The 57671-nt window shown below is 66.1% G+C and carries 48 protein-coding genes and 3 tRNA genes (2 of these 51 cut by a window edge); 26 read left to right on the top strand and 25 right to left on the bottom strand.

Going from position 1 to position 57671, the window contains the following annotated elements; all coding sequences use genetic code 11:
* Both KRX55_RS09335 and KRX55_RS09330 read left to right on the top strand, forming a co-directional pair.
* Window positions 1–1482 carry the 3' portion of a succinic semialdehyde dehydrogenase gene (locus KRX55_RS09335; RefSeq protein ID WP_218407465.1) on the top strand. The gene continues 18 nt to the left of window position 1, outside the view, so the window shows 1482 of its 1500 coding nt (coding positions 19–1500); its start codon lies off the left edge, out of view; it ends in the stop codon at window positions 1480–1482.
* Window positions 1469–2704 carry a cryptochrome/photolyase family protein gene (locus KRX55_RS09330; RefSeq protein ID WP_218407464.1) on the top strand — a complete coding sequence of 412 codons (1236 nt, stop codon included), beginning with the start codon at window positions 1469–1471 and terminating at the stop codon, window positions 2702–2704. Before KRX55_RS09335 ends, KRX55_RS09330 begins: the two co-directional genes overlap by 14 nt.
* A 319-nt stretch (window positions 2705–3023) precedes the next feature.
* On the opposite strand, the gene KRX55_RS09325 is transcribed toward KRX55_RS09330, so the two are convergent.
* The 5 genes from KRX55_RS09325 to KRX55_RS09305 all read right to left on the bottom strand — a co-directional run bounded on the left by KRX55_RS09325 (window position 3024) and on the right by KRX55_RS09305 (window position 8309).
* Entirely contained in the window at window positions 3024–3461 is a 438-nt protein-coding gene (locus KRX55_RS09325; RefSeq protein WP_218407463.1) for a hypothetical protein, read from the bottom strand.
* Window positions 3462–3520: 59 nt separating this feature from the next.
* The gene (locus KRX55_RS09320) at window positions 3521–4498 is read right to left on the bottom strand and encodes an SGNH/GDSL hydrolase family protein (RefSeq protein ID WP_218407462.1); all 978 of its coding nucleotides are present in this window, start codon (window positions 4496–4498) and stop codon (window positions 3521–3523) included.
* Window positions 4499–4568: 70 nt separating this feature from the next.
* Window positions 4569–5948 (bottom strand): acyltransferase family protein, encoded by a 1380-nt coding sequence (locus KRX55_RS09315; protein WP_370625810.1) that lies wholly within the window; start codon window positions 5946–5948, stop codon window positions 4569–4571.
* A 6-nt stretch (window positions 5949–5954) separates the two neighbouring features.
* A complete protein-coding gene (locus KRX55_RS09310) occupies window positions 5955–6944 on the bottom strand; it encodes an SGNH/GDSL hydrolase family protein (protein WP_218407461.1) in 990 nt (329 codons plus the stop codon).
* 300 nt (window positions 6945–7244) lie between these two features.
* Complete coding sequence (locus KRX55_RS09305) at window positions 7245–8309, bottom strand: alpha/beta hydrolase (protein ID WP_218407460.1); 1065 nt, start codon at window positions 8307–8309, stop codon at window positions 7245–7247.
* A gap of 382 nt (window positions 8310–8691) precedes the next feature.
* On the opposite strand from KRX55_RS09305, the gene KRX55_RS11880 reads away from it, so the two are divergent.
* Entirely contained in the window at window positions 8692–9156 is a 465-nt protein-coding gene (locus KRX55_RS11880; RefSeq protein WP_255567725.1) for a MerR family DNA-binding transcriptional regulator, read from the top strand.
* The gene (locus tag KRX55_RS09300) at window positions 9078–9527 is read left to right on the top strand and encodes a GyrI-like domain-containing protein (protein WP_255567738.1); all 450 of its coding nucleotides are present in this window, start codon (window positions 9078–9080) and stop codon (window positions 9525–9527) included. Before KRX55_RS11880 ends, KRX55_RS09300 begins: the two co-directional genes overlap by 79 nt.
* Here KRX55_RS09300 and KRX55_RS09295 read toward each other — a convergent pair.
* The 4 genes from KRX55_RS09295 to KRX55_RS09280 all read right to left on the bottom strand — a co-directional run bounded on the left by KRX55_RS09295 (window position 9500) and on the right by KRX55_RS09280 (window position 12806).
* Entirely contained in the window at window positions 9500–10000 is a 501-nt protein-coding gene (locus KRX55_RS09295) for a DinB family protein (protein WP_218407458.1), read from the bottom strand. The two genes, KRX55_RS09300 and KRX55_RS09295, sit on opposite strands and share 28 nt — an antisense overlap.
* Window positions 10001–10022: 22 nt before the next feature.
* Window positions 10023–11666 carry a phytoene desaturase family protein gene (crtI, locus tag KRX55_RS09290; RefSeq protein ID WP_218407457.1) on the bottom strand — a complete coding sequence of 548 codons (1644 nt, stop codon included), beginning with the start codon at window positions 11664–11666 and terminating at the stop codon, window positions 10023–10025.
* Window positions 11663–12436 (bottom strand): glycosyltransferase family 2 protein, encoded by a 774-nt coding sequence (locus KRX55_RS09285; protein ID WP_218407456.1) that lies wholly within the window; start codon window positions 12434–12436, stop codon window positions 11663–11665. Before KRX55_RS09285 ends, crtI begins: the two co-directional genes overlap by 4 nt.
* Window positions 12437–12719: 283 nt before the next feature.
* Window positions 12720–12806: transfer RNA gene (locus tag KRX55_RS09280), tRNA-Leu, on the bottom strand.
* Window positions 12807–13153: 347 nt separating this feature from the next.
* On the opposite strand from KRX55_RS09280, the gene KRX55_RS09275 reads away from it, so the two are divergent.
* The 8 genes from KRX55_RS09275 (at window position 13154) to crgA (ending at window position 23091) form a co-directional block, all read left to right on the top strand.
* A complete protein-coding gene (locus KRX55_RS09275; protein ID WP_218407455.1) occupies window positions 13154–14086 on the top strand; it encodes a DUF3662 and FHA domain-containing protein in 933 nt (310 codons plus the stop codon).
* Between the two features lie 68 nt (window positions 14087–14154).
* A complete protein-coding gene (locus KRX55_RS09270; RefSeq protein ID WP_218407454.1) occupies window positions 14155–14610 on the top strand; it encodes an FHA domain-containing protein FhaB/FipA in 456 nt (151 codons plus the stop codon).
* The gene (locus KRX55_RS09265) at window positions 14607–16154 is read left to right on the top strand and encodes a PP2C family protein-serine/threonine phosphatase (protein WP_218407453.1); all 1548 of its coding nucleotides are present in this window, start codon (window positions 14607–14609) and stop codon (window positions 16152–16154) included. The genes KRX55_RS09270 and KRX55_RS09265 overlap by 4 nt, the downstream gene beginning before the upstream one ends.
* Window positions 16154–17533, top strand: a complete 1380-nt coding sequence (locus tag KRX55_RS09260) for an FtsW/RodA/SpoVE family cell cycle protein (protein ID WP_218407452.1) — start codon at window positions 16154–16156, stop codon at window positions 17531–17533. The genes KRX55_RS09265 and KRX55_RS09260 overlap by 1 nt, the downstream gene beginning before the upstream one ends.
* A 3-nt stretch (window positions 17534–17536) precedes the next feature.
* Window positions 17537–18988 (top strand): penicillin-binding transpeptidase domain-containing protein, encoded by a 1452-nt coding sequence (locus KRX55_RS09255; protein WP_218407495.1) that lies wholly within the window; start codon window positions 17537–17539, stop codon window positions 18986–18988.
* A gap of 21 nt (window positions 18989–19009) precedes the next feature.
* Window positions 19010–20590, top strand: coding sequence for a serine/threonine-protein kinase (locus tag KRX55_RS09250; protein WP_218407451.1), 1581 nt, complete (start codon window positions 19010–19012; stop codon window positions 20588–20590).
* Window positions 20587–22632, top strand: coding sequence for a Stk1 family PASTA domain-containing Ser/Thr kinase (gene pknB, locus KRX55_RS09245; protein ID WP_218407450.1), 2046 nt, complete (start codon window positions 20587–20589; stop codon window positions 22630–22632). Before KRX55_RS09250 ends, pknB begins: the two co-directional genes overlap by 4 nt.
* Window positions 22633–22824: 192 nt before the next feature.
* Window positions 22825–23091 (top strand): cell division protein CrgA, encoded by a 267-nt coding sequence (gene crgA / locus KRX55_RS09240; protein ID WP_200258271.1) that lies wholly within the window; start codon window positions 22825–22827, stop codon window positions 23089–23091.
* A 700-nt stretch (window positions 23092–23791) separates the two neighbouring features.
* Here crgA and KRX55_RS09235 read toward each other — a convergent pair.
* On the bottom strand, window positions 23792–24514 hold the full coding sequence (locus KRX55_RS09235) for a rhomboid family intramembrane serine protease (RefSeq protein WP_255567722.1): 723 nt from the start codon (window positions 24512–24514) through the stop codon (window positions 23792–23794).
* Window positions 24515–24719: 205 nt separating this feature from the next.
* A complete protein-coding gene (locus tag KRX55_RS09230) occupies window positions 24720–25247 on the bottom strand; it encodes a peptidylprolyl isomerase (protein ID WP_218407449.1) in 528 nt (175 codons plus the stop codon).
* Window positions 25248–25457: 210 nt separating this feature from the next.
* On the opposite strand from KRX55_RS09230, the gene KRX55_RS09225 reads away from it, so the two are divergent.
* Complete coding sequence (locus tag KRX55_RS09225) at window positions 25458–26426, top strand: hypothetical protein (protein ID WP_218407448.1); 969 nt, start codon at window positions 25458–25460, stop codon at window positions 26424–26426.
* 121 nt (window positions 26427–26547) lie between these two features.
* On the opposite strand, the gene KRX55_RS09220 is transcribed toward KRX55_RS09225, so the two are convergent.
* Together KRX55_RS09220 and KRX55_RS09215 are read right to left on the bottom strand one after the other, a co-directional pair.
* Window positions 26548–26832 (bottom strand): TetR family transcriptional regulator, encoded by a 285-nt coding sequence (locus tag KRX55_RS09220; protein WP_218407447.1) that lies wholly within the window; start codon window positions 26830–26832, stop codon window positions 26548–26550.
* Window positions 26829–27038: a CopG family transcriptional regulator gene (locus KRX55_RS09215; protein WP_198738784.1), complete on the bottom strand. Its 210-nt coding sequence runs from the start codon at window positions 27036–27038 to the stop codon at window positions 26829–26831. The genes KRX55_RS09220 and KRX55_RS09215 overlap by 4 nt, the downstream gene beginning before the upstream one ends.
* A 163-nt stretch (window positions 27039–27201) precedes the next feature.
* On the opposite strand from KRX55_RS09215, the gene gyrA reads away from it, so the two are divergent.
* The 5 genes from gyrA (at window position 27202) to KRX55_RS09190 (ending at window position 31294) form a co-directional block, all read left to right on the top strand.
* Complete coding sequence (gyrA, locus tag KRX55_RS09210; protein WP_218407446.1) at window positions 27202–29856, top strand: DNA gyrase subunit A; 2655 nt, start codon at window positions 27202–27204, stop codon at window positions 29854–29856.
* Window positions 29856–30200 (top strand): DUF3566 domain-containing protein, encoded by a 345-nt coding sequence (locus tag KRX55_RS09205; protein WP_200258292.1) that lies wholly within the window; start codon window positions 29856–29858, stop codon window positions 30198–30200. The genes gyrA and KRX55_RS09205 overlap by 1 nt, the downstream gene beginning before the upstream one ends.
* A gap of 138 nt (window positions 30201–30338) precedes the next feature.
* Window positions 30339–30415 (top strand) — tRNA-Ile (locus KRX55_RS09200).
* A gap of 9 nt (window positions 30416–30424) precedes the next feature.
* A tRNA-Ala gene (locus tag KRX55_RS09195) sits at window positions 30425–30497 on the top strand.
* A gap of 353 nt (window positions 30498–30850) precedes the next feature.
* Window positions 30851–31294, top strand: a complete 444-nt coding sequence (locus KRX55_RS09190) for a DUF6918 family protein (RefSeq protein ID WP_218407445.1) — start codon at window positions 30851–30853, stop codon at window positions 31292–31294.
* A 988-nt stretch (window positions 31295–32282) separates the two neighbouring features.
* Here KRX55_RS09190 and gyrB read toward each other — a convergent pair.
* The 5 genes from gyrB to dnaA all read right to left on the bottom strand — a co-directional run bounded on the left by gyrB (window position 32283) and on the right by dnaA (window position 39805).
* On the bottom strand, window positions 32283–34364 hold the full coding sequence (gyrB, locus tag KRX55_RS09185; RefSeq protein WP_218407493.1) for a DNA topoisomerase (ATP-hydrolyzing) subunit B: 2082 nt from the start codon (window positions 34362–34364) through the stop codon (window positions 32283–32285).
* A 173-nt stretch (window positions 34365–34537) separates the two neighbouring features.
* Window positions 34538–35089 (bottom strand): DciA family protein, encoded by a 552-nt coding sequence (locus tag KRX55_RS09180; protein ID WP_218407444.1) that lies wholly within the window; start codon window positions 35087–35089, stop codon window positions 34538–34540.
* Window positions 35076–36314 (bottom strand): DNA replication/repair protein RecF, encoded by a 1239-nt coding sequence (gene recF / locus KRX55_RS09175; RefSeq protein WP_218407443.1) that lies wholly within the window; start codon window positions 36312–36314, stop codon window positions 35076–35078. Before recF ends, KRX55_RS09180 begins: the two co-directional genes overlap by 14 nt.
* Window positions 36315–36373: 59 nt before the next feature.
* A complete protein-coding gene (gene dnaN / locus KRX55_RS09170; protein ID WP_218407442.1) occupies window positions 36374–37555 on the bottom strand; it encodes a DNA polymerase III subunit beta in 1182 nt (393 codons plus the stop codon).
* Window positions 37556–38245: 690 nt separating this feature from the next.
* On the bottom strand, window positions 38246–39805 hold the full coding sequence (dnaA, locus tag KRX55_RS09165) for a chromosomal replication initiator protein DnaA (RefSeq protein WP_370625814.1): 1560 nt from the start codon (window positions 39803–39805) through the stop codon (window positions 38246–38248).
* Window positions 39806–41019: 1214 nt separating this feature from the next.
* Here dnaA and rpmH point away from each other — a divergent pair.
* From rpmH to KRX55_RS09125, 8 genes are all read left to right on the top strand, one after another.
* A complete protein-coding gene (gene rpmH / locus KRX55_RS09160) occupies window positions 41020–41163 on the top strand; it encodes a 50S ribosomal protein L34 (protein WP_198735233.1) in 144 nt (47 codons plus the stop codon).
* A gap of 27 nt (window positions 41164–41190) precedes the next feature.
* Window positions 41191–41556 carry a ribonuclease P protein component gene (gene rnpA, locus KRX55_RS09155; protein WP_218407440.1) on the top strand — a complete coding sequence of 122 codons (366 nt, stop codon included), beginning with the start codon at window positions 41191–41193 and terminating at the stop codon, window positions 41554–41556.
* Window positions 41557–41635: 79 nt separating this feature from the next.
* Window positions 41636–41905 (top strand): membrane protein insertion efficiency factor YidD, encoded by a 270-nt coding sequence (gene yidD, locus KRX55_RS09150; RefSeq protein WP_370625813.1) that lies wholly within the window; start codon window positions 41636–41638, stop codon window positions 41903–41905.
* 7 nt (window positions 41906–41912) lie between these two features.
* The gene (yidC, locus tag KRX55_RS09145) at window positions 41913–43055 is read left to right on the top strand and encodes a membrane protein insertase YidC (RefSeq protein ID WP_218407438.1); all 1143 of its coding nucleotides are present in this window, start codon (window positions 41913–41915) and stop codon (window positions 43053–43055) included.
* A gap of 108 nt (window positions 43056–43163) precedes the next feature.
* Window positions 43164–43841, top strand: coding sequence for a 16S rRNA (guanine(527)-N(7))-methyltransferase RsmG (gene rsmG / locus KRX55_RS09140; RefSeq protein WP_218407437.1), 678 nt, complete (start codon window positions 43164–43166; stop codon window positions 43839–43841).
* Between the two features lie 191 nt (window positions 43842–44032).
* Window positions 44033–44998, top strand: coding sequence for a ParA family protein (locus KRX55_RS09135; RefSeq protein WP_218407436.1), 966 nt, complete (start codon window positions 44033–44035; stop codon window positions 44996–44998).
* 56 nt (window positions 44999–45054) lie between these two features.
* Window positions 45055–46128 (top strand): ParB/RepB/Spo0J family partition protein, encoded by a 1074-nt coding sequence (locus tag KRX55_RS09130; protein ID WP_218407435.1) that lies wholly within the window; start codon window positions 45055–45057, stop codon window positions 46126–46128.
* Between the two features lie 31 nt (window positions 46129–46159).
* The gene (locus KRX55_RS09125) at window positions 46160–46828 is read left to right on the top strand and encodes a hypothetical protein (RefSeq protein ID WP_218407434.1); all 669 of its coding nucleotides are present in this window, start codon (window positions 46160–46162) and stop codon (window positions 46826–46828) included.
* 82 nt (window positions 46829–46910) lie between these two features.
* Here KRX55_RS09125 and KRX55_RS09120 read toward each other — a convergent pair whose 3' ends face one another.
* The 7 genes from KRX55_RS09120 to KRX55_RS09090 form a co-directional block, all read right to left on the bottom strand.
* On the bottom strand, window positions 46911–48092 hold the full coding sequence (locus tag KRX55_RS09120) for an N-acetylmuramoyl-L-alanine amidase (protein ID WP_218407433.1): 1182 nt from the start codon (window positions 48090–48092) through the stop codon (window positions 46911–46913).
* Window positions 48093–48206: 114 nt separating this feature from the next.
* Window positions 48207–48530, bottom strand: a complete 324-nt coding sequence (trxA, locus tag KRX55_RS09115; protein ID WP_218407432.1) for a thioredoxin — start codon at window positions 48528–48530, stop codon at window positions 48207–48209.
* 114 nt (window positions 48531–48644) lie between these two features.
* A complete protein-coding gene (gene trxB / locus KRX55_RS09110) occupies window positions 48645–49586 on the bottom strand; it encodes a thioredoxin-disulfide reductase (RefSeq protein WP_218407431.1) in 942 nt (313 codons plus the stop codon).
* An 83-nt stretch (window positions 49587–49669) separates the two neighbouring features.
* Window positions 49670–50341, bottom strand: coding sequence for an RNA polymerase sigma factor (locus KRX55_RS09105; RefSeq protein ID WP_218407430.1), 672 nt, complete (start codon window positions 50339–50341; stop codon window positions 49670–49672).
* 195 nt (window positions 50342–50536) lie between these two features.
* Window positions 50537–54043, bottom strand: coding sequence for a murein biosynthesis integral membrane protein MurJ (locus tag KRX55_RS09100; protein ID WP_441303236.1), 3507 nt, complete (start codon window positions 54041–54043; stop codon window positions 50537–50539).
* A gap of 157 nt (window positions 54044–54200) precedes the next feature.
* Entirely contained in the window at window positions 54201–56885 is a 2685-nt protein-coding gene (locus KRX55_RS09095; protein ID WP_218407428.1) for a hypothetical protein, read from the bottom strand.
* Window positions 56882–57671, bottom strand: the 3' portion of a protein-coding gene (locus KRX55_RS09090) for an NUDIX hydrolase (protein WP_218407427.1). Its footprint extends 215 nt past the window's final position; the window shows 790 of its 1005 coding nt (coding positions 216–1005); its start codon lies off the right edge, out of view — the gene reads right to left on this strand; the stop codon is at window positions 56882–56884. The genes KRX55_RS09095 and KRX55_RS09090 overlap by 4 nt, the downstream gene beginning before the upstream one ends.

Below are 57671 nucleotides of genomic sequence, written 5' to 3'. Positions count from 1 at the left end.
ACTGCAGCTGCCATCACGATCACCTGTCCGGCGGACGGTCGGACGGTGGGGCGGGTGACGGGCCACACGCGAGCGGATGTCCGTTCCGCGTTCGCCGTGGCGAGGCGGGCTCAGCCCGTGTGGGCGACGACGCCGGTGTCGGAGCGGAAGTCGATCATGCTGCGGTTCCATGATCTCGTGCTGTCGCACCGGGACGAGCTGCTCGATCTGATTCAGGCGGAGACGGGCAAGAACCGGGCCAGTGCGTTCGATGAGGTGCTCGATGTGGCGGTGACGGCGCGGCACTACGCATTCGCGGCGGCCGGGCTGCTCGCGCCGGAGCGGGTCAAGGGGGCGTTACCGGTGTTGACGCGCACCGTCGTGGAGCGGGCACCGGTCGGCGTGGTCGGGGTGATCTCCCCGTGGAACTATCCGCTGTCGATGGCCGTCTCCGACGCGGTACCCGCTCTTTTGGCGGGCAACGCGGTGGTGCTGAAACCGGATTCGGCGACACCGTTGACGGCGCTGAAGGCGGCGGAGCTGCTGTCCGCCGCGGGTCTGCCGGCGGAGCTGTTCCAGGTGCTGCCCGGCCCCGGTGAGGAGGTCGGCGGGGCGATCGCCGACGAGTGTGACTACCTGATGTTCACGGGGTCCACGGCGACGGGCCGGATCCTTGGTGCGAAGGCCGGGGAACGGTTGATCGGCTATTCGGCGGAGTTGGGTGGCAAGAATCCGTTGATCGTCGCCCCGGACGCCGATCTGGCGCGCGCGGCGCGAGGCGCGCGGCAGGCCTGCTTCGCGAACACGGGCCAGTTGTGCATCTCCGTGGAGCGGATCTACGTGCACGAGGAGGTCGCCGGTGACTTCACCGCCCGGTTCCTGGCGGAGGTGTCGGCGATGACGGTCGGGGCTGGTCCGGGCTGGGACGTCGACATGGGTTGTCTGATCTCCGCGGGGCACCTGGAGCGGGTGCGGTCGATGGTCGATGACGCGGTGTCGAGGGGCGCGCGGATCCTGGCCGGCGGCCATCCGCTGCCGGACCTGGGGCCGACGTTCTACGCACCGACGGTGTTGACGGATGTGCCGCCGGACGCGGAGCTGTATGACGGGGAGGTGTTCGGCCCGGTGGTGTTCCTGGAGACGGTCGCCAGCGTCGACGAGGCGGTGGAGCGGGCCAACGAGACCACCTACGGGCTGAATGCCAGTGTTTGGGCGAAACCCTCGACGGGTCGCCGGATCGCGTCGCGGGTGCACGCGGGCACCGTGAACGTGAACGAGGGTTTCGCCGCGGCATGGGGTTCGGTGGCCGCCCCGATGGGTGGTTGGCGGGCCTCGGGACTGGGGCGCCGCCACGGGGCGGTGGGGTTGACGAAGTACACGGAGACCCGCACCGTCGCGACGCAGCACCTCATGCCGGTGTCGGGTCCGCCCGGTGTCGACCGGGAGTTGTTCTCGGACGTGATGTCGACGGCTCTGCGCTGGGGTAAGCGTGTCCTGCGCTGACCGGATCGTCTGGCTGCGCCGGGATCTCCGCCTGCACGATCATCCGGCCCTGACGGCGGGCGGTCCCGATGCGCGGGTCGTCGTGGTGCGGGAGCCTGCGGCGAACGGGTTCCAGCAGGCGCTCGTCGACGCCGCGTTGGATGAGGTCCGTGCGCACCGCACGGTGGAGGTGTTCGACGGCGATCCGCGCGAGGTGATTCCGGGGCTGAACCCGGGGAAGGTGTGGGTGAGCGCCGACTTCACGCCGTCGGGTCTGGCCCGTGACCGGGCGGTCTCGGACGCCCTCGGCCCCGGCGTGATGGAGGCCGCCGGATCCGCGTACGCCGTCGATCCGGGGATCCTGCGCACGGGGCAGGGCGGGCACTACAAGGTATTCACGCCGTTCCACCGGGCGTGGTGCGACTACGGTGCCGATGATCCCGTGGGTGGCATCCCGGGTGAGGACGGGTTGCCGGTCACCCGGGCGTGGCGGGACTGGTGTGGGTTCCTGCGGGACCGGCTGGAAGGATACGCGGAGAACCGGGACATCCCGGCGATCGACGGTACGTCGCGGATCTCGGGCTGGCTGTCCGTCGGTGCCCTGCACCCGCGGAGCCTGCTGGCCACACTGGCGACCGCGGATGCGCCGGAGGATGACAAGGAGGCGTTCGCCCGGGAACTGGCGTTCCGCGAGTTCTACGCCGATTTCCTCCACCACCGCCCGGAGACGGCGCGCAGTGACGTGAACCCCCGGTTCGCCGGTTTCCGGTGGAACGAGTCCGGTGCGGAGTTCGACCTGTGGGCCCGGGGCCGGACGGGCTTCCCGATCGTGGACGCCGGGATGCGTCAGCTCGCGGCGACGGGCTGGATGCACAACCGGGTGCGGATGCTGGTGGCCAGTTTCCTCACGAAGGATCTCCACCTGCCGTGGCAGGCGGGAGCGGAACACTTCCGCAGGCATCTGGTCGATTTCGACGTGGCAAGCAACCAGCACTCGTGGCAGTGGTGCGCCGGCACGGGTACGGACGCCTCCCCCTACTTCCGGGTGTTCAACCCGATGACCCAGGGGAAGAAGTTCGATCCCGACGCCCGCTACATCACCCGCTGGGTCCCGGAGTTGCGGGGCGTTCCGGCCGGTGACATCCACGCGATACGGAATCTACCGTCGGAGTATCCGGCGCCGCTCGTCGATCACGCGGAGGAGCGCCGGGACGCGCTGGCACGCTACGAGGAGATACGTTGAGGTTCAGGCGGGCCGGAAACAACCGAGCCAGATGACGATCGCGGTGTGTCCGGCCGCTTCCCCGTAATCGGCGACGCACCGGTCCCGGGTCCGTCACGGTTCTCGTGTCCGTCCTGATGTTCCTCGAGCCCTCACCGGGCCGCACCGAGCTATCCGGAAAGCTCCCTCAAGCCGATCCTGGGTCGCCGAATCGGTCACGTCGGTGAGAAAGAGCACCCGCTGTCCGGCGGGTGTCGGACAGCGGGTGGAGAGAACCACGGAATCGGCCACTCCCCTACACGGGAAGCGGCCGGAGACCATGAGGTATGACCCGAGACGGTCAGTAACCGGGGCGACCGTCGCCGCCACCCGGCAGCTCTGGCGGTGCAGGAGCGGGCGCCGGGGCCGGAGCGGGCGCGGGCGCGGGTGCGGGCGCGGGTGCAGGGGCCGGGGCCGGAGCAGGAGCGGGTGCCGGGGCCGGAGCCGGAGCAGGAGCGGGCGCAGGGGCCGGAGCCGGAGCCTCCGCGGCGGGTGCCTCCGCGGGCTTCTCGGGCGGCGCAGGAACTGGAGCGGGCTCTTCCTCGGTGGATGTCTCAGGCGCAGGCGCCGTCGTCGACGACTTCGTGCTCTTCTGCGTCGTGGAGGTCGTGGAGCTGGAGGGGCTGGTGGATGTGGTGGTCTCCGATTCGTCCTTGCCCGAGTCGTCGTTGCAGGCGGTCAGACCGAGGGTCAGCGCCAGAATGGTACCGGAGACGAGAATGCGGTGAGAGTGTTTCATGACGTTCCTTGAAGTGTCGGGGGAATTGATCGATCAGTTCGTGCACACCGGGAGAGCGGTCAGCTCTTGAGATTACGCTTCACCTGATCGGCGGTGACCCAGTTCGCGGTTTCCGTCGGATGCCACATGAGAAGATTGCGGTAATGGTCCGATCCATCGAGCATTCCGGTCACCCACGAGTCACCGGAACAGCTGCCGTGTCCGGCGGTCGCCGCATCCACATCCACGAAACCGAGGTTGAGCTGTCGCGCTGCCTCACGTTGTGCCACAACCAGATTTCGGTAGGAGTCGGCGAGCGGCCAGCTCTCCGGGATGACGCTGTTCAACGGACCGACCTTGAGACACATGTCACGGCCGTTCTCCGGAGCGAAGCGGACGTAACTCACCAACTGGATCTTGGCTTCCGGCGCGTAGTAGCGGAGGTAGTCGATGACCGGCTTCACTCGGGCGACGTAGGAATCCGCCGTCACGGCGGACGGATTGATGAACCGTCCACGATCGATTCCCCTCTGCCCACAGCTACCGAGGAGATCCGCCGCGCAGTTCTTCTGCGAGGTGAACATGGTCAGTCCCGGAAGGGACCAGTCATCGTTGCTACCGAGCTGGATGAGGATGTCCGTGGTCCGGTGGCCGAGACCTCCGAGCGCCTCGGCGTAGCGGACCTGATCGGCGAGAGTCTGACCCTCAGCGGCGAGGGAGGCACCGTAGCAGGAGGCGTCGATGACATCATTGGCGGCGACACCCATCGTCTCCCCGAGCTGCGCGGGCCAGCTCCGGGTTGAATGCAGGCAGCCCCGCGTATCCGCGTACATCGGGAGGGTTACACCGCCGGTGTGCGAGTCACCGAACACGAGGACCTTCGCGCCGCCCTCCGGCGCTCTGACGTCCGGACGATTCTGTGAGGATGTGGTCACCCGGTTCCAGGTTCCGATATCGGGACCGGAAGACCCGATGGCACTGGCCGGTGCAGCGGTGGAGGCGAGCAGGGTGCCCATGCACAGGGCGGCGGCGAGGGTGGGTAAACGGCGGATATTCATCTGGTGACTCCAGGTTCTCATGTTGTTTTCGGGAAAATTCGTATTTCATGTGGTCGACGACATGATCTCGTCAGGCTCGGTCATTCGTTTTCCTCGGATCGGGGGCCTTGCCGAGAAGCACCATGAGGTCCCTCCACAACACGTTCGTCCGGTCGGTGGGGATTGTGCTGCGGGGTCTCCTGTTCTTCCGCGTTCCTGCGGTCGCCTTCATGAGTGGGTCATCGACGAAGGTGAACATGAGCCACGCGAGGACGAATGAGAGTACGAAACTCGCGATGGCCGCGACGATCCAACCCCGGAATCCGTGGGCCGTGCCGGCGATGAAGTAACGCTGGATGAACACCATCACGGGGAACTGCACCATGTAGAACGCGAAGGAGATGTTCCCGAGCAGGACCATTCGGGGCCCTCCGATGCCCTTGGCCACACCCTTCATGTCCCGTACCGCGAGAGTGGCGACAACGATCGTCATGGGCAGGGACATCACGACACTCATCTTGAAGGCGACCGGTACGAACCACGTCGCCGCGTAGGACAGGGCGAGCAGGCCGAGCGGCCAGGCTATGGAGACGTTGGTGAACTGCTTCTCCCACACCAGTTTCGCGGCGAACACACCGAGGTAGAACTCAACGAGACGCGTCAACGGAAAATAGTAGGAGAGCCAGTAGGTGTGATCCACAGGAATGGCGGTTTGCGCGAACCACACCGGATCGGCGTGAACGTCAGCGACGGGAGAGACACCCGTGTCCGGCCAGAGCCTGGGGACGAAGAAGTTCTCGGTGGACTTGGAGCCGCCCGCGTAGAGATGGATGATGAAGATCGCGGACAGGGACATCAGGAACAAGGCGCCGAACGCCACCCAGTTCCCTCGTCCGGTAACCCTGTTGACCAACGGTACGAGGACCGGGAAGGACAGGTAGAAGAGCATCTCCGCGCCGAGTGACCAGCTGGGTACGTTCATACCGCCGAGAACGGCCCAGTCGGGATTCCACGTGTGGATGAGCAGGGCGTTGGGAAGCCAGAGCTCGAGCCGGGAGAGGTCCATGGCGAGACTCACCCCGGCGCCGGTGATCGAGGCGGACGCTGCGATGAAGAGAACCATGCTCAACAGGTGCATGGGATAGATCTTGGTGATGCGTCTGCGGCAGTAGTAGAGGATCTTGCCGAGCCCCCGGACACCACTGTTCGACCAGTAGATCAGGAATCCCGAGAGGATGAAGAAGAAGGTGACTCCTGCGCTGCCGAGCTGCATCGGGACATATCGGTGAATCGTGGCGAACAGCTCACCGGTCTGAAACGGATAAACGGGGAGAAACACCAGAGCATGCAGAACGAATACCGCGGCGGCAGCCCACCACCTTGCGCCGGTGAGACTCGGGAGGTTGGGTCTCCTGTGCACGGTCGGCGTCACGAGATGCCGGGATTCACTCACCTCATTCGTCGAAGTCACCCGCGGTCACCGGCCCATCGCATGGCGTGCGGACTCGGCGGTGACCCAGTTTCCGTGGGGAGTCGGGTGCCACAGACCGATACCGTGATTGTCTGATCCATCGAAGATACCGGTGAGCCACGGGTCCGCCGAGCAGCTGTCGTGCCCTGCGGTGATGGCCGTGAGGTCGATGAAGTTCAGCCCGAGCCTGTCCGCGGCACCGCGTTGAGCCGAGCGCAGGTTGTGGAAGATCGCGGCGAGATTCTGCGTTCCGGGGCGTTGGACATTGGTCCTACCGATCCGAATGCAGACGGTGTCCTGGTTCTCCGGGACCGTCTCCGTGTAGCCGACGAGGTGGATCCTGCTGTTGGGTGCGTAGTAACGCAGATATGTGATCACGGGCTCGATCCGGGCCGAGTACTCGTCCGTGTTGACGGCATTCGGATCGGTGATGAACCCCTGTCGTACAGCGGCATCGGTGCAGCGGAAATCCGGTGCGATGATGCAGTTGGCGGCGGAGGGCAGCATCGGGAGACCGGCGTGGGACCATGCTTCGTTGTACCCGAGTTGGATGAAGATATCCGAGGTCGCGGGCCCGAGTCCCCCGAGACTCTCCGCGTAGCGGACCTGGTCGGCGAGGGTGGTTCCCGGTCCACGGTCGAGTATCGCGCCCCAGCAGGAGGCGTCGATGAACTGACCGTCGACCATCCCCAGGGAGTCCCGGAGCTTTCTGGGCCAACCCTGGTCCGAGTGCATGCATCCACGTTCATCGGTGGACACCCGTCCGTTGATGCCTCCGGTGTGGGAATCGCCGAAGACGAGGACCTCCGCTCCCCCTTCCGGTGCTCTGGCGTCGACATGGCTCCATGAGGAGGTGACAGCCTTGTTGAGCGTGCCGACGTCGCCGCCGGCGGAGGACCCGGGCAGGCCCTGGGCGATGGTCGGCGTCACCGTGAGCGCCAGCGCAGCACTGGAGAGCACGGCGAGAGCGTGGAGGGCGAGGCGGGAAGATCGCAAAAGGTACTCCCATTATAGTGAGCTCTGTTGTCTGAAAGTCGGCGGAACACGGAGCGAATTCTCCGCGGCACTCCACGCAACCGGCAGATCCACCGCGGGAACGATCCGGAAGAATGTGTGGGTTCGACTGCGATATCCGGATTCCCTGTAATTCACCCGAATATCACCGTGCTGTGCCCATAACTCTCTGCGGGGAAATTACGCACATATTCTAACACATTCGGGTAAATGCACCTACCGCGTAGAATCACCTTTTCCAATGGATGGGAATACTATTCCCGGGGACTGAATACGATCTTCCTAACCGATGACGCCCAGAATCCTGTCGTGGTTGTACTGCATCTGACGCACCCACGGCGACCACGTATGGATTCCCATGCCCTGCTGGTGATCAACATTGATGCCCTGCTCCCGGGCCTTGGTCACGAAGCTGATCGTCGAAATGTTGATCAGGACCTCGCCGAGAACAGCCAGCGGCACAGCCGGCGCAATCGGGTAGTCATCCGCCGGGTTCTTCACCCCGTTGCCCGAATAGACGATGGTGTCAACGTTGCGGAGCCCCTGAACGTTGGCCACCGGATCGAGTTTGTTCATGTTGGAACTGAAATTGGGGGAGGTGCCGAACAATTCCCAGACCTGCCCGCCACCGAAGGAGGAACCGGCGACGCCCACCGCTGCGATCATCGGCAGATGAGTTGTCGCAGCGGGGTCGATGAAGCCGGACAGCGCGATCGCCTGCTTGAACTGGTCGTTGTGGCGCGCCGCGAGCGTGAGGGTGGGCAACGCACCCATCGAAATACCCGCCACCGAGTTGCGGTGCGGATTCACCCCGAAGTGCTGCTGCAGCCAGCCTGGCAGCTCACCCGTGAGGAACGTCTCCCATTGGGCCCACTGCAACGGCGGGATCTGACCGATCTCCTCGGGGAAGCCGGAGGACAGCGGCTGGCCCGCCTGCGCCCAGTCAGCGTAGAACTGACCCCGGCCCCCACCGGGCATCACGATCGTGATGTTGTCGTCCAGGAACTGGTTCATGACATCCGTCCGTGACCAGAAGTTACTGTCCCGGGGAGCTTCCAGCCCGTCGAGCAGGTACAACCCCCCGTCGCCACCCCGGGACGACGGCTGGATCAGCACGGGCATATCCCTGCCATTCGATGGCGAGGGAACCCAGCACTTCTGTACCCAGTGACCCGACTCATCCCAGTCACAACCGGGGCGCAACCAGTCCCGGTTACCCGCGGCGGATGCGGGTGCGGCGACCGTAACCATGAGTACAGCCGTGACGGCGACCACCATGGAGAAGACAAGGGAAGTGCGCAGGGAATTCCGGATGCGCCACAGGGAGGGCGACGTTAGCTCGTTCATGCACCTCAATCTATACGATTTGCGGGATATCGCCAGCCCCTCCGGGGAAATTAGTTCCCGCCAATTCAAATTGATGGGGTTCGAATTCTCCCTTCTTTTCCCTCCCCGGTTTCGGTTGGAACCCTGTCGCAGTGAGGACCATCACCCACCGTTCCGGCCCCAAACAAACCATGCCGGTGGTTCCCGGTCCCCACGGTGTCACTCCCCACGCCATTCGACACCGTCGGCATGTGAATCGGCGGGAAACCCCCCTACGGTATCTGCCGGTCGTTCCGGCCGGGATCGCTCACGGCCCGTCCTTCGATGATCGAACCATGCCCGCCACGAGATGTTCCATCTCCGTCATTGACCACGCCACGGTGTCAGGTTGTTGGCTGGAGTCATGGATAACGGACAAGGCCTCAGAATTGGTGTCTTCTCCCAGCTCACCGGTATCAGTGTGCGGATGCTCCGGCACTACGGGACACACGGCGTCCTCATCCCGGCGGCGACAGATCCCGCCACCGGATACCGGTTCCACTCCTCAGACCAGATCCCGGAGGCGCTGCCCGTCACCCGGTTGCGCGATGCGGGTTTCCCGGTCCGCGACATCCACACGGTCCTCGACTCCCGGAGGAACACCGCTACGCTCACCGCTCTGAGCCGGGAACGCCGCCGTGCGATCCTCGGGGGCATCGCGGCAGCAGAGGCGCAGTTGCTCGCACTCGACGCCCTCGACTGCGGATGGTCGCCGACCCGGTTCCGGTCACCCGGACCGTGTTCCCGGCCATGGACGTCATCGGCCTGCGCCAGGTGCTCCCCGACTACAACCACGAACATCAGCTGTGGGAAAGGCTCCGCGAGCTGACGGCCGGGAGCGCGGTACCTTTGCTCCCGGGAGGTGTCGCCGGGGCCTTCTACCACGACGCCGAATTCCGCGAATCACAGACCGACGTGGAGATCTTCGTGCAGGTGTCGGGACCGTGCGAACCGGAGGAACCGGTGACGCACCGTGCACTTCCCGGGTGTGGCGTCGTCACGGCCACACTCCACGGGCCGTACGAACGGACGGGCACGGTCACCACACAGATCGGTGCCTATCTGGTCGAACACGGCCTGGAGGCCCGGCCGATGATGAACATCTACCGGGTCTCCCCGGCGCAGGACCCGGATCCGGAGGCCCGGATCACCGATGTGGTGTTCCCCCTGGTTCAGAGCGATGACATACCGGCGACGTAGGCCGCCTGGCCGACGTGCTGGGCGGCGTCGTCGATGATGCTGACGAGCCGGGTGGCCCGGGTGACGGGCGGATCATAGGAATCGTCGATGATCTCCTCCCACTGCCCGTCCCGCAGGCTCCCGGCGTACCTCGCGGCGGCGGCACACACGGCGGCGAGATACCCGGTGAGCCCCTCCTGATCGTCGGACCTCATCCGGGCCGCGGCCTCGGGACTGTCTCCGTACCCCATGCCGTCACCGGCCGGGCCGAGGTTCAACCGGTCGCGCCACCCGCCGGCCCACACCTCGGTGTCGCCGGTGAGCTGCGCGAGCTGCACGTCCATCTGGCGGGCCGCGTGCCAGAGCAACCACGCCGGCGAGTTCGGGTGGCCGCCGGGGTGACCGTTCAACACGGCAGGTGCCAGGGCAGGCAGTGCAGCCGCCGCTTCAGCGGGCCGGTGGGCGAGATCGGTGAACAGTGCGGAAAGCTTCATACCGTCAGTGTAGGTCCCGTGATCACTCCGGCAGCGGGGTCGAGGAGCGGTCTCCCCGGAGTCGCTTGACCACGTTCTCCGCGGAGATGAGGCACATCGGCACACCGACCCCGGGCAGGGTCGTCGCCCCGGCGTAGTAGAGCCCCTCAACGAGTGCACTGGCGTTGCTCCCCCGCAGGAAAGCCGACTGACGCAGCGTGTGCGCCGGCCCCAGGGCGCTTCCCCGCCAGGAGTTGTAGCGCTCGGAGAAATCACCGGGTCCGAGGGTCCTCCGGACGACGATCCGTTCCGCGAGGTCGTCGATCCCGGTCCACCGGCTGATCTGGTCGATGGCTGCATCCGCGATGCCATCGACGAGCGTGGCCGCCCGGGACCGGTAGGCGTCCCCGTGCCCGAGCTGGGGATCCGCGGGAACCGGAACCAGCACGAACAGGTTCTCGTGGCCGTCCGGTGCGACACCGGGGTCGGTCGCCGAGGGCTTCGATATGTATATCGACCGGGATGCCGGAAGTCCGCCCGCAGGGAGAACACCCTCGAAGACCGCGTCGAAGTCGGCGTCCCAGTCGCGGGAGAAAAGCAACGTGTGGTGCGCCAACTCCGGGAGCTCCCCCCGGACGCCGAGCATGAGCAGCACGGTACCGGGACCCGGGTCGCGGGTTCCCCACCATTTCTCCGGGTAGCTGCGAAGCTCCGTGGGGAGCAGCGCGTTCTCGGTGTGGTGGAGATCGGCGCAGCTGACGACGACATCCGCTGTCACCTGCTCGACCGTGCCGTCCGCGCGCCGTACCCGCACGCCGGTTACCGCGGCCACCGGTCGTCGGAACCGACCGAGGAGAACTGGCCCGGGGCTCCGACGGGCGCCGGTCGTCGTGATCTCCAGAACCCGTGTCCCGGTGACGATGTCCACCCCGGCCCGCCGTGCCACCCGGTCCAACGCCTCGACGACCGCCGCGAATCCTCCCATCGGGTACCGGACCCCCTGGTCCAGATCCGTGTGGCTCATCAGGTGGTAGAGCGCCGGCGTCGAGTCCGGCCGGGAAGCCAGGAACACCGATGGATAGGTGAGAATCTGCCGGAGCCGGGTGTCCCGGACGTACCGGGACGCGAATGCACCGAGGGAGGTGGTCAACAGGGTGGCGAGCAGTCCGAGACGACTGCGGACCTCCCTCGCGGTGAAATCCCTGACCCCGCTGAATGTCGTGTACAGGAACCTGTCGACGGCGATCCGGTAGGCGTCCGCGGCGGATTCGAGGTACCTGTCCAGCGCGGCCCCGGCACCCGGCTCGATCCGTTCGAACATCTCGACCGCCTCCGCCCGTCCCGCAGGGACGTCGAGGGGCTCGCGCGCCTCAGGATAGATCCGGTAGGCGGGGTCCAGTGTCACGAGATCGAGTTCGTCCTCCGTCGAGGTACCCATCAGCCGGAAGAAGTGGTCGAATGCGTCAGGCATGAGGTACCAGCTCGGCCCCGTGTCCCACCTGAACCCGGGGCCATCCGCGACGGTGAGACTCCCGGCCCGGCCCCCGGTCTCGACGAGCGAGTCGTACACGGTCACGGCCAGACCTTCCCTCGCGAGCAGTGCCCCGGTGGCGAGACCCGCGACCCCGGCCCCGATGACCACCGCGGTGCGGGGGCGGCCCGCCTTCCGTCCGTCGGCGGCCGTCATCGCCGATCCTCCACGGGCCTGCGGTCACTGCGGCGCGTGGTGGGTGACTCGCTGAGCAGGTTCACCGCCAGGGTCCGGACCCCGTCCCTGATCTTTCCCGGGAGGCCGGGGCCGGGGCGCGCCGCCACGCGCAGCTCCGGGGCGTACCAGATGGTTTCACCGGGCCGCACCGCGAAACTCAGGTGCACGTCCTCCGACACCCGGGCACCGGCCGCGCGCACCGGACGGCGGACCGAACACCACCAGTCACGGCGGAGACTGTAATTCATGCCGTAGAAAGGCTGATGGCCGAGGATCCTGCCGACCGACGCTCCATGGGCCCGCCGGTAGGCCCCGCTCAGCAGCTCACCCCGCCAACCGGGGATCTCGAGACGGGTCGGACCGCTGACCCCCACGACGGTGAAGCCCGAGGTCTGGGCGGAGGCACGGTCCCAGGCGGAGACCAGGCGCGCGAGATGGTCCGGGGCCGGAGTGCTCCGGGGATTGACGCGGAGGAGCACCGGGCCGGAGGCGGCGTCGAAACCGGTCCATGTGGGGAGGATCCCCGGGACGCTGGGCACCGTGATGACGTCATGGACGGCGGTGACCCCGAAAACCCCACCGGGGGTTTCGGGGTCCGTGACGACGATGATCTCCCGGGTGGGGAGGGTCTGCCGGTCGAGGGCGTCGAGGCATCGCCGCAGCAGTTCGGCATCGTGGCCGGCGGGAACTATGACGCTGATCTCCTGCGCCCCGACCTCCGGTCGGTCGGGTGATTCCGGTGACATCATCTACCTCTCTCCACGGTGTCCGTCAGTCGCGGAGCACCGGTCGACAGTGTAATCCGGTTCGTTTCCGTCGGTCCCCTGCACCGGTACGCGGACCCTGCGGGAGTCAGCGGGTGTGGTCGGATACGACGCGTGACACGAACACCGACACCCCCGGCGCGGCCACACCCATGCGGACCGGCAGTGGAAACCCACCCCGGAATAGAACGACCGGTCCCCCCGAAACGACTACAGCCGCAGATCACGTGATCCGTGATCTGCGGCTGTAGTCGGCGTTAACCGCCGATGGTGGGCGAAGGGGGACTTGAACCCCCACGTCCCAAAGGGACACTGGCACCTGAAGCCAGCGCGTCTGCCATTCCGCCACTCGCCCGAGTATTGGTCGCTGCGCAACTTCATGAAATATAGCACGCGCGCAATCCCGGTTGGCAAATTACCTGTTCAAGATCCACTTTCCGCGGGTGGGGCCGGGACAGGACAGGTTCACCGGCGACCGGTCGACCTACTGTCCCAACCCACCGGGCACCTATACTGGGCGAAAACGCTGCGCAGACAGATCCTCTTCACGTCCCGAGGTACCGGGCGTGGCACGGAACATCGACGGCATCCGGTGGATGTCACCTCGTTGCCTTCCGCGGATCTGTCGCCCAGCACCCGCTGTCCCGGCAACCGGTCTACCACCGGTCGGGGACAGTAGTCATACGGAGGAAGGTGGAAACGATGTCTGTCATGGACCGGATAGCGAAGCTGGACAGCTCGCTTCAGCGTGGTCTGGACAACGGCTTCGCTTTCGTGTTCGGCGGAAAAGTCGTGCCCGGGGAGATTGATGATCTGCTGACCCAGCAGGCCGAGGACAATCTCACCCGGGGCGACGGTGACTGGATCGAGGCCCCGAACGTCTACCTTGTCTCGGTCAGCCGGAAGGACTTCGACAATCTCCGCACCAGCCACCCCGACCTCCCTCAGGACGCGGCCGGACGTATGAGTCGGTGGTGCCGGAACCAGGGCTTCGTCACCCTCGGGCCGGTCACCGTCCAGGTGAGGCAGGATCCGGGACTGCGGACGGGACAGCTGGGTAGCCGCAGCCGGATCGACCGGAATCCCCGGGAGGAAACAGGTTATGTGGGGGACGCCGAAAATTCAGACAGTCCGGATCGACACCCATCGGATGCATCCCCGGCCGGCACCGGGGCTCCCGGTGTCCGGTCCGGGACGGACTCCCCCGGGGTAGCCGTCCCGGACCCTGCTCGTCCAGCCGCTGACCCGCACTACCGCCCTGCCGCACCGGTGTCCCCCGTGCCGCAGTCCCGCGCGGTGGAGCCGACCGAACACATCTACACCGGGGCACCCGTCCAACACGCTCCGCTCGTGTCTCTTCTCCTGCAGGACGGCTCGTCCCGAACCTACCTCGTGCAGGAAGGGTCCAACATCGTCGGGCGTGGTACAGATGTCGACTTCCGGCTCCCCGACATGGGCGTATCCCGACGGCACGCGGAAATCATGTGGGACGGTCGGGACGCTGTCCTCGTCGATCTGCATTCCACCAACGGCACCACCGTCAACGACACGGACATCGACAACTGGCTCCTCGCCGACGGGGACGTGATTAAAGTGGGGCACTCCTACATCGAGGTCCGGATCACCGGCGGCTGACCGGACAGCACCTCCACCGCTCCACCGTCCACCACCCACCGTCGCAACACCCGCCAGGAGAAGAAGATATGGAATCAGTTGTGCTGCTCACCCTGCGGATGGGGCTGCTCGTACTCCTGTGGTTCTTCGTGTTCATGGCGCTCCGTGCGCTGCGCAGCGACGTCCGCGTCGCAGCGGGCGGGCGGGGCGGGAGCGCCACCGTCAGCGGACGACCGCTCACCCGTCCCACGCCCCCCACCCGCCTGATGGCCGTCGGTGGACCGTCGGAAGGTACGTGGATCGAACTCGCGGGCCTCAATGAGATCCTCATCGGCCGTGATCCCCACTGCACGTTCGTCGTCGGCGACGATTCGACGACGCGGCAGCACGCCCGGCTGTTCCGGCATTCGGACGAGTGGTTCATCGAGGACCTCGCGTCCCGCAACGGGACCTTCGTCGGCGGGGTGCCCATCGAACAGCCTGAACGCGTCGGCACCGACACGAACATCGACCTGGGAACCACCACCGTGAGGCTCATACCGTGACCTGGAGACTGAACTACGCCACCGCGTCCGACCGTGGTCTCGTGCGCGGCAACAACGAGGATTCCGCCTACGCCGGCCCCCACCTGCTTGCGCTGGCGGACGGCATGGGGGGTCATGCCGCGGGCGAGATCGCCTCGCAGCTGATGATCGACCACCTCCGGCCCCTGGACGCCGATCCGGGCGACAACGACATGCTCGCCCTGCTCGGATCCCTCGCGGACGACGGGAACCGCTCCATCGCGGACGAGGTGAGACGCAACCCGAACACCGAGGGCATGGGTACGACGCTGACCGCGCTCCTGTTCGCCGGTCAGCAGACGGCCCTGTGCCATGTGGGGGATTCCCGTGGCTACCGGCTGCGGGACGGAAAACTGACCCAGATCACCACCGACGACACCTTCGTCCAGTCCCTCGTGGAGGAGGGGAAGCTCGATCCCGAGGACATCTCGACACACCCCCAGCGCTCCCTGATCCTGAAGGCCTACACCGGACGCCCGGTGGAACCCCATCTGCGATTCATCGACACCCGGCCCGGGGACCGGTTCCTGCTGTGCTCCGACGGTCTGTCCGATCCGGTCACCCACTCCACCATCGAGGAGGCCCTCCGCACCGGTACCCCGACCGAGGCCGCCCGACGACTGGTGGACCTCGCACTGCGGTCCGGGGGCCCGGACAACGTCACGGTCGTCGTCGCGGACATCATCGACACGGGACAGCTCGCCCCGGAGGAGGCGAGGGCTCTGCCGACCACCCCTGTGGTCGTCGGGGCCCTGAACACCGTCGATCCCGAGAGCCCGCGGCCGGATACCGCCGCCGGCAGAGCCGCGCTGATGAGTGCCCGGCAGCCGCAGGAGATCTCCCCGTCCGGGCAGGCTTCCCCGCAACCCGTGGGCGCCGCCGTGGATGACACGGTCCACGCCCCGGACAAGGGTTCCTCCCGGAGCCGGTTCCGCTGGATCATCCCCGTACTGGTCCTGGCGGGTGCTCTCGCCGGCGGTTCCTGGTGGGGGTGGGGACAGATGAACTCCACCTACTACGTCTCCGTGGTCGCCGACGGCGCCGGGGACAACGTGACGGACGGGGACATCGTCATCGAGCGCGGGATCGATCTCTCCGTTCTCGGCCGACCCCTCCACAGCACCTACCAGGTCGTCTGTCTCGACACCGGCGGGAACGTCACCGTCGTCGGCACCACGGCCGGCGACGGCTGCAGCCCGTTCCGTCTGGATGATCTCCCGGAGGCACGGCGCGACTCGGTGACCTCACTTCCCTCGGGTTCCTATGACGAGGTCCTGCAGCAGCTCCGACGTCTCGGGGATGACACTCTGCCGGTGTGCGTGACGCGGGAATCGGGGGAAGATGCGGACTCCGATGCCGCGAAGAACTCCCCCGACGACGGTGACCCGAGCACACCCGCCGAGGAGAATGGGGCCGACGGGGAAACCGACGGTGCCGAACCCTCGACCGAACCATCGGTGGCCCCCCGCCGCAGTCCCGGCGATCTGAGTACGCCGGGCATCAACTGTCGGGAGGTGACCTCCTAGTGGGTGTCGTCGAGAGACTTAAGATGCGGCGGACGGAACGCTGGCTGATACTGCTCGCCGCTCTCGTGATCCTCGTCGCCCGTGCGTCCCTTGCGGTCGCACAGGGAGACGACCCGGCGACCGCCCTGATCCCGGTCGCCCAGTTCGCGGTGGTGTTCCTCGTCGTGCACCTGGTGCTCTGCTGGCTCATCCCCTACGCCGACTGCGTGATGCTGCCGGTGGTGGCGCTGCTCAACGGTCTGGGGATCCTCATGATCCACCGGCTCGACCCACTGCTCATCCCGCAGCGGGACGGCGGCGTCACCGAGGTCTACCTCGCATCGGGTCAGCTCCAGTGGACGATGGTCGCCCTCACAGTGATGACCGCGGTGCTGCTGGTGATCCGGAACCACCGCGTGTTCACCCGCTACTCCTACCTGTTGGGTGGCCTCGGGCTGATCCTCCTTGCGCTGCCGATGGTGTGGCCGGGATCCGCCGGAAGCGAAGCGAAGATCTGGATCTCCATCGGACCCTTCTCCGTGCAGCCCGGCGAGTTCTCCAAGATCCTGCTGTTGCTTTTCTTCGCGCAGCTGCTGGTGAACAAGCGGGCCCGACTCAACGTCGCCGGTGCCCGGATCCTCGGGCTGGACTTCCCCCGCCTCCGGGATCTCGGGCCGATTCTGCTCGTGTGGGCAATCGCGCTCGTGATCATGGCCGGGGAGAACGACTTCGGTCCGGCCCTCCTGCTGTTCAGTACGGTTCTCGGCATGCTCTATCTCGCCACGGGGCGGACCTCCTGGCTGCTGATCGGCGGCCTGCTGGTCGCCGTCGGCGGTTACGGTGTCTACACGATCTCGACGAAGATCCAGTCCCGGGTCCAGAACTTCATCGACCCGCTGGCGAACTACGACGGCACCGGCTACCAGCTCTCCCAGGCCCTGTTCGGGATGAGCTGGGGCGGTATCACGGGAACCGGGCTGGGTGAGGGTTACCCGGACGAGGTTCCGGTAGCCCACACCGACTTCATCCTCGCCGCCATCGGCGAGGAGCTCGGGCTGGTGGGGCTCACCGCGCTCCTCATTCTCTTCGCCGTCCTGATCATCCGCGGTATGCGTACCGCCCTTCTCGTCCGGGACTCCTACGGCAAACTCGTCGCCGCGGGTCTCTCCCTCACCCTCGCCATCCAGGTCTTCGTCGTCACGGCGGGCATCTCCGCACTGATGCCGATGACCGGGCTCACCACACCATTCATCTCCCACGGTGGTTCCTCGCTGATGGCCAACTACATTCTCGTGGCACTGCTGCTCCGTATCTCCGACACCGCCCGACGCCCGGCGCTCAGGACCACCGCTCCGGCGGGACCACCTGCGCCGGGACTGCGCCAGGAGGTGCGACGCTAGATGATCAACCGTTCAATCCGCGCGACCGCCGTCTTCACGATGCTCCTCATCGTGATCCTGGTGGCCAACCTGACCAGGGTCCAGGTATTCAGTGAGGACCGGTACGCGCACAACGCCCTGAACAAGCGCCAGTACCACGAGATGCAGTCGATCCCGCGCGGTCAGATCTCCACCGACGGGCTCGTTCTCGCCCGGTCCGTGAAGGACGAACAGGGCAACTACCGGCGGGAGTACGTCACGGATCCCGTCGTCTATGGTCCGGTCGAGGGATATCTCTCGGACATCTACGGTGCCGCGGGCCTGGAACTCGGTTACAACGACATCCTCAACGGAACGGACTCTTCACTGTTCGCCTCACGGTGGATGGACACTCTGCTCGGCCGTACGCAGGCGGGCGCGAGCCTGGAGCTCACCCTCAATCCCGAGGCCCAGCAGGTCGCCTACTCGGGTCTCGCGGACCGTGGCTACGAGGGTGCGGTCGTCGCCATCCGCCCGAGCACCGGGGAGATCCTCGCCATGGCCTCCACGCCGAGCTTCAGTCCGGCTGCCCTGACGGACACCTCGACAGCGGACGCCACGTGGTCGAAGCTGACCTCGGACCCCGGCGCACCCCTCCTCAACCACGCGACACAGGACGCCCTGCCGCCGGGATCTACGTTCAAGGTCATCACGACCGCGGCCGGTCTCACCGGCGACTTCACCCCCGACACACAGCTGACGGCGGCTGCCAGGACGACCCTCCCGGGAACAGAGACCACCCTGGAGAACTACGGTGGTCAGACCTGCGGTCAGGGAGCGACAGCGTCGCTCGCCACCGCCTTCGCACTGTCGTGCAACACGGCATTCGTCGAGCTCGGCGTGAAGGTCGGCGCCGATGCGCTGCGGGAACAGGCGGAGAAGTTCGGTGTCACCGACACCTACGACCTCGGACTCCCGGCCATTCCGGGCACGGTCGGCGAGTTGCCGGATCCGGCGGCCGTGGGCCAGTCCTCGATCGGTCAGCGCGATGTGACGATGACGGTCCTCGAGAACGCCGTCGTCGCCGCGACCGTCGCCAACGGCGGTAAACGGATGAACCCGTACCTGGTGTCCCGCATTCTCGGTTCCGATCTGCGGACACTGCGCAGCACCGACGCCCGCCAACTGAACCAGGCGATCAGTCCGGACGTGGCCGCAACGCTCACGGAGATGATGCGCGCCAGCGAGCGCAACACCGCCGGCTACACCGGAGCGGACATCGCGTCGAAGACGGGGACGGCCGAGCACGGTGAGGACTCCAGGAACTCGGATCCGCATGCCTGGTACATCGCCTTCGGCCCCTCCGAGAACGCCGATGTCGCCGTGGCCGTGCTCGTGAAGAACGGTGGCGACCGCGGTCAGGCCGCGACCGGCGGGTCCGTGGCCGCGCCGATCGGTAGAGCCGTCATCGACGCAGTTCTCCGGTCGGGACGCTAGGAAAGGAAAACGGTGAGCCCCATGTCGAACACCAATGAACCCCGGCGATCGTCCGGGGACAACCAGGGAATCGAACGTCTCCAGCGACTGATCGGTGGAGACTACCGACTGCGGTGGGTCATCGGGCACGGCGGCATGTCCACCGTGTGGCTCGCGACCGACGTCCGGAACAACCGCGATGTCGCCGTGAAAATCCTGCGTCCCGAGTTCTCGGACAACCGCGAGTTTCTCGATCGCTTCCGCAATGAGGCGGCGTCCGCCGAACGGATCAATTCCGTGAACGTCGTCCGCACCTTCGACTACCGGGAGGTGCCCGACCCCGCCGGCCACACCTTCTGCTTCATCGTCATGGAGTACGTCCGCGGAGAATCCCTGGCGGACCTCATCTCCAGGAAGGGACATCTCGACGAGGAACTCGCACTCGACGTCCTCGAGCAGGCCGCCCACGGGTTGTCCGTGATCCACCAGATGAACCTCGTCCACCGGGACATCAAACCGGGCAACATCCTCATCACCGAGGAGGGACGCGTCAAGATCACCGATTTCGGCATCGCCAAAGCCGCTGCCGCGGTGCCGTTGACCCGCACGGGGATGGTCGTCGGAACCGCCCAGTACGTCTCTCCGGAACAGGCGCAGGGCAAGTCCGTCACGAGTGCCTCGGACATCTACTCACTCGGCGTCGTCGGATACGAGATGCTCTCCGGCAGGCGTCCGTTCTCCGGGGATTCCTCCGTGTCCGTCGCCATCGCGCACATCAACCAGGCGCCTCCTCAGATCGGGAACTCCGTGTCGGCACAGACCCGCGAACTCATCGGGATCTCGCTGCGCAAGGACCCGGAACGGCGCTTCGCCGACGGCAACGAGATGGCGCTGGCGGTGCACACGGTCCGGTTGGGTGAGAGGCCCCCGCAGCCACGCTCCGCCGCGATGGAGCGCAGGGCCCCCGCACCGACCCCGACGGAGTCGACCCGGATCCTCGGTCAGGTCACCAACCCGACGACCGTGCAGCCCGCGATCGGAGCCACCCCGCCGCCGGTGCCGGTCCGGTCGGTCGTCCACCGGCAATCCCCGGCCCGGCAGTCCGCTCCCGCGGCCCCCGTCGCTCCGCCGCGTCGTGGTGGAGGTGGGCTCATCGCCTTCCTCGTCGTACTGCTCCTCGGTGCCCTGGCCGCGGTGGGCTGGCTGCTGGTCTCGACCGGTACGCTGAATCTCGACGGGGTCACCGACCGTACGCAACCGACCGGTCCCGCGGTCACCCGACCGTCTGAACCGGAACTGACCGTGGTCACCGAGATAAAAACCACCGTCGTGCCCGCTCCGGAGCCCACCCCCGAACCGACACCGACGCGGAAGGCCACCGAGGAGCCCACCGTACGGAAGACGACGACCTCGGCGCCGGTGCCGACGCAGCCTGCGGTGCAGCCCAACCGGGAGCCGGTCCCTCCGGCGGGCGATGCCGCTGACGGCACTGTTCCGACCGCGGAGAACGTGGGCGAACGCACGGTCTCCGCCATGACCGGGAACCCGGGTACCGTGTCCCGGATGGCGGAACCGAATCGATCCACGACAGACACCGGCAAACCCGGAGAGGAGACCCCGTGAGTGAGCACGTGCTCGGCGAGCGCTACGAACTCGGTGAGGTCATCGGTACCGGCGGTATGTCGGACGTCTACGCCGCGAAGGACACACTCCTCGGGCGTGACGTGGCGGTCAAGATGATGCGCGCGGAACTGGCCAGGGACGTCAACTTCCGGGAACGGTTCCGACGGGAGGCCCAGAACGCCGGACGGCTGAATCACCCGTCGATCGTCTCCGTCCTCGACACGGGCGAGACGGAGCTGAACGGAATCAGGATCCCGTACATCGTCATGGAACGGGTGCACGGGAGAACACTCCGTGAGATCGTGCAGAGTGACGGCCCCATGCGACCGGCGGAGGCCGCGCGGACGCTGCTGCCGGTCTGTGAGGCCCTGCAGTTCTCCCACGACGCGGGCATCGTGCACCGGGACATCAAACCGGCGAACATAATGATCACCAACACCGGATCGGTGAAGGTGATGGACTTCGGCATCGCCCGCGCGGTCGACGACGCCACGTCCGCGATGACGCAGACGTCCGCGGTCATCGGCACCGCGCAGTATCTCTCCCCGGAACAGGCCCGGGGCAAGTCCGCCGATGCGCGGAGCGATGTCTACGCCCTGGGTTGCGTGCTCTACGAGACGGTGACCGGACGTCCCCCGTTCGAGGGCGAGTCCCCCTTCGCCGTCGCTTTCAACCATGTCCACGAGGACCCGGAACCACCGTCATCCTTCATTCCGGACCTGACTCCGACTGCGGCGCTCAACGTCGACGCCGTTGTGCTGCTGACGATGGCCAAGCATCCGGCGGACCGTTACCAGTCCGCGGCTGAGCTGGCCGAGGACCTGACCCGGTTGAGCCGCAACGCGGTGTCCAACGCCGCACGGAGTCACATGCGCCCGATGCAGGGCGATGAGCCGGACCGGACCCGGGTCATCCGATCCGAGAACGCCGCGACCCGGCAGGTGACCTCAGCCCCCGCACACGCAGCGTTTCCGCAGCACTCGGCGACCGCATCCGGGGGCAGGACCAGCCACCGACGACGCAGCGAGGAAGGGCCGCGGTACGCGGACAACGGCGGATCCGGAAACCGTGCCGTGTGGATCGGTGCACTGCTGGGGCTGGTGTTCGTCGCGGGAGCTTCGATCTTCGCCTTCAACCTCTTCACCGGTGACACCAGCCCGGGTAGAGGGGCCGGCGGACCGGTCAGCGTCAATGCCGACGGAACGGTCACGATTCCTAACGTCGAGGGGAAGTCCCTTGCTGCGGCACGCAGGTCCCTCGAGGAACTCGATCTCAGGGTCAACGTGACCATGCAGCCGTCACCGGACGTCTCCGAGGACACCGCAATCTCAACGAATCCGGGTTCCGGCTCAACCGTTCAGCCGGGTTCCACGGTCACGCTTCTCGTGTCCTCCGGAACCGAGCTGACCCGGGTTCCCGATGTCGCCGACATGAACACCGAGGAAGCGGAACGGACACTCGTGGAAGCCGGACTGTCGCTCGATCCCGTGGTCCGGGAGGTGACAGATGATTCTGTCGCGGAGGGCCTGGTCATCGAACAGGATCCCGCGGCCGGCCGGAAGGTGTCCAAGGGTTCCAAGATCAAGATCACGGTGTCCACCGGTCCGGAGACGGTGACCGTGCCGAATCTCAGCGGCCTACCGGTGGAGGAGGTTCGCGGCCGACTGGAGGGGATCGGGCTCGTTCCCGTCGTCCAGTCGGTCGCCTCCGATCTGCCCGTCGGGCACGTGACCGCGGTTCTCCGGGGTGGTACCGAGGTGTCCCGTGGCACCCCGATCACCGTCCAGGTCTCCGACGGTTCGATGTTCCGTATCCCCGATCTCACCGGCATGGATGTCAACCAGGCACTGGCGGCGCTCCGTGCGGCCGGCTGGACATCCCCGGACACCTCCCTGCTGCAGCAGCCGGTGCAGACCGGTGCGTTGATAGAGTCCGGCCAGATCGAGGGCCAGACCCCGCTGCCCGGTGAATTGACGGGGAAGGATGCACTGGTGAGCATCCGCGTCAAGCAGTTCGACCTGCTGAAGGCGATCCAGCCCTGATCCCGCTGACTCCACCACGGGCCGGGTGGAGTCAGCGACGGGTACTGGTAGATTGTCACCTATGTCCGGCACCCCACCGGTACCGATCACCTACCGGCGGTGGGTGCACGATTCCGTGGCACCGTTGGCTCGGAGCATGCGGGACCCGGGGTGTCCGTAGAAAACACATCACGCCAATCTGCAGAGGTAACCATGCCGAAGTCAAAGATCAACAAGACCACCGCACCCGTGTCCGGCGGTGGAGCGAACCGTGTGCCGGTGAAGATCAACGCCAGCGGCACTCCGCTGTGGTACAAGGTCATCATGTTCGGCCTCATGCTGGCCGGGCTCGCCTGGCTCGTGGTCAACTACCTCGCGGGTACGCAGATACCGCTCATGCTGGAGCTGGGACCGTGGAATTACCTCATCGGGTTCTCGCTGTTCATCCTGGGCCTGCTGATGACCATGGGCTGGCGCTGAGCCGCGATCTCAGTCCCTCCGGCCGGACGCCGGCGCAGCACATCGGATGCTGCGCCGGCGTCCGGTTTTCTCGTCCCTCCACCCGGTACCGCCATGGTCGTGGTCACCGGGTCTGATCGGACCCCGCCGACGCAGCGGCCACCGGAGACGTGGCGGGGAGAACCGGCGACGGGCGCGAGGCGGCCCCACCACACCTCGTCCCCCATCCACCGACGCTTCCCGGTCGACCCCTTTCCCACCGGGGAGAACACCTCCCGGGGGGTTCAACCCGTCCACGGACACCGATGGTCGGCGGTCACAGGTGCCGGGAGAGGCCACGAACCGGCGACAGAGTTATCCACAGGACACCTGAGTTACACACAGATAATTTGTGGATAAACTCCTCCACACCGTGTGCAGGGTGTTATCCACAGGGTGTGGACAACACTGTGGAGGAATCTCACTGATCCGTTTCCACGGAGAAGCACACAACCTGTGGATAACCCTGTGCACTGGTTCCATCTTTCGTACACGTTTTCGCCCCCAAGCAGATAATCGCAGGATACGGCGGTTGAAGGCACACACAGACGCGTCGAATCACAAAATTGTCATTATCCACACTGTGAACAACTCCTGTGGACAACTCCGGTCCCCCGGACAATCCACACCAAACCCCCGACCACGGTGGAGAACAGGTCGGGGGTTGTCAACAGAGGGTGAATCAGAGCAGCAGTGCTCCCGGGTCTCCTGTGGAGAACTCCGCCACACGGATCAGGACAGCGGCGACCGCGACAGCGCAGACCACTCCGAGTCCGATCCACCGGGCCGTGGTCCTCCGCGTACCGAACAGCGCGGCGGCGAGCAGCGCACCCGTGACCAGGCCCCCGAGATGCCCCCACAGGGACACCCCGGGAGTCATCAGGGTGTACGCGAGGTTGACGCCTATCAGAACCAGTGCGCCGCCCACCTGGGAGTTCCTGCGGGAATGGGCGATCGCGACGAACACGGCCATCAACGCATACACGGCCCCCGAGGCCCCCACCGTCGGATACTCCGGGCTCCACCAGAGCACCGTCGCCGATGCGCCGACTGCGCCGGTGACGAGTATCCCGGCCGTCAGCGATGGACCGAAGGTCGCCTCCGTCTCCCTGCCGATGAGGTAGAGCAGGATGACGTTGATCAGCATGTGGCCGATGCCCGCGTGCAGAAGACCCGATCCGAGCGCACGGAGCGGACCGAACGCTGAATCGTCCATCAACGGGAGATACAGAATCCAGGCGTCAGCGAGTCCACTGTCGTCGAGGTTCCCGGTGATCGACCGGGACTGTACCGCGGTGACCACGAAAACGAGGACGATCAGGACGACGGTTGCCGCGGACACCGGAGCCTGACGGTAGAGGTTCCGGGCCAACTGGGAGGGCGGGGGCGGTGGGGACGGGGACAAGGCGGCCTCCGGAATCGGTCGCCGGATCCGGTTCTCTTCCGGTCCGGCTGCGGTCTGTGACGGTGGAATGAACCGCACACGCAGACGAAGACCCCGCCACACCGGTTGGCGGACCACCCGGGTCCGGGCGATCCTGCGACGGTGCACGGGGTTCTTCTCGTTCGCGGTACCGGTCGTGCCGCGTTGGTCGGCACGACCCGACGGGTCAGTCCGTGGTGATCTCCACGCTGTCGATGACCACGGGCTCGGTGGGTCGGTCCATCCGGTCGGTGGCCGTCGTGGCGATGGCGTCGACCACCTTCTTCGACGCCTCGTCGGTGACCTCACCGAAGATGGTGTGCCTGTTGTTGAGGTGCGGTGTCGGAACCACGGTGATGAAGAACTGGGAACCGTTCGTGCCCGGGCCGGCGTTGGCCATCGCGAGCAGGTACGGACGGTCGAAGGAGAGCTCCGGGTGGAACTCGTCGGCGAACTGGTAGCCGGGGCCGCCTCGTCCGGTGCCGGTGGGGTCGCCGCCCTGGATCATGAACTGATCGATCACACGGTGGAACACGGACCCGTCGTAGAACGGGCCGGTGGTTGATCCGCTGGCGTTGTTCGTCTTGTACTCACTCGTACCCTGCGCGAGTCCGACGAAGTTGTCGACGGTCTTCGGCGCGTGATTTCCGAAGAGATCAATGGTGATGTCACCACGGTTGGTGTGGAGGATCGCGGTCGCGGTCTTGGTAGTCATGGACTCCATGCTAGTCAACAGGCGTCAGCCGTGCTGGTATCCATGCACCGCTGTGTCATCGCAGCCCCCACGGACGGCCGTCCGGGGTTACGCTGGACACACCAACAGCCCGACGAGTGTTTACCGGTCGTACAGTCGGCGATTCGTCCCACCCTTTCCGACTGCGTCAGCCCGACCGGGGCACCACACCTCTCAACCAAGGAGAAGCGCGTGAATCCCTCGACCATCCGTATGGCCTACAAACTCGGCAGGCAGGCCCTCGGCACCGCCCGTGATTACCGTGACCGCCACACCGCCGACAGTTACGACGATCTGGTCGCCCGAGCGAACGACTACGCGGAGCACCGCAAGGCGGTCAGTCAGCTCCGCGATGAACTCGCCGAGAAGGCCGGTTCCCTGACGGAGGAATCCCAGGCCCAGGCTAGCGCCCTGCTCAGAGAGGCGCGCCACCGCCTCGAGCAGCTCCGGAAGCAGGCGGAGGAGAAGGGGACGGATCTGGCCCGGGACCTCGAGAAGCAGGGTGGCCGGAAGGTGAAGAAGGTGCGCAAGGCCGCGGAGAAGGCCCGGAAGAAGGCGGAGAAGAAGATCAACCGCCGGAAGTGCCTGACCAGCCGCTGCGGTGGCGGGGACGGGCGCTCGAAACTGGCGAATCTCACGTTTCTAGCGCTGCTCGTCTCGACGATCGCCGGTGTCATCTACTGGCTACGCAGCCGCGCCGACAAGCCGGGGACCACGCCCCCGGATGTGCGGGACCACGCCGCCGGGTCCACCGGATCCTCCGGGTCGAAGACCGGGGCCGCCGCAGACAAGGCGGCCGCAGCGGCCGCCGCCGCGACCGCCCGTGCCGGTGAGAAGCTCGCGGAGGCCCGCGCCAAGGCCGATGAACTGCTCGACAACTCCGGGGACGGGTCCGTCGTCGACACGGTCGCGGGCAAGGCGGAGGACATCGCCGAGAGCGTCCACGACAATGCGGATGAGATCGCCGAAGAAGTGACCGACAAGGCGGGGGACATCGCGGAGAAGACCCGCGCCGGGGTCGAGGATGCCGCTGACGCGGTCGAGACCCTCGCCGACGACGCCGAGACCGTCGCCGGTGCGGTAGCCGATGATGCTGCCGACGCGGCGAAGGACGCGGCCGATGAGGTCGGGAAGGCCGCGGAGAAGAAGAGCGGCAACTGACCCACAGTCAGACCTCAGCCAGGTCCCGTGGATCCCGGTGCTCCGGGTCTGCGGGACCTTTACATGTCCCGCAACCCGCCACCACCCGCCCACGGAACCCCGTGCAGCGGGTTGCGCGGATTCAGCGGGCGTTGATGCGACGGAGAATCTCGGCCGCCGCGTCCGCCAGCACATCGTTCGCACCGTCGAGCGGCGCCAGTCGGATGATCGCCTCGGACAGTGCCGCCGCCGCGGACCGGACATCCCGGTGCACGGGTATCCCGAGGTAGCTGGCCGAGGTCACCGCGGCCGCACCGGCGAGCAGCGCGTGGTCACGGACGCGGACGCGGTGCACCGCAGCGACCTCGTCGGCGATGACGAGCAGCTGTTCCGGGGTGAGCGGCCGGACACGTGGTACCGGATTCATCGACCGTGCCGGAGCCTGCGTTCGGTCGCGGCGTACCCGCTGACCACGGTCCTGGCCAGCTCCGCGACCTCGGCGTCGGCGAGAACGCGGGCGGCGGTGGCGACGATGGCGCGGGTGGCGGCCTCCTGTTTGCTCGTGCCCTGTGCCTGGGCGAGGAGTGTGAGCGCCCGGTCCTGGGCGTCGGTGAGGCGAAGTGTCATGGCCATACCCCGACACTACGGACAGGTCGTCTCTGATACCAGTCTGATATCAGTTATCGGTCTTTATCCTTACTCAACGGCGTTGAGAGCCCGTTTCAGGCCCTCGGCGGGGTAGAATGGTGTAGATCAAGACCTCCATACACCCTGCTAGACGGAAATTAGGTGACCCGTGAGCGACGACAACTCCGGCGGCAACGACGGCGGCGAGCTCCTGTTCGACAGGATCCATCCGATCGACATCGGCGAGGAGATGCAGCGCAGCTACATCGACTACGCGATGTCGGTCATCGTCGGCCGTGCCCTGCCCGAGGTGCGCGACGGCCTGAAGCCCGTGCACCGACGACTGCTCTACGCGATGTACGACAGCGGCTTCCGCCCCGACCGCTCCTACGTGAAGTCCGCGAAACCCGTGGCGGAGACCATGGGTAACTACCACCCGCACGGCGACTCCGCGATCTACGACACCCTGGTCCGCATGGCCCAACCCTGGTCGATGCGCTACCCGCTCATCGACGGACAGGGCAACTTCGGATCCCGCGGAAACGACGGCGCGGCCGCCATGCGTTACACCGAGTGCCGCCTCACCCCGCTGGCGATGCAGATGGTGCGGGACATCCGCTCCAACACGGTCGACTTCCAGCCGAACTACGACGGCAAGAACCTCGAACCCGTCATCCTCCCGTCCCGGATCCCGAACCTGCTGATGAACGGTTCCGGTGGTATCGCCGTCGGCATGGCCACCAACATCCCGCCGCACAACCTCACCGAACTGGGTGACGCGATCTTCTGGATGCTGGAGAACTACGAGGCCGACGAGGCGACCACCCTCGAGGCGTGCATGCGCTACGTCAAGGGCCCCGACTTCCCCACCGCCGGGCTCATCGTCGGTGACCAGGGCATCAAGGACGCCTACACCACCGGTCGCGGGTCCATCCGCATGCGCGGTGTGACCAGCATCGAGGAGGAGGGCAACCGGCAGATCATCGTGATCACCGAGCTCCCCTACCAGGTCAACAAGGACAACCTGGTGCTCAGCATCGCCGAGCAGGCGAACCAGGGGAAGATCGCCGGTATCTCCCGTATCGACGACGAATCCTCCGACCGCGTCGGCCTGCGCATCGTGGTCACCCTGAAGCGGGACGCGGTGCCGCGCGTCGTGCTGAACAATCTGTTCAAGCACTCGCAGCTGCAGTCCAGCTTCGGCGTGAACATGCTCTCCATCGTCGACGGGGTGCCGCGCACCCTGCGCCTGGACCAGATGCTGCGCCACTACATCGCGCACCAGGTCGACGTCATCATCCGCCGCACCCAGCACCTCCTGGACGAGGCGGAGAAGGAGGCCCACATCCTCCGCGGCCTCGTCAAGGCGCTCGACATGCTCGACGAGGTCATCGCCCTGATCCGTGCGTCGGCCACCGTCGACATCGCCCGGACCGGCCTCATCGACCTCCTCGACATCGACGAGATCCAGGCCGACGCGATCCTCGCGATGCAGCTGCGTCGACTCGCCGCCCTGGAGCGGCAGAAGATCGTCGACCGCCTGGCCGAGATCGAGGAGATCATCGCCGACTACAAGGACATTCTCGCCCGCCCCGAACGCCAGCGTGAGATCGTCCGCGACGAGCTCGCCGAGATCGTCGAGAAGTACGGCGACGAACGCCGCACCCAGATCATCGGCGCCACCGGCGACGTCACCGAGGAGGATCTGATCGCCCGCGAGAACGTCGTGGCCACGATCACGTCCACCGGCTACGCCAAGCGCACGAAGGTCGACGCCTACCGCAACCAGAAGCGCGGTGGCAAGGGTGTCCGCGGCGCGGAGCTGAAGAGCGACGATGTCGTCCGACACTTCTTCGTGTGCTCCACGCACGACTGGATCCTGTTCTTCACGAACTTCGGTCGCGTGTACCGGCTCAAGGCCTACGAGCTGCCCGAGGCCTCCCGGACGGCCCGTGGCCAGCATGTCGCGAACCTCCTGGAGTTCCAGCCCGGCGAGCAGATCGCCCAGGTCATCCAGATCCGGGGCTACGACGACGCCGAGTACCTCGTGCTCGCCACCGCACACGGCCGGGTCAAGAAGTCCCGGCTCGCCGACTACGACTCCGTGCGCTCCGGCGGCCTGATCGCCATCAACCTCAACGAGGGTGACTCCCTGATCGGCGCCTCACTGTGCTCCAGCGAGGACGATCTGCTGCTCGTCTCCGAGGAGGGGCAGGCCATGCGGTTCACCGCCGACGACGAGACCCTGCGTCCGATGGGCCGGGCCACCGCCGGTGTGAAGGGCATGCGGTTCCGCGGCGAGGACAAACTCCTCGCGATGTGTGTCGTCGGTACGGGCGACTACCTGCTGGTGGCCACCTCCGGCGGCTACGGCAAGCGGACCGCGATGGATGAGTATCCGACCAAGGGTCGCGGTGGCCTCGGCGTCGCCACGTTCAAGTACACGCCGAAGCGCGGAAAGCTCATCGGTGCACTGTCGGTGGACGATGACGACCAGATCTTCGCGATCACCTCGGCGGGTGGGGTCATCCGCACGGAGGTCGGCCAGATCCGCCCGTCCTCGCGCCAGACGATGGGCGTGCGGCTGGTCAACCTCGAGAAGGGTGTCGAGCTGCTCGCCATCGACCGCAATGTCGAGCACGAGGGTGAGGAGACCGCGGAAGCCGTCGCCACCGGCGCCGTCGAGGGCCCGACCCTGGACCTCGGCAAGGAGACGGGCACGGACGACATCCCCGGCGTCCGTCGCGGTGGAAGCGCTAACCTTGACGCCAATGGTGTTCCCCTCGACGGGACCACCGCTGACGACGAGAACGGGGACGAATGATGAGTATCCAGGAAGTGACCGTCTCCCGGGTATCCCCCCTGTCGGCGTTCCGGACTGCACTGGCGCTCTCGCTGGCGGCCCTCGCCGCGTGGATCCTGTGCGTCACCCTCCTGTACTACGGCCTCGAGCAGTTCGGTTTCTGGGCGAAGCTGAACAGCATCGTGACCGGCGTCGGTGGTAGCGACGTCATCACGTTCGGCACGGTTCTGTCCGTGGCGAGTCTCCTGGGGGCGGTCACCGCCATCGCGGTGACGATCCTGGCCCCGCTGACCGCCGTGATCTACAACGGCATGGTCGAGCTCTTCGGCGGTGTCGTGGTCACCCTCAACGAGGGCGACTACTGATCCACTGACTCCGTCACCGCCGGGTACGGGCACCACCACAGGTGAGGACCGTGCCCGGCGGACACCACCGAAAAGTCAGTTTAACCTGGTGATTTGCTTTTGATGGAGCGGGCTGGGTAAAGTTCAGTCTCGTTCCAAGGGCCTATAGCTCAGTCGGTTAGAGCGCTTCGCTGATAACGAAGAGGTCACAGGTTCGATTCCTGTTAGGCCCACCAAAATAACTTGGGGCATTAGCTCAATTGGTAGAGCACCTGCTTTGCAAGCAGGAGGTCAGGAGTTCGATTCTCCTATGCTCCACAAGGAAACGTTTCGCCGGTTCAGTCAGTGACTGAACCGGCGTTTTCCGTTGTCACGGCTCCTACGGGAGCCTCGACTAGGCGAATATCACCGATGTGTGTAACATTTGTGGCTGTTGTGACTGCAGTCGACTTCTGATGTTTTCCGGCTGTGGCGGAAGAGTCACAACACCGGTGACACGCGCTCTCCGGTTCATGCCCCTCCCGGGCATCGGACCGAGGGCGCCTGTGTCTTTTTCGGGCCCGACCACAGCCGGGAACACGACTTCCGGGGCGAAGCGTGGACCGGACACGCTAGAGTGATGCCGGTAAGACCGAAACACCCGACGAACACCAGAGGAAGACGAATCACCGATGACCGACCTCAAGTCCACACTCACAGGAGCCAACCGGGACGCCGTCGTCGGCGACATGGCGGCCTTCATCGAGTCCTCCGTCTCCGGCCTGTCCGGGTTCACGGGTATGGCCATCAAGGGGGCGGTCGGTGCCGCCCGTAGGGCCGACCAGAACGTGATCTCCAAGGGCGTCAACCGCCTCCTCCCCGAGTTCAGCGACGCCCTCGACCCGCACTGGCGGAACTACCGCGAGAACGGCGCACACGCCGACTTCGGTGCGTACCTCGAGGAGCACCGCACGGAGGTCACCGACTCGATCCTCGCCGTGGCGGACCGCAACGCGGACAACATCGACCAGCCCGCCGTGGCGAAGGTCTACTCCTCGGTCCGCGGGAAGCTGACCGGCATCATCAACGATCATCTCGGCGGCCTCGGCGCCGTCATCGAGAAACACGCCGCCTAGGGCCCCTCGCCTCGGAGGGAACGGCCCGGTTGCCCCACGGGCGGCGGAGACCCGTACCCCAGCCCGCCGTACCATTCAGCCGAAGAGCGCGTGTCCCCGTGGGACCACCGGCGCAGTACGAGGGTGAGCCACCGGACCTGGGGTTGACCGCCACACTCAGGTACGGGTCGTCATGGGCTCCGCACAGCAACCGGGCGTCAACCACCGTCCGACACCGGGCAGTGACGTCACCACCGCGCCACGCAGCATACGGCGTGCACCATCCTCCGCCGTCCCGGTGCCGCCCGACCGGGGCCCGCCGCCGGGGTACTCATCACCCATGCTCCCCGGGAGACGCCACAGCCCCGGACGACACACTCTGCGGCAGTTGGACCGGCCGCGGTTCAGAAGGCCGGAGAAGCGGTGCGAACCGCTCAACGCCGTCGTGACCGCGATCGATCGGCGCGTTGGTGTGTGATGACTCCGCACCACGGTGTCCCCGGCCCCCGATCCCGGGATTCCGGTCGACGTAGTCGGCGTCATCGGTCCGTGGCACCGAGCGGATGGCCACAACCGACCGTCACCTCGTCCCACGGGCCTGGAGAGGCGTCCGCGTGCAGCCATCGGAGGCCAACCCGTGGTCACCCCTCACTTCACGCCACGGTGACATCTACGACGTCCCGGTGGGGGAGTCACCCGCTGGACGCCGATTGACGTCGGACCCGAAGAGCACCACGTCCCCGGCCCACTGTGGGACGACACCCGGCCGGACACGGTGACATCTCCCGGCCCCAGGACGGTACCGTGTGGAACGACAACCACCGTGCCATCGATCCCCGGTTCCCTTCGGTGGTATCAGGGAACCGGGTTACGGCATCGATTACGGCGTCCGGGGCTGGAGGGACCCGGTGTCCCACAGGTCATGTCCCACAGATCGTCATGAACTGATCCGGCCACCGGACATGAATGGCGGCACCTGCCGTGGACCCTCTGGTCCGCGACAGCTTCTCTAGACGTCGAGGAAGCGGACATCCTTGGCGTTGCGGGTGATGAAGGACCGGCGTGCGACGACGTCATCGCCCATGAGGATGGAGAACAGCTCATCGGCCGCCTGGGCGTCGTCCATCGTGACCTTGCGCAGGGTACGGACGGAGGGATCCATGGTGGTCTCCCACAGCTCCTTGGCGTCCATCTCACCGAGACCCTTGTACCGCTGGATACCGTCGTCCTTGTTGATCTTCTTGCCGGCGGCGAGTCCCTCCTCGAGCTGGCGGTCACGCTGTTCGTCGGTGTACGCGAACGTCGGACCACCCTTCGACCACTTCAGCTTGTACAGCGGTGGCTGCGCGAGGAAGACGTAACCGTCCCGGATCAGATCCGGCATGAAACGGAAGAGCAGTGTCAGCAGCAGCGTCGAGATGTGCTGACCGTCGACGTCGGCGTCGGCCATGAGCACGATCTTGTGGTAGCGCAGCTTGGAGATGTCGAACTCGTCGTGGATTCCGGTACCGAGCGCCGTGATGATGGCCTGGACCTCATTGTTCTTCAGGACCTTGTCGAGCCGGGCCTTCTCCACGTTGAGGATCTTGCCGCGCAGAGGCAGGATCGCCTGGAACATCGACTCCCGGCCGCTCTTCGCGGAGCCACCGGCGGAGTCACCCTCCACGATGTAGAGCTCGGACTTGCGCGGATCCTTGGAGCGGCAGTCGGCGAGCTTTCCGGGAAGTCCCCCCATGTCGGAGCTGGATTTCCGGCGCACCAGTTCGCGGGCCTTGCGGGCCGCGAGGCGTGCGTGGGCGGAGGACACGGCCTTGTTGACGATCGCCTTGGCCTCGGCGGGGTTCGCCTCCAGCCAGTGGGTGACGTTCTCGTTGACCATGCGCTGCACGAAGCCCTTGACCTCGGTGTTGCCGAGTTTCGTCTTCGTCTGGCCCTCGAACTGGGGATCGGCGACGCGGACGGAGACCACGGCCGCGAGACCCTCACGGCAGTCTTCGCCGGCGAGGTTCGGTTCCTTCTCCTTGATCAGCTTGTGCTCGCGGGCGTAGCGGTTGAGCAGGCTGGTCAGAGCGGCCCGGAAGCCCTCCTCGTGCGAACCACCCTCGATGGTGTTGATCGTGTTGGCGAAGGTGTGGACGTTCTGCTGGTAGCCGCTGTTCCACTGCATCGCGATCTCGACCTCGTGCTCGTCGGCCTTCGCTTCGAAGGCGACGATGGTCGGGTGGATCGGGGTCTTCGACTTATTCAGTGCGTTGACGTAGTCCTTCAGACCCTCGGGGTAGTGGTAGGTCCGGGTCTTGACCTTCTTCTTCACCTTCTTACCGGCGGCCGCGGCCTCGGCCGCTTCCGCGGCTTCCGCCTCCTCGGCGGCGATCTCGGCCTCGTCGAAGGAATCACCGGTCAGCGGTTCGGCCTCGTCGACGCCCTTCTCGGCGATCTCGTCGAGCTCGGCCTGTTCCTCGGTGACGCGCTGATCGGTGAGGGTGATGGTGAGCCCCTTGTTCAGGAACGCCATCTCCTGCAGCCGACGGGCGATGGTCTCGAACTTGAACTCGGTGGTCTCGAAGATCTCGGCGTCGGGCCAGAACCGGACGGTGGTGCCGGTTCCGCGTGCTCGACCACCCTGCTGGAGTTCCTCGGGTACGGCCTGGTTGAAGTTCTGGAACCAGTGGTGGCCCTCGCGCTTGATGTCGGCCTCGACGCGGGTCGACAGGGCGTTGACGACGGAGATACCGACACCGTGCAGACCACCGGAGACCGCGTAGGACTCGGAGTCGAACTTACCGCCCGCGTGCAGCTGGGTCATGACGACCTGGACGGTCGGCATGCCGGCAGGGTGCATCTCGACGGGGATACCGCGGCCGTTGTCGACGACCTGGACACCACCGTCGGCGAGGAGCGTGACATCGACGCGGGTTGCGTAACCGGCCATCGCCTCGTCGACGGAGTTGTCGACGACCTCCCACACCAGGTGATGGAGGCCACGTTCCCCGGTTGAACCGATGTACATGCCGGGCCGCTTACGAACCGCTTCCAGACCCTCGAGGATCGTGATGGATGAAGCGTCGTAGTGGTGTTCGGTTGCTGCCACGGTATCTGCCACGGTGTCCTTGGCTCCTCGCTGAAGTTGTATCTGGACCTTTTTATCCTACACGGTCAGGGGTACCTACCGAACAAGGCCTTACAGGCGTCAGACGGCCTCACACCCCGGGAAAAACACGAATCCCCAGGTCGCCAAAGAATGTGTCGCAACTCACCGACGTCTCAGCCGTAGGTGTCCCGCGGACCCCGCCCTTTGACGTGCAGCGGTCCCTTCCGCCAGCTGGGTTGGGAGGGTCCGAAGATCTTAAGCTCGGCGACCACGTCGGGCCCGACCTTCTGTGAGATGACCTGCAGGATGTTGCGCTGCATCAGCCTTAGGTTCGTCGCCCAGGCCGTTGAGTCGCAGGTGATGAACAGCTGCTTGTCCTTCAGCATCTGGACCTGACTGTGCCGGGCGATCCGCTCTCCGACGAGAAGCTCCCAGTTGGCCTTGACCCAGCCACCGGCCATGGGGCGACCCCAACCCCGACGTCTGATCTCGTCCCCGAGCACGGATCCCACGGATTCCGTTCTGTCCGGGCGTCCGAGTGCCCGCCCGTCCGGCCCGGTCGGCCGTCCGATCCGCCGCGGCTGCGACCCGCCGGCCGCCGGTCCGCGGGTGTGTCCACGGGTTACGCGCCCCGTCTCAGGTGGCCTGGCCCCTCTTTTCCGCGCGACCGCACGGATGTGCTCATAGGCTGCGGTGACGGAATCCCGTTCCTCAGGAGTCGTCATGATCGTCTTCCACGGTCGGTTCCACGCCAGGGACCTGCTCCGGAGCGGATCCCGCCGCACCGAGAACTGAGTATCTGCCCGATTCGTCGGTGATCATCGAGACGCGGTGGATGCGGGCACCCGAGGTGTCCAGGCCGGTCGGTAGATCACCGTCCACGGCAGCGGTGATCAGCACCTGTTCCGCCGTCAGGGCGATCTGGATGAGCGCCTCCCTCCGGGCGGCGTCGAGTTCCGCGAAAACATCGTCGAGAATCAGGATCGGATCCGTCCCGTCTTCCCTGAACAGCGAGAACACACCGAGCCGTAGCGCCAGGGCGTACGACCATGTCTCCCCGTGGCTCGCGAACCCGCGGGCGGGCTCGTCACCGAGCATGAGCTCCAGATCATCCCGGTGGGGACCGACGAGTGACAGTCCCCGTTCAATCTCCCTCGTCCGGTTGTGCGCCAGGTCGGACAGCATCGCGGCCTCCAGGACCTCAGCGTCACAGCAGTTGTCGGGAGCCGTCGTGATGGTGCTCCGGTAACTGAGCCCGGGGGGTCTCGATTCCGGCGCGATGATGCCGTATGCGGTGGTGACGTGGTCCGACAGCTCGGCGACCAGTGCCACCCGTGCGGCGGTGAGCTGTCCACCGGCCGCCGCCAGCTGTCCGTCCCACGCATCGAGTGTGGTGAGTGCCGCGGCCCCGTCCTCGCTGTCGTAGCCGCGCCGGAGTGCGCCGGAGGCGGATCGGAGGAGTGCGTTGCGTTGCCGGAGGATCCTGTCGTAGTCGGCTCTGACACCCGCGATCCTGGGGTAGCGGGTCGCCAGTACCTCATCGAGGTAGCGACGACGTTCCACCGGCTCACCCCGCACGAGCGAGATGTCCTCGGGTGCGAAGAGCACCGTCTTGACCACACCGAGCAGCCCGCGTGGGGATTCCAGTCTGGTCCGGTTCAGCTGCGCGAGGTTTCCGCCCCGCGGCTTTATCAGGAGATGCGCCGCGAGTTCACGGCCCCCGTTGACCGCCACCGCGGAGATTCTGGCGTCCCGGGCCCCTGATCTGACCAGCGGCGCATCATTGGCGACCCGGTGGGACCCGAGATGCGCGAGGTATCCGACGGCCTCGACGATGTTCGTCTTGCCGTGTCCGTTTCTCCCCACCAGAACCGTGACACCGGGGCGGAGATCGAGGGAGAGAGTCGGCCAGGAGCGGAAATCACGCAGCGTCAGGGTACGGATGTGCACTCTTCGCCTTTCACTCCTTCACGCGGACCACACGACAACCCCGGCCTGTCCCGCGTCTCTCAGCCGGGAAGACGGACCGGCATCAGGAGATACGTGAAATCGGTCTCCGGGGTGGTGAAGGTTCCGTCCTCATCGGCTTCGGGCAGGTCGGCGGGCTCCGGGATGAGGATCGCGGGCCGTGACGGATCCGTGAATCCGAATACGACGCGCTCCGTCCGCACCACGGCGAGGCCATCCTTCAGGTAGCCGGCGTTGAAGGCGGTGAGCAGCGGTTCACCGGTGAATGCGCAGGGGAGGATCTCTTCGGCGTGACCGGCGTCGGAACCTCCGGCGGAGAGGATGACCTGTCCCTCTGAGAATTCCATCCGGATCTGGGCGTTCCGGTCGGCGACCAGGGCGACGCGGCGGATCGCATCGATGAGCGGGGCGATCTCGACGCTCGCCAGTGCCTTGTGGTTCTTCGGCAGGAGCGGTCGGAAGTTGGGGAACTGCGCGTCCAGGAGACGCGTGGTCGTGCGGCGGGCGTCCGCGTGCACGCCGAACAATCCTTCACTACCGATTTCCGCGCCCGCGCCGACGGCGATCTCGATGTCGTCGTTTGCCCCGTCGAGGGTACGGGCGTTGTCGAGGAGGGTCTTCGCCGGGATGAGCAGTTTCGCCGTGGCGTCCGTGTCGGCGGAATTCCATCCCAGTGTGCGTACGGCCATCCGGAAGCGGTCGGTGGCGACGAGCAGCAGTTCCGGCCCGTTGATCTCCATGTGCACGCCCGTGAGCATGGGCAGTGTGTCATCTCTTCCGGCCGCGGTGGCGACCTGGGTGACGGCCTCGGTGAACAGCTTCGGGTTGATTGTTCCGGTGGTCTCCGGGAGCGTCGGCAGCTGCGGGTAGTCGTCGAGCGGGATGCTCGGCAGTTCGAATCGGGAGGAACCGCATCTGACCTGCACTGTTGAGCCGTTGAGTTCGATCTCGACGGGCTTGTTGGGCAGAGTTGCGGTGATGTCCGCGATGAGCTTGCCGGCAACGGCGACTCTACCTGTCTCGGTGACCTCGGCCGGGATACGGACCTGTGTGGAGACCTCGTAGTCGTAGCCGGCCAGTTCCAGGCCCTCGTCATCGGCGGTGATGAGCATGCCCCGGAGAACGGGCTGGGTGGGTTTACTCGGGAGGCTCCGTGCCACCCAGGCGACAGCTCCCGCCAGGTCATCCTTGGACACCCGGAATGACACCGATTGTGACTCCATGCTCGTTGAAGCTCCTCAAGACGTGGTCGAACACTGCGACGCGACACAGGAACTGTTCCGGCCATCGGCCGGAACGGGATGCACTGCCGCCGGAGCGTTGTCGCCGGACGGGTGAGACAGGGTCCGGGACATCGCTTCATGTGATTACAGACCAACGTACCCGGCGAGCGGTCGCCGGGAAACCTGGAATCACAAAGATGCCTCCCCTCCGGAGGTTCACTCTGTCATCCCGGTGCCGGTCTCCGCCGGACCGGAGTCAGTTTCCCCACACCCCCTCTTTCTTCTTTAGATCTACCAAGGGAAAAGACGGGAGTAACAGTAAGTCCTGTGCAAACTGTGGAATCGGTGCCATCGGGTGTGGTCCGCCCGGCGATTCGGGTTGTGGGGTCATCTGTGTGAATCATGTGGACAAAGTCGACGGCCTGTGGATGGATCCCCGAGCCGGTTGTTCATCCACACGCCATCCACCATCCGGGGGTTGTTGTTCAACAGGTCACCGGCGGTTGTCCACCGACGGTTCCAGTTGTGACGGGTGACGGATACTGTGTCGAGGATCACCAAATTACATCTGTGAAATTACACAGCTGTGGATAAGGTCTGTGGACAACTTCCGGACCGCGTCGGTCACACGAAGACGAACGGGAGGCACCCCTTCCTGAGGTGCCTCCCGTTCGGGTGTGGTGCGGTCCGCTAGGCCCGCCCGCGGGTCTTCACTATTCTCGTGAGCTCCTGGATCTGATCGTAGGTGTCATGTTTCTCGGTCATCTCCTTCCGGATCTTCCGGTCCGCGTACATGACCGTGGTGTGATCCTTGCCGCCGAAGCTCGCACCGATCTTGGGCAGCGAGAGGTCGGTGAGCTCCCGACAGAGGTACATGGCCAGCTGTCGTGCTCGGGCGATCGGGCGCGCCTTTCCGGTGCCGCACAGCTCCTTGACGCTGATGTTGAAGTAGTCCGCGGTCACCTCGATGATCGTGTTCGCGGTGATCTCGATGTCAGCGGCCTCGGGCATGATGTCCGACAACGCGGACATGGCCGTCGCCATGTCGATGCTCGTCCCGTTCAGGGATGAGAAAGCCGTGACGCGGATGAGCGCACCCTCGAGTTCGCGGATCGAGGATTCGTAGCGGGACGCGATGAGCTCCAGCACATCCCTCGACACCACGGTTCCCTCGAGGCCGGCCTTCTTCTCGAGAATCGCGATACGGGTCTCGAGGTCGGGCGGCTGGACATCCGTGATCAACCCACCCTCGAAGCGGGTCCGGAGGCGGTCGGTCAGGGTGGTCAGTTGCCGTGGTGGCCGGTCCGAGGACAGGATGATCTGCTTGTCCGCCTGGTGGAGGGCATTGAACGTGTGGAAGAACTCCTCCTGCGTACCTTCCTTGCCCTCGAGGAACTGGATGTCGTCGACCATGAGTACATCGAGATTCCGGTACCGGCGTTTGAATGATTCCTGACGGTCGTCACGGACCGAGTTGATGTAGTCGTTGGTGAACTCCTCGCTGGAGACGTACAGCACGCGGAGATCAGGTTGCAGTTCCTGTGAATAATGTCCCGCGGCGTGGAGGAGATGGGTCTTCCCCAGGCCCGATCCACCCCAGATGAACAGCGGGTTGAATGCCTGGGCGGGAGATTCGGCGACGGCGATGGCCGCTGCCTGGGCGAAGCGGTTGGATGAACCGGTGACGAAGGTGTCGAAGGTGTACCGCTCATTCAGGGATGCCGCCCGGTGCGGGTTTCTCGCGGCCTTCTCCCGGACGATCCGCTGGCCGCTGTCCCGTTGCGGCTTGTTCCGGGAATTCTCCGTCGCACGGGCGACCGTGGCCCGCCAACCCTCGCTGGACGGGTAGTCGGCGTCCCGGTCGGAGGTCGTCCGGCCGGACAGATGCTCGTTCGGGTGGTTCTCCGTTTCCCGGTGGACATCCGCCGGGAACAGGGTCGGTGCGTCGGGATCGTCGCGGTGTGTGGTGTGACTGTCGACATCCGTCGGTCCGCCCGGGATCGTGGTCCGGGTACCCCGTCCATGCCACTGGGTCTGAACCGGTTGCTGCCCGGGCGAAACATCCGGATCAATGTCGGACCGGTTCGGCGACCGGTGATCCTCCCGGTGGAAGGGATCCCGGTGGGGGGTCTCCCCCTGCCGGCTCTCCGCGGGGGTCTCCGGCGCGACGGAGACGGCGATGCCGTGGGGGCTCCCGAGGATGTCGGAGAGAATCTGCTTGATCGGCTCCCCGAAGTCCTTCTCGATCATGTTCTTGGCGTACAGGTGCGGGGTGGTGAGAACGGCGAAACCCGGGACCAGTGCGACGATCCGGACGAGCTGCATGTTCGCGGCCTGCATCGGGCCGAGGGGAGGAACTCCGCTTCCGGGCCTTCCGGCCAGGTCAGTGAGCTCGGTCACTACCCTGTCCCAGATCTGCTGGGGTGAAGTATCCGTCACGGTCATCCTTCTGTACGTCGTCTCTGATCTCTGCCGGACATCGGCGGTCCGCACTTCCCGGTGGAACACGAACAGGGGAGGTAGGGAAGCTCAGGTGTTGATTCCGCGGCCCGGGGTGCCGGTGCGGGCAACGGCGGTGGACGGAGAACTGTAATTCTCCACCGGTTCGTCCACACCTCGATGTGGTCGGTGTCCAGCAGGTTCCACAGAGTTATCCACATCTGTGGACAACAGTTCGTGGGCCTCGTTCTCCACAGGGTACCGGATGCCCTGTGGATAGATTCAACCGGCTGTCCCGACCGGTTTAACCTGGGGATTCGTCCGGAAACGAGAATATCCTCAAGCTTTGGTTGAGAGTTATTCACAGTGCAGGACATCCACAGGCTGTGGTTCCACGGCTGCTTCATTGTTACCTGTCGCCGCGGACCGGTGTCTAGGTGGGTGACCCGGTGGCCCTGCCCCCGGGTCCCCGCCGAGGGTCGCCGACGGTGGCGTCTGCCCGCGAAAACGCGTTGGAAGGGTCAGGTGAATAGGGGGATAATTACGGAAATGTCATTTCAACTCCGGGGTTCTCCGGCGGCGTGTCGATTTGTCGAACCATCAACCTGCACGTAATCTGGCCTAGTCTCAACGCATCACTCAGGGTGGACACTTGTGTCCGGTCTGTTCCGGTGCGTTTCACGCAGCACCGGCCGGTCAGCCGGACGGCCGCAGTGCCGGCATTCCGGGTTTTCCGGTTCGTCGCATTCCGGTCGATCCGTTCGACGTGCCACCGCTGCGTTGTGTTCCGGGAATCGCCTGGACGAATGTCGCCCCCGCGACATCTGTCGATCGTGTCCCGGGCAGCAGAAAAATCATCCACCTAAGGGTGAGATGCACAACCGGTGCCTGTGTCTCGGCGCCCGGCGAAGAGGGCGATCATCCCGTCCCGTGTGCTCCGGCACAGGGAGAGGACGCCCTCCGGTCTCCGGATGCCCCGACCGTCCCGGTGTGTGGATCACCCGTTAATTTGAGGAGTGTTCACCGTGGCAAAGGGCAAGCGGACGTTCCAGCCGAACAACCGTCGTCGCGCACGCGTGCACGGCTTCCGTACTCGTATGCGCACCCGTGCAGGGCGCGCCATCGTGACGGCTCGCCGTCGCAAGGGCCGTGCTTCCCTGACCGCTTAATCAGCGGTCAGATCCGCAGGTTCACGGGTGTTACCGAAAGAGCACCGACTCTCCACCCCGTCCGACTTCAGTCGCACGATCCGGGGTGGGCGTCGAGCAGGCTCGAAGACGGTCATCGTGCACCTTCGGCACACGGAGACCGAACCCGGAATGGCCCGTAGTGGCGGTCCCCGGTTCGGTCTCATAGTTTCCAAGGCCGTCGGGAATGCGGTGCTCCGCCACCGTGTGTCCCGACGGCTTCGGCATGTCTGCGCCGGACTGGTGGCGGGTCTCGGTGATGACTGTGATGTCGTCATCCGGGCCCTGCCACGTGCCGCGGACGCCTCCGGACCGGAGCTCGACCGCGATGTCCGGAGAGCTCTGGGCAGAATCCGGGACCGCAGCGGTGACTGAGATCCCCGGAACGTGTCCCCACTGCGGGGCGTCATCGGCTGCGCCCGGGTTCCGTCCGGGGAAATCCGCGGCATCTCGGGTGCTTCTGTCCGGGGTCCGTTTCTACCAAAACTACATATCACCCCTTAAGATGGGGTCCACCTGCCGTTTCGAGCCGACCTGCAGTGCCTACGCGCTCCAGGTCATCTCAGCGCGGGGTGCGGTCACCGGCATCGTGCTCACGCTTGTGCGGTTGTCCAAGTGCGGACCCTGGCATCCGGGTGGTTACGATCCTGCGCCTCGGTTCCGGGCACCGGAGGATCCTCCCGGCTGCCCCCACTGCACACCCACCACCACCAAGGAGTCCTGACTCAAAAGTGCTTGATTTCGTCTACTGGCCAATTTCGGCCATTCTCTGGTTCTGGCACAAGGTCTTCAGTGTCCCCTTCGGATCCGGATCCGGTGTTTCCTGGGTCCTGGCCATCGTTTTCCTGACCTTCACCATTCGTGTCCTGCTGGTTAAGCCGATGCTCAATCAGATGCGGTCATCGATGAAGATGCAGGCGCTGCAGCCCCAGCTCGCCGAGGTGAAGGAACGCTGGAAGGGCGACCAGACGAAGATCATGGAGGAGACCCGGCGGATCAACAAGGAGGCCGGAGTCAATCCGATCGCCGGCTGTCTGCCCGTCCTCGTCCAGATGCCGGTGTTCTTCGGCCTGTTCCACGTGCTGAGGTCGTTCAACCGGACCGGTTCGGGTCCCGGACAGCTGGGCCTGTCTATCGAGGACAACCGTCAGCTCGCGAACTACATCTTCTCCCCCACCGACGTCCAGTCCTTCCTGGACGCACGGCTCTTCGGGGTCCCGATCTCGGCCTACATCAAGATGCCGCAGGACATGTACGAGGCGTTCCAGCCCATCGACTTCACGCGGATGAACATCGTGTTCGTCGCGGTGCCGTTGATCATCCTCACGGCGGTTGCGACGCACTTCAACGCGAAGATGTCGATCACCCGGCAACGTGAACGCATCGCCAGCGGCAAGCAGAAGAGCATGGGTAGCGCACAGATGCAGTCCCAGATGGAGATGATGAACAAGATGATGGTCTGGTTCTTCCCGGCCATGATCGTGTTCACCGGTATCTTCTGGCACATCGGTCTGCTCTGCTACATGGGTGCCAACAACATCTGGACCTTCTTCCAGCAGCGTTGGATCTTCGCGAAGCTCGACCGTGAGGAGGCCGAGGAGGAGGAGCAGAAGAAGCAGGCGAAGCGTGCCACCGCCCCGAAGCCCGGGGTGCGACCGGAGAACCCCAAGAAGGCGCCGAAGAAGAAGCGTCGGGGTTCCCCGGGCAACGGGAACCTGAGCATCGACAAGGTGGTCGGGGACGGCCCCTCCGCCGCGGAGGACGCGGAGGCGCCGGATGCCGGTCCCGGTGCGCCGGACGGTGCCGCACAGGAACCCCCCTCGGCCGGGCAGTCACCGGCTCCGGGAAAGCGGAAGAGGAAGAAGCGGAAGTAATTCCGACTCGTCCACGAAAACCCCACAGGTCCGATCCTGTGGGGTTTTTCCGTGTGTGTCGGTCGATGACGCCGGGCGGAATACGCCCCCGCAGCGCCACATGGAAAGATGTTTCACGTGAAACCACCAGAGACTGATCCGGAAGAACCGACCACTCCCCCGTCCGCGGCTGAAGCTGTCTTCGGCACCAACCTGGACAGGGCGATCGCGTACCACCGCTCACTGGCGACGGACGGTGCGGTCCGCGGCTTCATCGGGCCCCGTGAGGTGCCGCGACTGTGGGACCGGCACATCCTGAACTGTGCGGTGCTCGGCGAGGTCGTCCCCCGGGCGGAAGGCCTCCGGGTGGCGGACATCGGCTCCGGCGCGGGACTGCCCGGGATACCGCTGGCTCTCGCGCGCCCGGACCTCGACATCACCCTTATCGAGCCGTTGCTCAAAAGGTCCACCTATCTCTCCGAGGTGGTCGACGAACTCGGGTTGGACAACGTCACCGTCATCCGGGGACGGGCCGAGGAGAAGGTGGTGCGGGAACAGGTCGGGCGGTTCCGGGTAGTCACGTCCCGGGCCGTCGCTCCCCTCGGAAAGCTGGCCGGGTGGTCACTCCCGCTCGTCGCCCGTGGCGGCGAGATGATGGCGCTGAAGGGCTCGTCCGTGCGGGAGGAACTCGACCGCGACACACGGCAGATCACCCGGGCCGGAGGTGGCCGCGCGCGGATCGTCACCGCAGGTGAGGGTGTGGTCGACGAGCCGGCTACGGTCATCGTGATTCCGCGACGGAGATGACCGGTCAGTCACCGGTTCAGGTGGTGCCGCTCCGGTGGATGGGCCATTCATGAGACACTAGTGTTGAACTGATGGTGGAACGGTCCACGGGTTGAATGTCCGGGAACGGAACCGCCGTCGCGGGACAACCGACTTCGGCCCCCGCACGCATGACCTGCGAATTCCGGCAATGAAAAGGGGAAACGACGTCCATGGACGACAACTTCTGGGACGACACACCGATAGCGGCCGCGGCCAAGCGCGCCGCCAAGGTGAAGACCCCGAACGCCTTTTCGCTCCCACGCCCGGAGCGGCCCAGGATCTTCACCGTCGCCAACCAGAAGGGTGGTGTGGGTAAGACCACGACATCGGTGAACCTGGCCGCCGGACTCGCCCTCTGCGGGCTGAAGGTCCTCGTGGTCGATCTCGACCCCCAGGGAAACGCCTCGACAGCCCTCGGGGTGGAGCACCGCGGTGAGGGTGTGCTGTCCAGTTACGAGGTGCTCCTCGGAGACTGCACCCCCCTGGAGGCGATGCAGACGTCGACGGCACACGAGAACCTCAAGTGCATTCCCGCGACTATCGATCTGGCCGGATCAGAGATCGAACTGGTTTCCATGGTGCGGCGTGAGTACCGGCTCGCGGACGCACTGAATGAGGAGTTCATCACCAACCAGGGATTCGACTACGTCTTCATCGACTGCCCCCCGTCACTCGGTCTGCTCACCATCAACGCGATGACGGCCGCGCGGGAGGTTCTCATCCCCATCCAGTGCGAGTACTACGCCCTCGAGGGCGTCGGGCAGCTCCTCAACAACATCACCATGATCCGTGACTATCTCAACCGGGAACTGCACATCTCGACGATCATGCTGACCATGTACGACGCGCGGACGAAGCTCGCGGAACAGGTGATGGAGGAGGTCCGCTCCCACTTCGGGGACGTGGTTCTGCGCTCGGTGATACCCCGCTCCGTGAAGGTCTCCGAGGCCCCGGGCTACGGTCAGACCGTACTGGCCTACGATCCCGGTTCCCGGGGTGCGATGGCCTATCTCGACGCCGCGAAGGAGATCGCCAATCGCGGTGACTACCCCGTCACCGCTGACTCAGGAGCCCTCGGTGTCTCCCCCGACGGGGGTGCTGGCACGCAGCGATCCGGTACCGGAGGCGCACGGTGAGCGACGGGCGCAAAGAAAGAAATCCACTCCTGCACCAGAAAGGTTCCGGTCACACCATGGCACAACAGACCCGCAAGGGTGACAGCCGCCGCGGCGGCCTGGGGCGCGGCCTCGCCGCACTCATTCCGGACGGCGCATCCCCGGCCCGGCCCCGGTTGGGTGACGGAGCCGCCAGCATCCTCATGGGTGAACGCAGCCCGGGTGCGGAGGCCACCACCGGAGAATCCGCGGCGGGGGCCGGGAGGCCCCCGGCCGCCTCGTCGACCAAGGGAGACAGGCGTCCCACCGTCGCCTCGGGGACACCGGACACCGGCAACTCCGTCGGGGCCGTATACCGGGAACTCCCGGTCACTCAGATCATGCCGAACCCGCACCAGCCGCGGACGGTGTTCGAGGAGGAGGCGCTCGAGGAGCTCGTCCACTCGATCCGTGAGTTCGGGCTCATGCAGCCGATCGTCGTCCGGCGGGCGCCCGACGACGGTGGTTGGGAGATCATCATGGGTGAGCGTCGCTGGCGGGCGGCGACACGTGCGGGCCTCACCGAGATCCCGGCCATCGTCCGGGACACCGACGACGGGTCCATGCTCCGGGACGCGCTCCTGGAGAACATCCACCGCGTCCAGCTCAATCCACTGGAGGAGGCGGCCGCATACCAGCAGCTGCTGGAGGAGTTCGGTGTGACCCAGGCGCAGCTCGCCGATCGGATCGGTCGGTCCCGACCGGTGATCACCAACATGATCCGGTTGCTGGCGCTGCCTGTGCCCGTCCAACGCAAGGTCGCCGCCGGTGTACTCTCCGCGGGGCACGCCCGTGCTCTGCTGGGACTGAAGACCGGTGCTGACGCCCAGGCGGCCCTCGCCGACCGGATCGTCGCCGAGGGGCTTTCCGTGCGAGCCACGGAGGAGGCCGTCACGCTGCTGAACCGGGGCGACAAAGTTCCCGAGCGCAGGACGAAGGAGCGGCCCGCCCCGCCGGAGTTCGCGACCCATGCCGCGGAGAGTCTCGCGGACCGCCTGGACACACGCGTGACCGTGAGTGTGGGCAAGCGCAAGGGAAAGATCATGGTCGAGTTCGGGGACCGGGAGGATCTCGAGCGGATCATGGGACTCCTGCAGGCCGGTAACAGGTAACCCTCCGGAGAAGAAGAACGGGGCACCGGCCATGATTCCCTCGCTGTACGCGGTGACACCGGACACGGTCTGTCTGATGCACGCCCGTGCCCGTGCCAGCATCTTCTGGGAACTCGATCCCGGGACCGCGGCCGAGGTCACCGCCACCGATTCGGCCTCCCTGGAGAAGGAGGCGTGGATTCACCGGGTCCTGGCGGAACAGGGTGGATGCGGCTACAGCATCGGCTCGGTCGAGGAATCCGAGGCGATCGCGAGTGTCCTGTTCTGCTCCCCCGAGGACGCGTCGGGGGCGGTGCAGTTGCCGACCGCTCCGGTCTCCCCGGATGCGATGTTGCTGAGCTCGCTTTTCATCGATGACCGGTTCGGGGGAATCGGACTGGAATCGGTGCTGGTGAACGCGGTCATCCTGGAACTCACTCGACGAGGTGTGCGGGCCGTGGAAGCTTTCGCCCTGCGCGATCCGGTCCCTGACCTCCATACCGATGAAGCGGACCCGGGTACCGGGGAGGAGGCCGTCCGGAGTCTTGTTGTGCGGGCCCGCGAAGTCGGACTGTTGCGGTACGGGGTACTCGAGGATGCAGGGTTCGACGTGGTCGCCGACCACGAGCTGCTACCCAGGATGCGATTGTCGCTCCCCCACGAGGACCGCCTCCGGATGGAGGGCTTCGAGTCTCTCCCGCTCGCGGCGACCCCGAGGTAGGTCGGGAGGGTCTGGTGGAGACCGTTCCACCGGGGCTTAGACGGCCGCCGTCAGTCGGGGGAGGGACAGCGTTCCCAGGCGCTCAGAGCAGCTCGGATTCGAGGATCTCGCTGAACTTGTAGGTACCCGTCGGCTGGTCATCCCGGTCCATCAGGTACAGCCGTTTGACCGCGACAACGATCGACTCCGCGATGGCGTCACGCTGTGCCGAGTCAGTGAGAATGGAGACGTCGTGCGGATTCGAGAGGTAGCCCGCGACGAACTCGACGCAGGTCATCTCGCTCAGTCGCAGGAGATCCCAGGTCCGAGCATGATTCCCGCAATTGATCAGCTCTGTGCGGGCGCTCACCTCACGTTGGATGAGACCGGACAGCTTCTCGCCCATCAGCGACGATGAGCCGTGCTGTGAACCGAAGTAGAATGACGCACAGCCGGAGGCCTTCTCGTTCGGGTAGTGGTCCAGCTGCAGGCAGAGCATGAGGTCCGCGCCGAAGGCGTTGGCGATGTTCGCGCGCTGATCGTGGCTCGGATCATCCATGCGGGGCCGGGAGATGATCGTCTCCATGCCCGTCGCGACCATACGGCCCTCGAGGCGGGTGGCGAGATCCCAGAGGATCTCCTCCTCGGAGATGTCACCGAATCGTCCACGGACGGTGCGGCCCCTGTTGGAACCTCCGAGTCCCGGGTCGATGACGACCCGCTTGCCGGTGAGCTGCGGACCCGCGAGGCGCACCTGTTCCCGTTCCAGGATGGCGTTGGGTGAACCACCGGTGATTCGTCGCCCCAGATAGTTGAGAGCGCGGATCGTCTTCGGGCCGCAGATCCCGTCGCTCTCCAGGCCGTAGTTCAACTGGTAGTTGGCGACGGCGTTGTAGGTCGACTGGCCGTAGTGTCCGTCGATCCGGTCCGTGTAGAACCCCAGTTCCAGCAGCTGGCGCTGAAGCTGGTTGACGTCGTCGCCGACGAGAACGTTGTTCGGGTAGAAGGAAAGCACCCGGGCACCGAGCGTGTACGTGGCCTCGCGGAGTTCACGCAGCGTCGACTCCCCGATCTCACCGGAGGCGATGATGCCCCGGGTCTGCTGGAATTCCTGCACGGCACGGGCCAGGTCAGCGTCGTAGAGGGTGTCCTTCTCCTCGAAACGTCCGGAATCTCTTCCTCCGACGTCTCCTGCGTAGCCCTGAATCAGGCCGAGTCGGGCCAGGGTGGAGCGCACCTCGGCGACACGGGGGCTTCGGTCGCCCACCCGCAGTTTGTCTGCCACGATATCTTCGTCCTTCGTCCTACGTTCCCACAACTGTCCCGGACGCCCGGAAAAAAACCTGCGCCCACAGATCCGACTATTGGTGCTGTCGGTGACTTCAGGTCAGATTACCAGTTAAAGCAGGCTCTCCAGCTGGGACACGATCTCGTTCCTGGGCCGCGGTCGGTTGAATTCGGCCACCTTCTTTCCCCCGCTGAAGAACATCAGCGTGGGGATTGACATGATCTGATATCTCGCACCCAGGCCGCGTTCGGCGTCGACGTCGACCTTGGCGATGAGCGCCCTGTCCCCCATCTCCTCGGCAACCTGGTCGATGACCGGTGCCAGTTTCCGGCACGGCCCGCACCACTCGGCCCAGAAGTCGACGAGGACCGGTTTGTCGGCCCCGAGCACCAGCTCCTCGAAGTTGCTCTCGGTGACGTTGACGGGGTTACTCATGTCTCTCCTCCGGTGTCGTGTCGGTGTGCGGAACAAGGGTGAAACCGTGGTTCCCGGGGGTGGTGATCCCGAGAATACGCCGTTTCGGCCGGGGACCGCCGCGGTGCAGAGTGCTCAGAGCGCGGGTGCCGCGGCGAGGAAGTGCTCGACGTCGATCGCGGCCCGGCACCCGGAACCGGCGGCCGTCACCGCCTGCTGGTAATGGCTGTCGACGAGGTCGCCGCAGGCGAAGACACCGGGGATGCTGGTGCGGCTCGACGGCTGTTCCACGGTGACGTATCCGGCAGGGTCACAGTCGATCTGACCGTCGACCATCCCGGAACGCGGGTCGAGACCGATGGCGACGAACATGGCCGTCACACCGAGATGCGAGCTTTCCCCGGTCACCGTGTCGGCCAGCTCGAGACCGGTAACCTTCTCCCGGCCCTCGACCCGGGTGACCACCTTGTTGGTCACGAACCGGATCTTGTCGTTGGCCCGTGCCCGCTCCTCCATGATGGCGGACGCCCGGAATTCCTCACGCCGGTGCACGATGGTCACCGAACTGGCGAAACGGGTCAGGAACAGTGCCTCCTCCATCGCGGAGTCACCGCCGCCGATCACGGCGATGTCCTGGTCCCGGAAGAAGAACCCGTCACAGGTGGCACATGAGCTGACGCCACGTCCGAGGAGTTCCTGTTCACCGGGGACCCCGAGATAGCGGGGTGCCGCCCCCATCGCGAGGATCACCGTTCGCGCGGCGAACTCCTCGTCATCGACCCACACTTTCTTGATGTCGCCCGAGAGGTCCATCCTGTCCACGAGGTCCTGGCGCAGATCGGCGCCGAAACGCTCGGCCTGGCTCCGCATCTGTTCCATCAACTCGGGGCCCATGATCCCTTCCGCGAAGCCGGGGTAGTTCTCCACCTCAGTCGTGGTCATCAGGGACCCGCCGTACTCGATTCCCTCGAAGACCAGGGGATTGAGTTCGGCGCGGGCGGCGTAGATCGCCGCGGTGTAGCCGGCCGGGCCGGAACCGACGATGATGACGTCATGGACTGGTGGGGTGGTGGTCATGGAGATCCTCGAGGGGTTGAAGGGTAGTGCCGGCGTCGATTGTAGGCGTGCGCCGCCGGCTCGTCCGCCGCTCCCCGTCAGGTTCAGTCCTCCGACTCCGTGAGCAGTGCCTTCAGCGTGGACCGGGCCCGGGCGCGTCGGGACTTCACGGTTCCGGGGCGGACCTTCATGATCGCCGCCACCTCATCGACCGGGAGGTCTGCCAGATCCACGAGCAGAATCGCCTGTCGCTGGTCCTCGGGGAGCTGACCGATCGCGTCCCGGAGTGTGATCGAGAGATCCACCTGCCCGAACGGTTCTTCGGTCCCGAGCAGTCGGTGCGCGACCTCGGAGGCATCCAGCGTCGTGAATTCCCTGCGCCGGAAACCGACGCCGAGATGGTCGTACCCCGAGTTGACCACGAGCCTGTGGAGCCAGGTGGTGAGGGCTGAGTCCCCACGGAACTTCGACAGGTGCCGACTCGCCCGCAGGAGTGCGTCCTGGATGATGTCATCGGCCTCATCGTCGGAACGGGCGTAGCGTCGGGCCACCCGCCACAGGCGGGCTCGGTGTCTTCTGACGATCTCCGAGAACGCGGCGTCATCGCCGTCTATGTACGCGTCGACGAGACTGCCGTCGTCGGCGGTCCGGTGGCCACGGACGCCGGGCCGGGTACGGCGACGCGGTAATGGGCGGGGCGTCGCACCCGGGATCGTTCCGGCGCCGGGTACCCGATCGTCTTCCCCGGTGCCGCCGGCGGTGTCGGTGTTCCCCATGAGGCCTCTCCCCTGCTCGTCCGCGAGACACCGCCGGGAGGTACGTGGCAAAGGTTCATCGTTTCCGTCGATGCGTGTACCGGCGGTGGAGGCCCATTATCCATCGAGTGCTGCACTTTCGATAGGTTCGGTGAGGAAATGACCGATCCGGGGGTAGCGAAACCGCTGATTCAGGGGTGTCCCACCGCCTGCTGGTCAGCGGGGGTTGTTGATTTCGCGGGCGGAAACCGGGATACCGCGGACCGATATCTCGGACACATCCGCGGCCTCCGGCATGGGCAGGGCCCACACCCAGACCAGGATCCGGGTGAAACTCGGGCCGTCCGTGGACGGGTCGCCGGTGGCGATGACGTTTTCACCCCGGGACAGTCGGGCTTCACCCAGCTCAACCGCCTGGTCGAGGGAGACGAAGGGGCCCTCCGGAACCCCGTAGATCCGGATCCCGGAACCCGGTCTGTCTACGGTGACCGTGATCTCCCCGACCCTCGTCGGCCCCGCGAGATCCACGAGGAGCCCGACACCGGGTTTGAGGCCCGCCGGGGGCGTCGCGAACTGCTGGAGGTAGCGGTCGGTCCGCCACCCGGTGGTGGGATCCCCGTCCACCGCGAGCGGCGCGAGATCCGGATTGTCCTCGGTTCCCGGGGCTACCTCGCCGGGTTCCCACTCGACGGCTGCGGTCACCGGGATGTCGGTGATTTCGCGTGGTTTTCCGGCACCGCGCGCCGCGGACGGCGCCACCGAGGCGATGGAGTCGCTGTTTACGGGGGACTCCTCCCGGTCACCACCGAACACGCTCGCGAGGTAGAGAGCCGCGACCGCGATGATGACGACGAGGGTGACGGACAAGGCCGCGATGGCCGCGATCATCCGGCCGGAGTACTCCGCGCTACCGAAGCCGGAGGTGCTCGTGGGCTTCGGGGTCCGTTCGTTCTCGACCACCACCCGGGGCGCGGAGGTGTCGTCCGATAAACCGACCTCCCTGAGACGAACGGAGAGGTCCGCGGCCGTGGGCTGCTGGACGTCGCTCGAGCCTGAGCGGCCGGAGATCCGGGCCGCCTCGGACAACTCGATGATCGCCTCCGGTCCGTTCTTCCCGACGAGGAGCGCGAGACCGGCTCCGATGCTGTCCAGGTCCTCCGCGACCGATGCGTCCGGAAGGACCGCCGGGAATGCGAGGACCGCCCGCCCCGAGGTGTCGATCCGGATACGGGAACGGTGTTCCAGCCCGAGAGGCTGGTGCTCGGCGTGTGCCGCGGCGGCAGCGTCCGCGAGATAGCTCACGGCGAGTGCCGCGGCGTGGGGGTCCACCTCACCCTCCGCGACGCTGACGAGTGCGGATCCCGGGACCCAGTCGGCGACGACCAGGCACCCCGACCGGTAGGACGACACCGAGATACCGCGGGCTATGCCCGTGCTCCCGAGGCGGCCGAGGAGTCGGGTCCTCCGGGCGACCTCACGGGCGGTGGCGGCCGATTCGATCGGACTGGCCGGCGCGGCCGGTACCTGTCCGGTCGTGTCCACGAAGACCAGGGCGACCTCACGGCCGGTCGCGATCTCACGGGCCTGCCAGAACCGTGCTCCGGGTACGCTGCCGTGATCGGCGAGCAGGCGGAAACGGCCGTCGGACACCGGGGCTCCGGGAACCAGTCGCGGCCCCCGGACGACGCCGGCGGACATCGGTGGTGGCACCGGGGAGGCGTTGAATGGCTCGACGGTGATGATCTGGGAGGAGATCTCCTCCGGAGTCGCCTTCTCCACGCCTTCCCCGTTCCGGGCGTTCGCGGTGATGAGGCGGCGCAGGCCCGGTATGCGCCCCAGTAGTCCCCCCATCGAGCGGACCTCGGGCAGGCCTGAGCGGGACAGGACGAATCCCGTCACAATGAGGAAGACGATTCCGGCGACACCGCAGCGGAGGAAGAACCCGATGCTGCCCAGGGCGTCGAAGAGACCGGGGGTCAGGCGGACCAGTGCGGCGTCGAGGCCGAAGGCCACGAAAGCACCGACGAGGGAGGAACCGAGAGCCCAGGCGCTCGATCGCAGGATGGACAGGCCGTTGAGGGAACCCAGCTTGCGGTGCAGCAGGAACGCACCGATCACGGCACCGGCGGCGAAACCGAAGCCGTTCGCCGCTCCCAGCAGGATGACGACCCGTGACGGCGACGTGGCCACCACCGGCGCCAGTAGACTCAGCAGGACCTTCGTGCCCGTGATACCGGCGATGATGAAGGTGGGCGTCCACGCCTGCTCCCGGGCGTAGAACACGCGCAGGTGCAGGAGCACGAGCGCGTACGGGAGGAGGGTGAATGCGGAGAAGCTCAGTGTCCAGCCGAGGATGTTCGCGGAGTTGCGGCTGAACAGTCCGTAGGCGAACAGGGCGTTGGCGATCTGTGTACCGAACGCGGTGAAGAACACGATCACGGGGATCATCGCCACGAAGGTGAGTTTCGTCGCGAGGGTGAGATCCCGGACCACGGCCGCGTCGTCGCCGTCCGCGGCGTTGCGGCTCAGACGCGGCATGATCGCGGTGAGCAGGGTGACGCCGATGATCCCGTAGGGCACCTGGAGCAGGAGCCACGCCTGCTGGTAGATCAGGGGCGCGGAGTCACTGGAGGCGGATGCGATCCGGGTGACGATGATGTAGCCCGCCTGCGAGATCGCGACGTACACGATGATCGCCATCGCCATGCCGCCGAACTGCTTGAGCCGGTCGTCGATGCCCCACAGGGGACGGAGATCGATGCCTGCGTCCCGCAGTGGTTTCACCATGATGAGTGCCTGGACCACCACGCCGAGGGTCGTGCCGACACCGAGCAGGAGAACGTGCGGGTCGGTCAGGGAGACCTGCTGTTCGGGCGCGAGTCCGCCCGGGAGCGTCCAGTAGAGGGCCAGCACGACCAGGACGACGACGTTGTTCGCGACCGGCGCCCACGCTCCCGGTTTGAACACCCCCTTCGTGTTCAGGATCGCCATGAAGAGGGAGAACACACCGTAGAAGAAGATCTGCGGCAGAAGGAGGTAGGCGAACGCCGAGGCCTGGGAGAGGTTGACTTCGCCGTCCCTGCCCAGCGTGAGGGTGGCCAGCAGCCCGGCTGTCCCGACCGAGAGCACCGTCACCACGGTCAGCAGCGTCGCCGACAGGGTGAATAGTCTCCGGATGAAGGCGGCACCGTGGTCCGGGTCCTCTTTCTCGGCGCGGACGAGGACGGGGACGACGAGAGAGGTGAGAACGGCGCCGAGCACGATCTCGGTGATCAGGTTCGGGAGGGTGTTCGCCGTGTTGAAGGCCGATCCGACCGCCGTGCCCATCGTCGCTCCGATGGCCGCGTTGCGGAGGAAACCGGTGATGCGGCTGATGAGTGTCGCCACCGCCATGGAACCGGTCGAGCGGACGACCTCGGAGTCGGTGGCCTTGCGTCCCGGTTGTGGCGCGGGGGTCACCGACCCGGGCCGCCGCCGCCCGGTCGTGGACGTGTCGGCCGTGGGTGCGACGGTGTTCATCCCGCTGCTCACTGCGGCCGGGGCCAGGGTGAGACGGGACAGATCCACCACAGGTTGACGTGCACCGGTGGCCGGTCGATTCACCGGCACCGGAGCCGGCGGCGACGGCGGGATGATCCGGCCGCGCTGGCCGGTGGAGGCACTGTCGTCGGACCCGTGTCCGGGTGCGTCTCGGTCGGGTTGATCGGGATCAGCTGAGTTCACAATTCCCATTGTCTAACAGGATCGTGTGGAAGGAGGTAAACGGTCCTCATCCGGGCGCGGCGGATCGCCGGCCGGGGAGCTTTCGTTCGGGTCACCGGATTTCATGCGGATACCCCGTGCGGGGAACGCCTCGAACCGGGGCGGTCCGGCCACTCCCCTACCGTTGACCGGTGGTGCCCCGTGCGCCCCGGATACGACGCACGACCTTCGTCTGGATCAGTCGGGCGACCAGGGCCACGACCAGAAGCCCGATGATGAATCGACCGAGGAGACCGATGAGCGGTCCCTGCGTCTGGACCGTGATCTCCACCGGATCGCTGACCACGGAGCCCTGGGAACCGGACAGTCGCAGCACCAGGGTCACCTGGTCCGGTTCGGTCGGGAGGTCCGCGGTCATCTGGGTCATGATCGAACCCTTCGCCGGGATCCAGAGCTGGTCGGGTACGTGCACGACACTGCCGGGTGGGCCGTGGTAGCTGATTCGACCGTCGACCGGGAGCGGAAGGCCGTTGCGCGCGACGATGAGCAGCGGGGAGGACTGGGACACCCTCGTGTAGACGTAGCCGGGCGGTAGGAGCGCCACCGAGGACTGCAGCCTCTCGAGCATCTCCCGGTTCAGGGTGAAGATGCGGTCCGCACGGGCGGTCGCGGTGGCGTACTCCTCCGCATTACGGCGGCCGATGACGGTGAGTCCCCGAAGCAGATCGAGCATCAGGGGTCGCATGAATTCGTACCGGGTCAGTGCGATGCCGGGATCGTTGACCATCAGTTGGGTGAGGTCATTCATGTAGTTCGACTGCTGCGTGGCGGCGAGGATCTCACGGTCCGACGGTACCGACGGGTCCGGGAAGGGGGCACCGAACCGGCTCGTCCCCCGCTCCTGCTCCACGGGTTCCGCAGACCGGGCCAGGACCGCCTCCGTGGCGGGATCGGGTGTCGTGGCCTCATGGAGGCTCAGCGGACGTGCCTGACCCGATTCCAGGAGCCGGGCGACGGTGTGGAGCAGCTCCGCACTGTCCGCCGGGGCCGCCGGGGCCGCCGGCGGGACGACGATGACCGGTTCCGGTGCCTCGGGAGTCCGGCCACGGTCCCCGGCGACGGATGGGGCGGCGGTCCCTCGGGCAGCATCCACCGCGAGCCGCAGCGCGGTTTTTCCGGTGGTGAGTCTCGCTCTCCCGGAGTCGAGGTTCGGATCATGGCGCGTCTCCGGGTTGCTGTATCCGACCGTCAACGGTTCCGGACCGGTCGCCGCGAGTGTCGCAGCGAGTGAGCCCTGGTAGGTCACGCCGGTCACTCCGGGGCCGAGGCTCGCGAACCTTCCCTTCGTGGGGGCGTTCCACACACTGTTGTCGGTCACGAGGACGCGGATCCCCGTGCTCGGGACCGGCAACGGCTCCAGGGGATAGGGGTCCGGCATCTCCGGGTCCTCGAGGGCCGCGGTGTCTGCCGGGTGTCGGACCGTCGGCAGCCCGTTCCGTTGCAGCATCTCCCAGGCGGATTCGGGGTCGACGGAGTTCTCCGCTCCGGTGGTGTCCGAGAGGGGGAGCCAGGCGGCAGTTGACTCGGTCACGTAGCCGGACAACGGGATCACGAGGTTCCGCTCGGGTTCCGTGTCCAGGACATCGGCGATCACCGATGTCCCGCGGGACAACGCCTCACGGACCAACCACTGGTTGCCCGTCCGGGTCACCGCGTTGATGTCGGTGCCGGCCCACGGCAGTGCCACCGTGCAGCCCTGTCCGGCCGCCGTCCGGAGCCGGGCCAGCCAGTCCTCCGCGGCGGCCGCGCCCGCTCCCGGTTGCTCGACGTTGGGCGTGGACGCCTCCGCGCGCCAGCTGTCGCGGAGTCGTGGTGCCCCGGATACCGGACTCGGCCGTTCAGCGGTCACGGTGTACCCGTCGCGCATCCGGTCGACGACATCGATCAGCTGGGGGTCGACGGCGAGGCAGGTCGCCTCCCGGAGGGCGGAGCCCGAATCCCCCGAGGTTGCGTCGATGTAGGTGTCGAGGAGTTGGTCGAGGCGACCGCCCTCCCGGAGTTGGGTGGCGAGATCATCGTTCTCGAGCAGCAGAGGTGCGGTGAGCGGTGCCTCACCCGTCTCACCCGCCACGAGTCCGGTGGGGGCGGTGAGGGGCCACAGCATCGTCACCCCGGGTGCGGTGGACGGGTGGGGGGTTGCGTCTGGATCACCGACCGTCAGGAGGAAGCGCTCCGAGGTGAGGTATCTGATGATGCCTTCCCCCGGCCGGCCGTTCAGGTTGATCATGACGGGGTAGACCCCGGGATCACCGATACCCAGGCCGTCCGGTGAACCCGGGGAGGTGTCCAGTGGCAGGCCGACCGTCACCGAATCGCCCGGATTCAACGGGGTCGGCAGGTCGGTGAATGGTCCGGTGTAGCCGTATGCCGACTGATCGTCGGTCAGTGCCAGCCGGGCGGCGGCGGTGTCGTCGACGGGGTCAGCGCGCTGAAGGCGAAGTGATAGATCATCCACCACTTGATCCGAGTGATTCTCGATCGTCACGCTGACGACTTGTTTCATCCCGGGCCGGAGGTTCTCGAGTGGTGACTCGAGCCTGATCTCTATATCGTTCGCGGCGTCATCTTCGCGAATGGAGGGATTCCTCCACTGAGTCGCCGACCCGTCCGGGAGACCCACCACCGACCGCTCCTGGGCCGTGACGATCGCGGGATGACCGGCCTCTCCGATGGTGGTCACGGCGAGGAGCCCGGCGGCGAGCAGGGTACCGCTCAGGGCGCGTACCCGGCGTACGCGATTTTCTGCCCGATCACCGTCCGTGAGGTGGGCGGCGGTGGAGCGCGGGAAGTCGGACGGAATCACCGGGGGGTCCTTCTCCCCTCCGACTTTTCCCGACGGGCGAGTTCGGGAAGCATGTCGTGCGCGTAGCGCGCCAACTTGCGTTCATCCGCATAGGCGAGCCGTTCGGTGAGCTCGCTGGCCGGTACCCAGGTCACCTCGGTGACCTCCGGATCCTCATCGTTGAGATCTCCGTCGACGTAGCGGAGCAGGTGATGGTGCACGGTCTTGTGGATGCGTACCCCCTCGGAGACGAACCAGTAGTCGATGACACCGAGCTCCGCGAACACCTCACCGGAGATCCCGGTCTCCTCCCACACCTCACGCTCCGCGGTCGCGGCATGTCCCTCGCCGGGCTCGACGTGACCCTTGGGCATCGACCAGAGGAGCCGACCCCGGCGGTCCAGCCGTCCGATCAACGCGACGTAGATCCGTCCCAGATCAACGGTTCCGTTCTCCTGAACGGATTCGGCCAGACCCGACAGGACGAGCCCACCGGCCGAGGTTTCGTCATTCGTCTGCATTCGGGGACGTTGGCTGTGGGTACGGGGGGAGTCCCCGGGGCGGTTCCGACGACCGCCTTTCCGGTTCCGGGTGCCCGGGTCCCGGCGTCGGGCGCTCCCCCGGTCGGTGGTCTCCCCGCTCCGTGCGCCGGATTTCTCCGGTGGAGGGCTCTGCCTGTCGCCCCCGGCCTTTTCGACGGCGGCATCAGGGGTCTGCACCGGCCTGGCGGTGTGCGTCTTCTTTCCGTGTCCCCGGCGTCGCCGGGAACGCCTGCGTCCGCTGCCGCTGGACCGCCTGTCATCACCC

The sequence above is a fragment of the Corynebacterium sp. TAE3-ERU16 genome (assembly GCF_019209935.1).
Lineage (GTDB): Bacteria > Actinomycetota > Actinomycetes > Mycobacteriales > Mycobacteriaceae > Corynebacterium > Corynebacterium antarcticum.
The sequence above is the reverse complement of the archived record's forward strand: the minus strand, read 5'-3'. Positions and strand labels throughout refer to the sequence as shown.

Coding starts and splice junctions, on each gene's coding strand:
- KRX55_RS09285 (WP_218407456.1), bottom strand. CDS start 12,436: ATGATGTCACCGGAATCACCCGACCGACCGGAGGTCGGGGCGCAGGAG.
- crgA (WP_200258271.1), top strand. CDS start 22,825: ATGCCGAAGTCAAAGATCAACAAGACCACCGCACCCGTGTCCGGCGGT.
- KRX55_RS09105 (WP_218407430.1), bottom strand. CDS start 50,341: ATGGGGAACACCGACACCGCCGGCGGCACCGGGGAAGACGATCGGGTA.
- rsmG (WP_218407437.1), top strand. CDS start 43,164: ATGTTTCACGTGAAACCACCAGAGACTGATCCGGAAGAACCGACCACT.
- trxA (WP_218407432.1), bottom strand. CDS start 48,530: ATGAGTAACCCCGTCAACGTCACCGAGAGCAACTTCGAGGAGCTGGTG.
- KRX55_RS09205 (WP_200258292.1), top strand. CDS start 29,856: ATGAGTATCCAGGAAGTGACCGTCTCCCGGGTATCCCCCCTGTCGGCG.
- trxB (WP_218407431.1), bottom strand. CDS start 49,586: ATGACCACCACCCCACCAGTCCATGACGTCATCATCGTCGGTTCCGGC.
- KRX55_RS11880 (WP_255567725.1), top strand. CDS start 8,692: ATGGATAACGGACAAGGCCTCAGAATTGGTGTCTTCTCCCAGCTCACC.
- KRX55_RS09130 (WP_218407435.1), top strand. CDS start 45,055: ATGGCACAACAGACCCGCAAGGGTGACAGCCGCCGCGGCGGCCTGGGG.
- KRX55_RS09320 (WP_218407462.1), bottom strand. CDS start 4,498: ATGAATATCCGCCGTTTACCCACCCTCGCCGCCGCCCTGTGCATGGGC.
- dnaA (WP_370625814.1), bottom strand. CDS start 39,805: ATGATCGAGAAGGACTTCGGGGAGCCGATCAAGCAGATTCTCTCCGAC.
- dnaN (WP_218407442.1), bottom strand. CDS start 37,555: ATGGAGTCACAATCGGTGTCATTCCGGGTGTCCAAGGATGACCTGGCG.
- KRX55_RS09300 (WP_255567738.1), top strand. CDS start 9,078: ATGGACGTCATCGGCCTGCGCCAGGTGCTCCCCGACTACAACCACGAA.
- KRX55_RS09295 (WP_218407458.1), bottom strand. CDS start 10,000: ATGAAGCTTTCCGCACTGTTCACCGATCTCGCCCACCGGCCCGCTGAA.
- KRX55_RS09325 (WP_218407463.1), bottom strand. CDS start 3,461: ATGAAACACTCTCACCGCATTCTCGTCTCCGGTACCATTCTGGCGCTG.
- KRX55_RS09250 (WP_218407451.1), top strand. CDS start 19,010: ATGTCGAACACCAATGAACCCCGGCGATCGTCCGGGGACAACCAGGGA.
- KRX55_RS09180 (WP_218407444.1), bottom strand. CDS start 35,089: ATGACGACTCCTGAGGAACGGGATTCCGTCACCGCAGCCTATGAGCAC.
- KRX55_RS09305 (WP_218407460.1), bottom strand. CDS start 8,309: ATGAACGAGCTAACGTCGCCCTCCCTGTGGCGCATCCGGAATTCCCTG.
- KRX55_RS09275 (WP_218407455.1), top strand. CDS start 13,154: ATGTCTGTCATGGACCGGATAGCGAAGCTGGACAGCTCGCTTCAGCGT.
- KRX55_RS09135 (WP_218407436.1), top strand. CDS start 44,033: ATGGACGACAACTTCTGGGACGACACACCGATAGCGGCCGCGGCCAAG.
- crtI (WP_218407457.1), bottom strand. CDS start 11,666: ATGACGGCCGCCGACGGACGGAAGGCGGGCCGCCCCCGCACCGCGGTG.
- KRX55_RS09125 (WP_218407434.1), top strand. CDS start 46,160: ATGATTCCCTCGCTGTACGCGGTGACACCGGACACGGTCTGTCTGATG.
- KRX55_RS09270 (WP_218407454.1), top strand. CDS start 14,155: ATGGAATCAGTTGTGCTGCTCACCCTGCGGATGGGGCTGCTCGTACTC.
- KRX55_RS09230 (WP_218407449.1), bottom strand. CDS start 25,247: ATGACTACCAAGACCGCGACCGCGATCCTCCACACCAACCGTGGTGAC.
- KRX55_RS09190 (WP_218407445.1), top strand. CDS start 30,851: ATGACCGACCTCAAGTCCACACTCACAGGAGCCAACCGGGACGCCGTC.
- KRX55_RS09215 (WP_198738784.1), bottom strand. CDS start 27,038: ATGGCCATGACACTTCGCCTCACCGACGCCCAGGACCGGGCGCTCACA.
- KRX55_RS09220 (WP_218407447.1), bottom strand. CDS start 26,832: ATGAATCCGGTACCACGTGTCCGGCCGCTCACCCCGGAACAGCTGCTC.